This window comes from Rhizobium sp. FY34 (genome assembly GCF_005222845.1).
Lineage (GTDB): Bacteria > Pseudomonadota > Alphaproteobacteria > Rhizobiales > Rhizobiaceae > Neorhizobium.
Genome location: NZ_STFZ01000018.1, coordinates 398,871 through 453,694 on the forward strand (window position 1 = coordinate 398,871; position 54,824 = coordinate 453,694).

Annotated in this window: 56 protein-coding genes, 1 tRNA gene and 1 pseudogene (1 of these 58 only partly in view); 27 read left to right on the top strand and 31 right to left on the bottom strand. The window is 60.8% G+C overall.

Annotated features, from left to right (window positions below):
* Positions 1-25: 25 nt before the first annotated feature.
* Positions 26-102 (top strand) — tRNA-Met (locus E8M77_RS16150).
* A gap of 100 nt (positions 103-202) precedes the next feature.
* Here E8M77_RS16150 and E8M77_RS16155 read toward each other — a convergent pair.
* On the bottom strand, positions 203-424 hold the full coding sequence (locus E8M77_RS16155; protein ID WP_137131646.1) for an XRE family transcriptional regulator: 222 nt from the start codon (positions 422-424) through the stop codon (positions 203-205).
* 395 nt (positions 425-819) lie between these two features.
* Between E8M77_RS16155 and E8M77_RS16160 the strand changes: the two genes are divergently transcribed.
* The 3 genes from E8M77_RS16160 (at position 820) to E8M77_RS16170 (ending at position 3,150) form a co-directional block, all read left to right on the top strand.
* On the top strand, positions 820-1,008 hold the full coding sequence (locus tag E8M77_RS16160) for a hypothetical protein (RefSeq protein WP_137131647.1): 189 nt from the start codon (positions 820-822) through the stop codon (positions 1,006-1,008).
* A 213-nt stretch (positions 1,009-1,221) separates the two neighbouring features.
* Complete coding sequence (locus E8M77_RS16165) at positions 1,222-2,193, top strand: 1-phosphofructokinase family hexose kinase (protein WP_137131648.1); 972 nt, start codon at positions 1,222-1,224, stop codon at positions 2,191-2,193.
* A 126-nt stretch (positions 2,194-2,319) separates the two neighbouring features.
* A complete protein-coding gene (locus E8M77_RS16170) occupies positions 2,320-3,150 on the top strand; it encodes a universal stress protein (RefSeq protein ID WP_137131649.1) in 831 nt (276 codons plus the stop codon).
* A gap of 32 nt (positions 3,151-3,182) precedes the next feature.
* On the opposite strand, the gene E8M77_RS16175 is transcribed toward E8M77_RS16170, so the two are convergent.
* The 6 genes from E8M77_RS16175 to E8M77_RS16205 form a co-directional block, all read right to left on the bottom strand.
* Positions 3,183-4,022 (bottom strand): GNAT family N-acetyltransferase, encoded by an 840-nt coding sequence (locus E8M77_RS16175; protein ID WP_137131650.1) that lies wholly within the window; start codon positions 4,020-4,022, stop codon positions 3,183-3,185.
* Positions 4,019-4,762, bottom strand: a complete 744-nt coding sequence (locus E8M77_RS16180; RefSeq protein WP_137131651.1) for an aspartate/glutamate racemase family protein — start codon at positions 4,760-4,762, stop codon at positions 4,019-4,021. Before E8M77_RS16180 ends, E8M77_RS16175 begins: the two co-directional genes overlap by 4 nt.
* Positions 4,763-4,765: 3 nt before the next feature.
* Entirely contained in the window at positions 4,766-5,584 is an 819-nt protein-coding gene (locus E8M77_RS16185; RefSeq protein ID WP_137131652.1) for an ABC transporter permease, read from the bottom strand.
* A gap of 4 nt (positions 5,585-5,588) precedes the next feature.
* A complete protein-coding gene (locus tag E8M77_RS16190) occupies positions 5,589-6,494 on the bottom strand; it encodes an ABC transporter permease (RefSeq protein WP_137131653.1) in 906 nt (301 codons plus the stop codon).
* Between the two features lie 336 nt (positions 6,495-6,830).
* A complete protein-coding gene (locus E8M77_RS16200; RefSeq protein WP_137131654.1) occupies positions 6,831-8,123 on the bottom strand; it encodes a PotD/PotF family extracellular solute-binding protein in 1,293 nt (430 codons plus the stop codon).
* 48 nt (positions 8,124-8,171) lie between these two features.
* Positions 8,172-9,257 carry an ABC transporter ATP-binding protein gene (locus E8M77_RS16205; protein WP_137131655.1) on the bottom strand — a complete coding sequence of 362 codons (1,086 nt, stop codon included), beginning with the start codon at positions 9,255-9,257 and terminating at the stop codon, positions 8,172-8,174.
* 259 nt (positions 9,258-9,516) lie between these two features.
* Here E8M77_RS16205 and E8M77_RS16210 point away from each other — a divergent pair, with 259 nt between their 5' ends.
* Positions 9,517-10,227, top strand: coding sequence for a GntR family transcriptional regulator (locus E8M77_RS16210; RefSeq protein WP_137131656.1), 711 nt, complete (start codon positions 9,517-9,519; stop codon positions 10,225-10,227).
* Positions 10,228-10,506: 279 nt separating this feature from the next.
* Here the strand turns inward: E8M77_RS16210 and E8M77_RS16215 are convergent, their stop codons facing one another.
* The gene (locus tag E8M77_RS16215; protein ID WP_137131657.1) at positions 10,507-11,361 is read right to left on the bottom strand and encodes a LysR family transcriptional regulator; all 855 of its coding nucleotides are present in this window, start codon (positions 11,359-11,361) and stop codon (positions 10,507-10,509) included.
* 365 nt (positions 11,362-11,726) lie between these two features.
* Positions 11,727-13,520, bottom strand: a complete 1,794-nt coding sequence (locus E8M77_RS24405; RefSeq protein WP_170975901.1) for a HAMP domain-containing methyl-accepting chemotaxis protein — start codon at positions 13,518-13,520, stop codon at positions 11,727-11,729.
* Between the two features lie 352 nt (positions 13,521-13,872).
* Between E8M77_RS24405 and E8M77_RS16225 the strand changes: the two genes are divergently transcribed.
* A complete protein-coding gene (locus E8M77_RS16225; RefSeq protein WP_137131659.1) occupies positions 13,873-14,265 on the top strand; it encodes a hypothetical protein in 393 nt (130 codons plus the stop codon).
* A 126-nt stretch (positions 14,266-14,391) separates the two neighbouring features.
* Positions 14,392-14,745: a DMT family protein gene (locus E8M77_RS16230; protein WP_137131660.1), complete on the top strand. Its 354-nt coding sequence runs from the start codon at positions 14,392-14,394 to the stop codon at positions 14,743-14,745.
* Here the strand turns inward: E8M77_RS16230 and E8M77_RS16235 are convergent.
* From E8M77_RS16235 to E8M77_RS16255, 5 genes are all read right to left on the bottom strand, one after another.
* Positions 14,729-15,592 carry a glycerophosphodiester phosphodiesterase family protein gene (locus E8M77_RS16235; protein WP_137131661.1) on the bottom strand — a complete coding sequence of 288 codons (864 nt, stop codon included), beginning with the start codon at positions 15,590-15,592 and terminating at the stop codon, positions 14,729-14,731. The genes E8M77_RS16230 and E8M77_RS16235 overlap by 17 nt on opposite strands.
* A gap of 576 nt (positions 15,593-16,168) precedes the next feature.
* Entirely contained in the window at positions 16,169-18,835 is a 2,667-nt protein-coding gene (treY, locus tag E8M77_RS16240) for a malto-oligosyltrehalose synthase (protein WP_137131662.1), read from the bottom strand.
* Positions 18,836-18,949: 114 nt separating this feature from the next.
* Entirely contained in the window at positions 18,950-19,180 is a 231-nt protein-coding gene (locus E8M77_RS16245) for a hypothetical protein (protein ID WP_137131663.1), read from the bottom strand.
* A 138-nt stretch (positions 19,181-19,318) separates the two neighbouring features.
* Complete coding sequence (hutX, locus tag E8M77_RS16250; protein ID WP_137131664.1) at positions 19,319-19,849, bottom strand: heme utilization cystosolic carrier protein HutX; 531 nt, start codon at positions 19,847-19,849, stop codon at positions 19,319-19,321.
* On the bottom strand, positions 19,846-20,190 hold the full coding sequence (locus E8M77_RS16255) for an antibiotic biosynthesis monooxygenase (RefSeq protein ID WP_137131665.1): 345 nt from the start codon (positions 20,188-20,190) through the stop codon (positions 19,846-19,848). The genes hutX and E8M77_RS16255 overlap by 4 nt, the downstream gene beginning before the upstream one ends.
* Positions 20,191-20,361: 171 nt before the next feature.
* Here E8M77_RS16255 and E8M77_RS16260 point away from each other — a divergent pair, with 171 nt between their 5' ends.
* Genes E8M77_RS16260 through E8M77_RS16270 form a run of 3 tightly spaced genes read left to right on the top strand, consistent with a single transcriptional unit; the run spans position 20,362 to position 23,122 of the window.
* Positions 20,362-21,243: an ABC transporter substrate-binding protein gene (locus E8M77_RS16260; RefSeq protein ID WP_137131790.1), complete on the top strand. Its 882-nt coding sequence runs from the start codon at positions 20,362-20,364 to the stop codon at positions 21,241-21,243.
* On the top strand, positions 21,240-22,331 hold the full coding sequence (locus E8M77_RS16265) for an iron ABC transporter permease (protein ID WP_137131666.1): 1,092 nt from the start codon (positions 21,240-21,242) through the stop codon (positions 22,329-22,331). Before E8M77_RS16260 ends, E8M77_RS16265 begins: the two co-directional genes overlap by 4 nt.
* The gene (locus tag E8M77_RS16270; protein ID WP_137131667.1) at positions 22,331-23,122 is read left to right on the top strand and encodes a heme ABC transporter ATP-binding protein; all 792 of its coding nucleotides are present in this window, start codon (positions 22,331-22,333) and stop codon (positions 23,120-23,122) included. The genes E8M77_RS16265 and E8M77_RS16270 overlap by 1 nt, the downstream gene beginning before the upstream one ends.
* A 23-nt stretch (positions 23,123-23,145) precedes the next feature.
* On the opposite strand, the gene E8M77_RS16275 is transcribed toward E8M77_RS16270, so the two are convergent.
* Positions 23,146-23,505: a YbaN family protein gene (locus E8M77_RS16275; protein ID WP_137131668.1), complete on the bottom strand. Its 360-nt coding sequence runs from the start codon at positions 23,503-23,505 to the stop codon at positions 23,146-23,148.
* 354 nt (positions 23,506-23,859) lie between these two features.
* Here E8M77_RS16275 and galE point away from each other — a divergent pair, with 354 nt between their 5' ends.
* The 5 genes from galE (at position 23,860) to E8M77_RS16300 (ending at position 27,946) form a co-directional block, all read left to right on the top strand.
* Positions 23,860-24,849 (top strand): UDP-glucose 4-epimerase GalE, encoded by a 990-nt coding sequence (gene galE / locus E8M77_RS16280; RefSeq protein ID WP_137131669.1) that lies wholly within the window; start codon positions 23,860-23,862, stop codon positions 24,847-24,849.
* Positions 24,850-24,865: 16 nt separating this feature from the next.
* Complete coding sequence (gene ung, locus E8M77_RS16285) at positions 24,866-25,570, top strand: uracil-DNA glycosylase (protein WP_137131670.1); 705 nt, start codon at positions 24,866-24,868, stop codon at positions 25,568-25,570.
* A gap of 127 nt (positions 25,571-25,697) precedes the next feature.
* Entirely contained in the window at positions 25,698-26,630 is a 933-nt protein-coding gene (locus tag E8M77_RS16290) for a VOC family protein (protein WP_137131671.1), read from the top strand.
* An 11-nt stretch (positions 26,631-26,641) separates the two neighbouring features.
* A complete protein-coding gene (locus E8M77_RS16295) occupies positions 26,642-27,250 on the top strand; it encodes an alpha/beta hydrolase (protein ID WP_137131672.1) in 609 nt (202 codons plus the stop codon).
* A 294-nt stretch (positions 27,251-27,544) separates the two neighbouring features.
* Positions 27,545-27,946, top strand: coding sequence for a Rid family hydrolase (locus E8M77_RS16300; RefSeq protein WP_137131673.1), 402 nt, complete (start codon positions 27,545-27,547; stop codon positions 27,944-27,946).
* Positions 27,947-27,959: 13 nt separating this feature from the next.
* On the opposite strand, the gene E8M77_RS16305 is transcribed toward E8M77_RS16300, so the two are convergent.
* Together E8M77_RS16305 and E8M77_RS16310 are read right to left on the bottom strand one after the other, a co-directional pair.
* Positions 27,960-29,492: a pyruvate kinase gene (locus E8M77_RS16305; protein WP_137131674.1), complete on the bottom strand. Its 1,533-nt coding sequence runs from the start codon at positions 29,490-29,492 to the stop codon at positions 27,960-27,962.
* Between the two features lie 108 nt (positions 29,493-29,600).
* Positions 29,601-30,170 (bottom strand): transglycosylase SLT domain-containing protein, encoded by a 570-nt coding sequence (locus E8M77_RS16310; protein WP_137131675.1) that lies wholly within the window; start codon positions 30,168-30,170, stop codon positions 29,601-29,603.
* A gap of 171 nt (positions 30,171-30,341) precedes the next feature.
* Here E8M77_RS16310 and E8M77_RS16315 point away from each other — a divergent pair, with 171 nt between their 5' ends.
* From E8M77_RS16315 to E8M77_RS16330, 4 genes are all read left to right on the top strand, one after another.
* Positions 30,342-30,623, top strand: a complete 282-nt coding sequence (locus tag E8M77_RS16315) for a type II toxin-antitoxin system RelB/DinJ family antitoxin (protein ID WP_205910493.1) — start codon at positions 30,342-30,344, stop codon at positions 30,621-30,623.
* Entirely contained in the window at positions 30,601-30,864 is a 264-nt protein-coding gene (locus E8M77_RS24475) for a type II toxin-antitoxin system YafQ family toxin (RefSeq protein WP_205910494.1), read from the top strand. Before E8M77_RS16315 ends, E8M77_RS24475 begins: the two co-directional genes overlap by 23 nt.
* Positions 30,865-31,031: 167 nt before the next feature.
* The gene (locus E8M77_RS16325) at positions 31,032-31,646 is read left to right on the top strand and encodes a LysE family translocator (protein ID WP_137131676.1); all 615 of its coding nucleotides are present in this window, start codon (positions 31,032-31,034) and stop codon (positions 31,644-31,646) included.
* A complete protein-coding gene (locus E8M77_RS16330; RefSeq protein WP_246659289.1) occupies positions 31,646-32,119 on the top strand; it encodes a GNAT family N-acetyltransferase in 474 nt (157 codons plus the stop codon). The genes E8M77_RS16325 and E8M77_RS16330 overlap by 1 nt, the downstream gene beginning before the upstream one ends.
* 444 nt (positions 32,120-32,563) lie before the next feature.
* On the opposite strand, the gene E8M77_RS16335 is transcribed toward E8M77_RS16330, so the two are convergent.
* From E8M77_RS16335 to E8M77_RS16360, 6 genes are all read right to left on the bottom strand, one after another.
* Entirely contained in the window at positions 32,564-33,145 is a 582-nt protein-coding gene (locus E8M77_RS16335) for an NAD(P)H-dependent oxidoreductase (protein ID WP_137131677.1), read from the bottom strand.
* A gap of 268 nt (positions 33,146-33,413) precedes the next feature.
* Positions 33,414-34,829 (bottom strand): FAD-binding oxidoreductase, encoded by a 1,416-nt coding sequence (locus E8M77_RS16340; RefSeq protein ID WP_137131678.1) that lies wholly within the window; start codon positions 34,827-34,829, stop codon positions 33,414-33,416.
* Positions 34,822-36,138, bottom strand: a complete 1,317-nt coding sequence (locus E8M77_RS16345) for a cytosine deaminase (protein ID WP_137131679.1) — start codon at positions 36,136-36,138, stop codon at positions 34,822-34,824. Before E8M77_RS16345 ends, E8M77_RS16340 begins: the two co-directional genes overlap by 8 nt.
* Entirely contained in the window at positions 36,138-36,959 is an 822-nt protein-coding gene (locus E8M77_RS16350) for an ABC transporter permease (protein WP_137131680.1), read from the bottom strand. The genes E8M77_RS16345 and E8M77_RS16350 overlap by 1 nt, the downstream gene beginning before the upstream one ends.
* A complete protein-coding gene (locus tag E8M77_RS16355; protein ID WP_246659300.1) occupies positions 36,959-37,735 on the bottom strand; it encodes an ABC transporter ATP-binding protein in 777 nt (258 codons plus the stop codon). Before E8M77_RS16355 ends, E8M77_RS16350 begins: the two co-directional genes overlap by 1 nt.
* A gap of 341 nt (positions 37,736-38,076) precedes the next feature.
* Entirely contained in the window at positions 38,077-39,093 is a 1,017-nt protein-coding gene (locus E8M77_RS16360; protein ID WP_137131682.1) for an ABC transporter substrate-binding protein, read from the bottom strand.
* Positions 39,094-39,277: 184 nt separating this feature from the next.
* Here E8M77_RS16360 and E8M77_RS16365 point away from each other — a divergent pair, with 184 nt between their 5' ends.
* Positions 39,278-40,243, top strand: coding sequence for a LysR family transcriptional regulator (locus tag E8M77_RS16365; protein ID WP_137131683.1), 966 nt, complete (start codon positions 39,278-39,280; stop codon positions 40,241-40,243).
* A 267-nt stretch (positions 40,244-40,510) separates the two neighbouring features.
* On the opposite strand, the gene E8M77_RS16370 is transcribed toward E8M77_RS16365, so the two are convergent.
* The gene (locus tag E8M77_RS16370; RefSeq protein WP_137131684.1) at positions 40,511-41,308 is read right to left on the bottom strand and encodes a creatininase family protein; all 798 of its coding nucleotides are present in this window, start codon (positions 41,306-41,308) and stop codon (positions 40,511-40,513) included.
* Positions 41,309-41,454: 146 nt separating this feature from the next.
* Positions 41,455-42,339: a DMT family transporter gene (locus E8M77_RS16375; protein WP_137131685.1), complete on the bottom strand. Its 885-nt coding sequence runs from the start codon at positions 42,337-42,339 to the stop codon at positions 41,455-41,457.
* A 233-nt stretch (positions 42,340-42,572) separates the two neighbouring features.
* Here E8M77_RS16375 and E8M77_RS16380 point away from each other — a divergent pair, with 233 nt between their 5' ends.
* The 5 genes from E8M77_RS16380 (at position 42,573) to E8M77_RS16400 (ending at position 48,710) form a co-directional block, all read left to right on the top strand.
* The gene (locus E8M77_RS16380; protein ID WP_137131686.1) at positions 42,573-43,871 is read left to right on the top strand and encodes an adenylosuccinate synthase; all 1,299 of its coding nucleotides are present in this window, start codon (positions 42,573-42,575) and stop codon (positions 43,869-43,871) included.
* A 60-nt stretch (positions 43,872-43,931) separates the two neighbouring features.
* Complete coding sequence (locus tag E8M77_RS16385) at positions 43,932-46,382, top strand: hypothetical protein (RefSeq protein WP_137131687.1); 2,451 nt, start codon at positions 43,932-43,934, stop codon at positions 46,380-46,382.
* A 141-nt stretch (positions 46,383-46,523) separates the two neighbouring features.
* Complete coding sequence (gene fosX / locus E8M77_RS16390) at positions 46,524-46,955, top strand: FosX/FosE/FosI family fosfomycin resistance hydrolase (RefSeq protein ID WP_137131688.1); 432 nt, start codon at positions 46,524-46,526, stop codon at positions 46,953-46,955.
* Between the two features lie 55 nt (positions 46,956-47,010).
* The gene (locus tag E8M77_RS16395; protein ID WP_137131689.1) at positions 47,011-47,919 is read left to right on the top strand and encodes an ABC transporter ATP-binding protein; all 909 of its coding nucleotides are present in this window, start codon (positions 47,011-47,013) and stop codon (positions 47,917-47,919) included.
* Positions 47,916-48,710, top strand: coding sequence for a hypothetical protein (locus E8M77_RS16400; RefSeq protein ID WP_137131690.1), 795 nt, complete (start codon positions 47,916-47,918; stop codon positions 48,708-48,710). Before E8M77_RS16395 ends, E8M77_RS16400 begins: the two co-directional genes overlap by 4 nt.
* A gap of 60 nt (positions 48,711-48,770) precedes the next feature.
* On the opposite strand, the gene rpoH is transcribed toward E8M77_RS16400, so the two are convergent.
* From rpoH to E8M77_RS16425, 5 genes and pseudogenes are all read right to left on the bottom strand, one after another.
* A complete protein-coding gene (gene rpoH, locus E8M77_RS16405) occupies positions 48,771-49,673 on the bottom strand; it encodes an RNA polymerase sigma factor RpoH (protein WP_137131691.1) in 903 nt (300 codons plus the stop codon).
* A 193-nt stretch (positions 49,674-49,866) separates the two neighbouring features.
* Positions 49,867-50,652 (bottom strand): class I SAM-dependent methyltransferase, encoded by a 786-nt coding sequence (locus E8M77_RS16410; protein ID WP_137131692.1) that lies wholly within the window; start codon positions 50,650-50,652, stop codon positions 49,867-49,869.
* 268 nt (positions 50,653-50,920) lie between these two features.
* A pseudogene (locus tag E8M77_RS24270) lies at positions 50,921-51,034 on the bottom strand (RNA pseudouridine synthase); the annotation flags it as partial.
* A gap of 1 nt (position 51,035) precedes the next feature.
* Positions 51,036-51,314 carry a helix-turn-helix domain-containing protein gene (locus E8M77_RS16420; protein ID WP_170975902.1) on the bottom strand — a complete coding sequence of 93 codons (279 nt, stop codon included), beginning with the start codon at positions 51,312-51,314 and terminating at the stop codon, positions 51,036-51,038.
* 58 nt (positions 51,315-51,372) lie between these two features.
* Positions 51,373-52,401: an RluA family pseudouridine synthase gene (locus E8M77_RS16425; RefSeq protein WP_137131693.1), complete on the bottom strand. Its 1,029-nt coding sequence runs from the start codon at positions 52,399-52,401 to the stop codon at positions 51,373-51,375.
* A 42-nt stretch (positions 52,402-52,443) separates the two neighbouring features.
* On the opposite strand from E8M77_RS16425, the gene E8M77_RS16430 reads away from it, so the two are divergent.
* Entirely contained in the window at positions 52,444-52,833 is a 390-nt protein-coding gene (locus E8M77_RS16430) for a hypothetical protein (protein WP_137131694.1), read from the top strand.
* Between the two features lie 10 nt (positions 52,834-52,843).
* Positions 52,844-53,671: an RNA methyltransferase gene (locus E8M77_RS16435; protein ID WP_137131795.1), complete on the top strand. Its 828-nt coding sequence runs from the start codon at positions 52,844-52,846 to the stop codon at positions 53,669-53,671.
* Between the two features lie 14 nt (positions 53,672-53,685).
* Here E8M77_RS16435 and E8M77_RS16440 read toward each other — a convergent pair whose 3' ends face one another.
* Positions 53,686-54,824, bottom strand: the 3' portion of a protein-coding gene (locus tag E8M77_RS16440; RefSeq protein ID WP_137131695.1) for a hypothetical protein. Its footprint extends 43 nt past the window's final position; the window shows 1,139 of its 1,182 coding nt (coding positions 44-1,182); the start codon falls outside the window, past its right edge; the stop codon is at positions 53,686-53,688.

Consider the following 54,824-nt stretch of genomic DNA (forward strand, 5'->3'; position numbering starts at 1 on the left):
TATTCGACACACGGCAGTCGCTCTTGGCGGGGTAGCTCAGTTGGTGAGAGCGCAGGATTCATAACCCTGAGGTCGGCGGTTCAATTCCGCCCCCCGCTACCAAAATCACCGGAATTTCAAAGAGATGTCTCGTCGCCTGAAGAGGTTGGGCGGTCGGTAAGGTCCAGAGCGGGCGCGTGCCCGCTCTGCAGTCGTCTGAAGATTACAGCACCAGCTGCGGCAGTTTCAGCGCACTCGCAACGCGGCGCAGGTGCACCTCGTCCTTGTCGGCGCCGGTTTCGATCGCCTGCAGTTCCGCGACCGTCAGGCCGCAGGTGATGGCGAGCTCTTCCAGGCTATATCCGCTGGCACGACGGCCCTCGGCGATGGCTTCCGCCACGGAAATCGGGCGGCTCTGGTCGAATTTGGTCTGGGACAATGTCATTTCAACTCCTTTGGTAGTGCCGACCGTGGTCGGGAATATTGGGCATCAGCTCAAAGGATGCTGCGGTTTACGCAATACGCCTGCTGCAGCGCAACATAGATAGACCTTTTCCGCACGGAGTCCAAGTCCTTGCGGATGGGCGGTCCGAGGCCTCGAAACGGGCCAGCTGCAGGTGTCGTCACCCATGTCTGTTTCCTTGATATCATGGGCGCGTTAGCAAGTGATCCTCTGATTATATTCAATTCTTCTTATTTGGCATATCTCTCTCAATTTGCGTCTTTCAATGCTGCAGAGACAGGGCAAAAGGGTATTTGACGGGCGAGATCTTGACCTTTTCTCGCAGCTGCGTTGAACTCACCGGTGAGCATGATGCTCGTCCAACCGGAGGCTTCACGATGATTGGTGGCTTGACCCTGTTTGGTTTCGATCTGTTTGGCCTTGCCCAGCGTTCGCAGGCGCGCAAGGAACTGCACAACGTTGCATCAGAGCGCGAGGTTGCGCCGCCGGAAAAAGAATCTTCCGAGCGGCAGGACAGGCGCGATCCGTCCGACTATTATTTCTGGGGCATGTACCCCATCTACTGAATGATCAGCAAAGCAGCGGCCGTGTTGTCCATCGGCGGGGTTGACGTTGCGCACTGTTCGGCCGAATTTTCTGCGGCCGTCATGCGATGGATCAAACAAATTGCCGTCCTGCGTGTTAGCGATTTGCTGCGGGGAGAGTGCACGCTGTGCGCCCCGCTTTCCTGCTGCTTGTCTCCCGCTTGCAGCTATCGCTGGCCATGATCAGGATCGCGCATGACCCCTATTCTCTGCATCACACTCAATCCCACGCTCGACCTCTCCAATGATGTCGATCGCGTCATGCCCACCCACAAGATGCGGGTGCGCAACCAGCGCCAGGATGTCGGCGGCGGCGGCATCAATGTCGCGCGCGTCATCACCGAACTCGGGGGGCAGGCGGAGGCGCTGGTCCTCTCCGGCGGCGCAAGCGGCATCCTTCTGGAGGAATCGCTAAATCGCCTTGCTGTCGGCCTGCACCTCTTTCCGATAGGGGGCTCCGTGCGCATCGCCTTCATGGTGCATGAGGATACGACCAATCTCGAATATCGGTTCGTGCCGGAAGGGCCGCTGGTCAGCGAGGCAGAGGTTGCGCCGATCTTCGATTTCCTGCGCACGCACCGGGCCGATTATGTGGTGGCAAGCGGCAGCCTGCCGCGCGGAGTGGCGGCCGATACCTATGCGCGCATGGCGAAACTGACGACAGATGCCGGTGCGCGCTTCGTGCTGGATGCATCTGGCGAACCGCTGGCGGCGGCGCTGGCTGAAGGTGGCATCTTCCTCTTCAAACCTAGCCTCAGCGAGTTGGAACGGCTTGTCGGCCATTCGCTGGATAATGAGACCGCCGCCAAGGTCTGCGCCGATCTTGTGGCCCGTGGGGCCGCCCGCCATGTGGCGCTGACGCTTGGCGAAGACGGCGCCATGCTTGTGGGGCCCGATGGCGCGCTGCCGCTGCCGGCCATCAAGGTGCCTGTCCGCTCAGCTGTCGGTGCTGGCGACAGCTTTGTGGGTGCCATGGTCTGGGCCCTGTCGCAGGGGCAGGAGATGGCTGAGGCCTTTCGCTTCGGGCTTGCCGCCGGTGCTGCGGCGGTCATGACGCCCGGAACTGAACTTTGCCGCAAGGAGGATATCCTGACCCTTTATGCGCAGGCCTGTGCTCTGCGCCACGAAGAAAAGGCCGGCGCCTGGCTTCAGGTTGCGCAGCGCTGACCTCGCTTTGAGGAAATACGACTGTCCGTCGCGTCATTTGATGAAAGTCATAGGCGCACGGCAAAATTGAGCCTAGCCTTCCCGTAATCGGGGCGCAAAGCCATCGGATGACAAGGGAGAAGAGCCATGTTGTACAAGACCATTTTGACCGTTATCGGCAATCGCGAGCAGGAAGCGGACATCAATCGCGCCATTGAACTTGCAAGCCATCTGGGGGCGCATCTATCTGTGCTGGCCATTGATCTTGCGATATCGCCAACGGTTGGCGACTATCCGGTGGGTGCGGTCTGGCTCGACCAGCGCGTCGATGACGTCAAGGCGCTGCACGAAGCCGCCGACAAGGCGCAAGCCGCCTGCAACCTCGCCGGCATTACCTATGACCTGGAGCGTTTCTACACCGAGCGGGCCTTTGCAGCCGATATCGTCTTCCAGCGTGCGCTTTATGCAGACTTGGTGGTGGTGGGCGAGAAGACGCGCGCCAACTCACAGCTCTTGAATGCGGTGGTGGATGGCGCAGTGTTTGATGCACAGCGTCCATTGCTCCTCTTGCCGGCCAGCGGCGAGCCGGCGGTCAAGGTCAAGACCGTGCTGCTTGCCTGGAATTCGCGCGCCGAGGCTGGCCGTGCCGCCCGCGAGGCGATGGACCTGCTCACCAATGCCGAAAGCGTGCATGTGGTAATGGTCGATCCGGATGCCACCTACAATGCCAATGGCGGCGAACCGGGCGCCGATGTGGCTACATTCCTTGCCCGTCATGGTGTGAGCGTCACCATCGATCAACTGCCGAGCGGCGGGCGCGCCGTCGAAGAGATCCTGAAGAGCCATGCGCTGGAAATCGGCGCCGATATGATTGTCATGGGGGCCTATGGCCATTCGCGCCTGCGCGAGCGGGTGTTTGGCGGCGTCACGCAGGCGCTGCTGGAAAAGTCCCCGGTCCCGGTCTTCATTGCCCGGTAATTGTATCAGGCGTTGATATTCGGCACTTGGTATCAGCCAAGTTCCAGCGTCGTGACGCCAAAGACCAGGCGTTCCTCCAGAGAGGGAGGGACGCCTTTATACATCCTTGCCGTCGCCATGGTTTTGGCAAAGCCCAAACCTGCCAGATGGGCTGAAAACACATCCTGACCTTCCGGCGCATCGATAGAGATCGGGCCATCGCCCGCCTTGCTGGCCAGCGCGGAAAACAATAGCTCGGCATCGGCGGGTGTTTTTGCAAACAGCGGGCCGATCTTGAAGCCATCCAGACCCTGCCGGATCACACCATAGCCCTCAACGGAACCGTTGCGCAGAAGGCCAAGCGCGATGTGCGGCGTCTGGCACCAGATATCCAGAAAGGCCCGGCGCGGTGCGGGAAAGCAGCGCCGGTCAAACGCTGCGACCGCCTGCATGTGATCATCGCTCAAGGTGACGATGTCGGGTGTGGAAGACGGCAGGGCGGGAAAGTGCCCACGCCAGCGCCAGGTGCGATATGCTGGCGCAAAACCCATCTTTGCATAGTTGTCCTGCTGCGCCTCCACTCCGTCGAGCCCGATGCTGCGGGTTCCGAGATGGTTCATGGCATGATCCCAGACGGCCCGCCCAAGCCCTTGGCCGCGAAAATCGGGATGGCAGATATAAAGGCCGATGAAACCGAAGTGTTCGTCATAGGATATGGCCGAGATGCCGGCGGCCATTCGGTTGTCGATGAAACAGCCGAAATAGCCGCCGGGGTCCGCCACCTGGAACGGTTTGAGGTCGTGAAGCCCCGGATTCCAACCCTCTTCTGCAGCCCAGGTGAGCAGAAGCTCGATTTCGGGTGTCTCCAGCGGGCGGATATCCGGTTCCGTCATGCCCTGATTGCCTCGGGTTCGAAAGCGGCAAGAAGCCCCGTATAGGGCTTGGCGATGGGACGAGCGTAGGCGCCGTGTTTTGCCGTGTATAGACCCATGGAAACCAGGCTTTCCGCCTGTTTGACGGCGGCTGCCACGCCATCCACCACCGGCACGGAAAATTCCGCTCGTAGCTCTGCCACCAGATCCGCCATGCCGGCGCAACCCAGCACGATGGCCTCGGCCCGATCATCGCGAAGGGCGGCGCTGATCTCGCTGCGCAAGCGCTCGCGGGCATTCGACTGCGGGTCTTCCAGTGACAGGACTGGAATATCGGCAGCGCGCACCTTCACGCGGCCTGCCATGCCATAGCGCTGCACCAGATGTTCGATGGGCAGGCGGGAGCGTTCCATCGTGGTGACGATGGTGACGCGCTGGGCGATGAAGGAAACCGCCGACAGGGCTGCCTCGCAAATGCCGATCACCGGAATATTGGCGAGTGCGCGTGCCGCATCGAGGCCCGTGTCGTCGAAACAGGCGATGATGGCGGCATCGGCGCCGGATTTTTCACCTTGCGCCAGCGCCATCAGCAGGCCGGGCACGGCAAGAGCCTCGTCATAATAGCCTTCGATCGATGCCGGTCCCATGGCCGAGGTGAGGGCCATGATTTCGGTGCCGGAGGCGGCCACGCGGCGGGCGGCGTCGGCGGCCGTTGCCGTCATGCTCTGCGTGGTATTGGGGTTGATCAGGAGAATGCGCATGAATCAGCCTTTGGACCGGCTGCGATTGAGAAGGACGATCAGCCCGAGCGTTGCAGCAATGACGAGGAAGGAGAAGACGGTGGTGACGGTGCCGAGCGCATAGAGCACCGGTGTCGTGACATTCGTCGTCATGCCGTAGATTTCCAGCGGCAGCGTGTTGTAGGTGCCGGCCGTCATCAGCGTGCGGGCAAATTCATCATAGGAGAGCGTGAAGCCGAACAGGCCGACGCCGATCAGCGAGGGTGCAATCATCGGCAGCACCACATGGCGGAAGGTCTGCCAGGATGTAGCGCCGAGATCGCGTGCGGCTTCCTCGTAAGAGGGCGAGAAGCGGTTGAACACGGCAAACATGATCAGCACGCCAAAGGGCAGCGTCCAGGTGAGATGCGCGCCAAAGCCCGAGGAATACCAGGCCGGCTGCAGGCCGAACTGCTGGAACACGACGCCAATGCCGAGCGAGACGATGATCGACGGCACGACGAGGCTTGCAACCGAGAGATAGAAGAGGGCGCTGGCACCGATGAACCGCCGGCGGAAGGCAAGGCCGGCCAGCAGCGAGAAGAGTACGGTGACGGCCATGACCATGATGCCGAGCGCCAGCGACCGGCGGAAGGATCCGCCGAAATCACCCACCGCCTGCGTTTCGAACAGATTGGCAAACCAGCGCAGCGATACGCCGTTCAGCGGGAAGGTCAGGCCGCCATTCGGTCCCTGGAAGGACAGGATAACGATGGCCGAGAGCGGGCCATAGAGAAACAGCACGAAGACGGCAAAGAAGATCGCCAGGATATAGAATTCGCGGGAGCGCCTGTCTGAATACATGGGATCACAGCTCCTTGCGGATATCGACGATGCGCAGGATGCCCGCGACCATCAGGAGAACGAGGACGAGCAGCACCACGGCATTGGCGGCAGCGGCCGGATATTGCAGCAGCGACATCTGGTTCTTCATCATCAGCGCCACGGATGCGCTCTGGCCGCCGGACATGACCTGCACGGTGGAGAAATCCGCCATGACCAGCGTGACGACAAAGATGGTGCCAATGGCCATTCCGGGCTTGGCGAGCGGCAGAATGACGTTGGTCAGCACCTGCCAGCTTGAGGCGCCGGCATCGCGTGCGGCTTCCACAAGGCTTTTGTCTATGCGCATCAGCGTGTTGAAGATCGGGGTGACCATGAACAGCGTGTAGAGATGCACCATGGCCAGCACCACGGCGAAATCCGAATAGAGCAGCCATTCGACCGGCTCGCTGACGGCGCCGGAATTGATGAGCGCAGTGTTGATGAGGCCGTTTCGCCCCAGAACCGGAATCCAGGAAATCATGCGGATGATGTTGGAGGTGAGGAAGGGCACGGTGCAGACGAGAAACAGCACCATCTGCATGGCACTGGTGCGGATATGGAAGGCGAGGAAATAGGCGACCCAGAAGCCGATGAACAGCGTGATGGCCCAGACCAGAAAGGCATAGCGCAGCGTGTTGTAATAGATCTTCCAGGTCACCCAGGAGCCGAGCGTCTCGGTATAATTGAAGGTGACGAAATCCGGATACATCTGGGCAAAGTCATAGTCCCAGAAGCTGACGGTGATGATCATGATCAGCGGCAGCAGCAGGAAGGCGCCCAGCACCAGGGTCAGCGGCATGGCCTGCACATAGGAGACGAGCCAGAGCGGCAGCCTGATGCTGCGCTTTGGTTTCGGCTCGCCAATGCCTAGGAATCGCACGGTGGTCATGTCGTTTCATCTCCTCTGGGGACGTCCCCCTCTGGCGGCTTTGGACCTGATGGAAAATCCATAGCACCCCCCTCTGTCCTGCCGGACATCTCCCCCTCAAGGGGGGAGATCAGTTGTTGCACGGGCATTGCCCTCCAGCTCGACTTCTCCTCCGCAATGCGGTTTTGGGGGAGACCGAAGGAAAGCCTCCTGCCGATCTCCCTCCTTGAGGGGGAGATGCCCGACAGGGCAGAGGGGGGGTAGACCTGCTTCCGTCCTCGGCCGTGCCGCTTCAAGATCGAAGTGGTTCCGCGTGTTTCCCTCCCCACAAGGGGGAGGGAGCCCGTCGAGATTGTTTTACGCTGCGATGAACTCGTTCCAGCGACGAACCATGTAGCGGTCCTCGTCCATCACGGAGTTCCAGCAGGCGACCTTGCCCATGCGGTCTTCGAAGGAGCCGCCATCGCGCACGGCGCCGGCCTTTTCCATGACCTTGCCTTCGGGAGACAGAACGTCGCTGGCTGCAGCCTTGCCCTCGATCCAGTAGCCCCATTCATCGGCAGTCATGAAGCCCTTGGCGGTTTCCATGCAGGCCGAGTAATAGCCCTGGCGGTTGAGGTAGCCGCCGACCCAGCCGGACGTGTACCAGTTGATATATTCATAGGCTGCATCGAGCTGGGCGCCCTTGAGGTGCGAGGCGAGGCCGAGACCGCCGCCCCAGGAACGATAGCCTTCCTTCAGCGGCTGGTATTTGCAGGCGATGCCCTTGGAGCGCACGGCGGCAACGGCCGGCGACCACATGGACTGGATGACCACTTCGCCGGATGCCATCAGGTTGACCGATTCGTCGAAGCTCTTCCAGAAAGCGCGGAACTGGCCGGCCTGCTTGGCCTTGATCAGGAAGTCGATCGTCTTGTCGATTTCCGCCTTGGTCATGTTGCCCTTGTCGGCATATTTGATGTTGCCCATGGCTTCCATGATCATCGCGGCATCCATGATGCCGATCGACGGAATGTTGAGGATCGAGGTCTTGCCCTTGAAAGCCGGGTCCATGATATCGGCCCAGGAGGAGATCTCGCGGCCGACGAGGTCCGGGCGGATGCCCAGCGTATCGGCATTGTAGATCGTCGGCATCATGGTGAAGAACTGGGTTTCGCCCTTGGCAAACGTTTTGTCGCCGGCCTTTTCGACATAGCCGACCGTGTGCGGCGCGGTACCCTGTGCAATCACGCTGTCGGGCTTCAGCTTGCCGTTCTTGAACAGCGGCACGACCTTGTCGTAATATTTCAGCTTCTTCACATCCATGGGCTGGATGACGCCGGTCGGATAGACCTTCTTCAGGATCCAGTATTCGATATCGGCGATGTCATAGGAATTCGGCTGTGTCACGGCGCGCTGGGCGGCGGCATCCGAATCGGTTGCCGTCATTTCCAGCGTGATGCCGAGGTCTGCCTTGCACTTTTCGGCAATGGCATTGATGTTCGAAACGCCGGTGCCGAACTGGCGCAGCGTGATCGGGTTCTGTGCCCAGATGGTCGGGAAGCCGGTGATGGCGCCCGAGCCGGCAGCAAGGCCGGCGGCGGCGGATGCCGTCTTCAGCAGGCTGCGGCGGGTGAGGCCGGAAACCTTCTTGGTGGAATTCGTCGTCATGCCAGTTCTCCTCTTATGGTTCGTTGGATGGGTAACTTGGTGTTGGTTTTAGTGGGCGCGTCCGAGGACGATCACGTCTTCAGGGCTCCAGGACAGCTGGATGGCTTCGCCCACCTTGACCGGCTGGGCGAAGAACACCTTGTCGCTGAGGATGGCGGTGAAATCCTCGATACCGGCGCCCGCAACGGACAGCTTTACCGAGGCACCGCGATATTCGATGTTGGATAGGGTTCCGGTGAAGCCGAAACCGTCGATCGGCTGCAGGCCGACCTCGACGCGATCCGTCCGGATGGCCACATCGAGCGGTTCGCCTTGCGCAAGATCGGCATCCGGCACCTTGAACTCGCTGCCAGACGGCACTGCAAGCGTCACGATACCGGCCTGGCTTTCGCCGGCGCGGCCGGAAATCACGTTGTGATCGCCCATGAAGCGGGCCACGAAAGCGGTGGCCGGGCGCTCGAACACCGTGCGCGGCGGTGCGGCCTGTTCGATGCGGCCGTCATTCATCACGACGATGATATCGGCCAGCGCCATTGCCTCTTCCTGGCTATGCGTCACATGTACGAAGGTGATGCCGAGCGAGGTCTGCAGTTTCTTCAACTCGGCGCGCATGCGGATTTTCAGGAAGGGATCGAGCGCCGAGAGCGGCTCGTCGAGAAGAAGCGCTTCCGGATCGGTGATCAGCGCCCGCGCCAACGCGACGCGCTGCTGCTGGCCGCCGGACAATTGCGCCGGGCGGCGCGTCGCATAGGGCTCAAGCTGCATCAGTTTCAGCATGTCCATCGCCTTGGCGCGGCGGGTCTCCTTGTCGATACCCTTCATCTTCAGGCTGAAGGCGACATTGTCGATGAGGTCGAGATGCGGGAAGAGCGCATAGGACTGGAACATCATCGCCGTGCCGCGCTCGGCAGGCGCCAGATCGGTGACATTCTTGTTGCCCAGAAGGACGTCGCCCGAGGAGACGCTTTCATGGCCGGCAATCATGCGCAATGTCGAGGTCTTGCCACAGCCCGATGGGCCAAGCAGGCAACAATAGCTGCCGGCCGGGATCTTCAGGCTGATGGGATGCACGGCGGTCGTGCTGCCATAGACCTTGGATACCGAGGCGATCTCAATTTCTGCGGCTTTCGTCATGCGGTGTCTCCTCTGCGGCATCCATAGACATGCATCCCGCGTGCCAATTTCGGAAGTTGAGGAATATCCGTCACTTGCGTAGCGCGCATTCCACGCCGTAACACTGCACGCACAATTGGCAGGCAGGTGATGCATAAAAAATCATCGATCGTGTACGATCACGCATATAGATCGTATCCATTTGTGATTCACTCGCTGCCGAGCAGGCTTTCCATAGCGCGCACTTCGCGCTACACAGTCATCAGATATGGAACTTGCGATGAGCATCAGCGAAAAACTACTGCCGTTCGACGTGGTGCCGGATGACCGGGCTCTGGCCATCCGCGAGGCGCTGCGCAATGCGATTGTCGACAGGCGGCTGGCGCCGGGCACTAAGCTTTCCGAAAGCGAAGTCGGCTCGCTGTTTGAGGCGAGCCGCACCGTGGTGCGGGCGGCCTTGCAGATGCTGGCCTTCGAAGGCCTCGTCAAGACGGAACGAAACCGGGGCGCTTTTGTATCCAATCCGACGCCGGAAGAGGCGCATCAGGTATTTGCCTCCCGTCGCCTGCTGGAACCGGGCATTGTCTCAGCCGCGGTTGAGCGCATCACCGATGCCGATATCGACATGTTCCGCCACCAGTTGCAGGAAGAGGTGCGCTTCATGGGCGAGCGCGGTCCCTCGGCTCGGCGCGCCGAAATCAAGGCATCCGGCGATTTTCATCTGATGCTGGCGCATGTTTCGGGCAATGTCATTCTGCAGCGCTTCATGGATGAGCTTGTGGCACGCTCCTCGCTCGTCATCGCGCTTTATGGCAGCACTGGCGTTTCGCGCTGCGGCCATCACGAACATGCCGATATCGTCGATGCGTTGCAAAAGCGCGATGCAGCCCGCGCTTCGGCGCTTATGCTGCATCATATCGATCATATCGAAGCCGATCTCGATATCCGCGTGCGCGAGGGACTGGCTCTCAAGGATGCGCTGGATATCTGAGCGCCTAGAGCATTTCCGGTAAACTCGGGTTCAATTCTGTTTCACGATCGGCGCGTACGATCCGGTGGTGAAACGGGTGAAGTTCGATGCTCCCGCATCGGGCAAGACCGGTTCGCCATCGGGCGTCCGCCGATCGCGAAACCCGAAGGGACGAGCGCTTTTGCACCGGTATCGGTGCCGAGCCACTCGACCGTATCAAAGGATATGCCCTTCGTGTCTCGGCTTGATCTCGTCACAAAATCGCTCCGTCAGAATGAGCCCCAGTTTGCCGGAAATGCTCTATCCCTTGAAGCGCCTCTCCTGCTGTTTGAGGAATGCTGCCAACCTGTCGAGCACCAGGCGCATTTCCGGCCTGTGCCGGTCATCATCATTGGCGACAATGAAGAGCGGATGCGACAGCGCGTCAATCACCGGCCCGGTGCGGCGCAGATCGGGCAGGGCATCACCGACAAAACATGGTAGGACGCCGCGACCGTTTCCCGACAGAAGTAACCGCAGCAGCAGCGCAGGCGCATTGGTCCAGGTGGTGATATCTGCCTCGTGATTTTCAAAGGTCCATCCGTCGGCCGCTGTGGCAGCACTTTCGGTGCCAATCGATGTCCAGGGCAGGTTGTCCGGATCGGCATCAGTCAGCGCGTGATAGGCCGCATATCGGACCTCGACAGAGGCGCGCACCGCCAGATTGCCGGAGCTTGGGCGGTTGCTGACGATCCCGACATCGGTGGCGCGAAAGGTAAAGGTCTCGCTATCATGCACCGTCTTGCAGCACAGGCGGAAACCATCGCCGGGCTTGCGGATCTCGGCTGCGTGGTCGGCGATGAAGCCCGATAGCCAGGCATCGCTGCCGATGGACACAAGCGGTGTGGCAAACGCCTGTTGGTGCCAGAGGCTGATGCCTTCGGCGGCATCATGCATGGCGCGCACCCGGTTCAGCAGCGCCTCGCCATCGGGTGCCAGCCGGTAACCCTGCTGGCTGCGAATGAACAAAGCCCGCCCCATGCGGCGTTCCAGCGCCAGCATGCGCCGACCGATGGTGGGCGCGCTCAAGCCCGTTGCTTCGGCAGCGCCGGAGAGACCACCGGCGCTAGCTACATGAAAAAAGAGTTTGAGGTCGTCCCAGTCGGCGTGCTGCATGGCGGCAATCTAGCGGGGTGGCAAGCGGTGGTCCATGCTGCAGGAATGAAAGACATCTTTCGAACACGGCTCTACGGCGCCGTGCCTGTCTTCGGCTCTAATGGTTCTCCAGAAGATCAAGCAGGATGCGGGAGATCAGCGATGTTGCACAGTGGAATTGTATTGCAGCGGGAAGGGCGCCGCTCAGACTGCAAGGCTGCGCATCCGCTGGCCGATCCGCTGGACGGGCCTGAGTGGCAGGGCCATTCCCGCTTTATCCCGCTGCTTGTCTTTCTCTCGAACTGGGGAATGAGACGTCGCCAAAGCAAAAAGGCCCCGGCGGTGAACCGGGGCCTTCCATTCATTCCTTGCCGCAGAGATGGCGATCAGGCGGCACGTCCATACTGTTGCGAATAGCCGGGCTGGCCAGACTGTGCCAGGCGGAACTGGCCGAGCAGGCGTTGCAGTTCCTGGGCTTCCGTCGACAGTTGATGTGCTGTGGCGGTCGCTTCTTCCACCATGGCAGCGTTCTGTTGCGTGCCCTGGTCCATTGTGTTGACGGCCGTGTTGATCTCCTGCAGGCCGAGAGACTGTTCGCGATAGGCCTCGGCAATCGCCTGCACGTGGCTGGTGATGTGCTGGACCTGGTTGACAATGCCTTCCAGTGCCTTGCCGGTATCACCGACGAGGGTCACGCCGCTGGCAACCTGGGTGCTGGATGTGTTGATCAGCCCCTTGATTTCCTTGGCGGCCTTGGCCGAACGCTGGGCCAGTTCACGCACTTCCTGTGCAACAACGGCAAAGCCCTTGCCCGCTTCGCCGGCCCGAGCGGCTTCGACACCGGCATTCAGAGCCAGAAGATTGGTCTGGAAGGCGATTTCGTCAATCACGCCGATGATGCTGGAAATTTCGCCGGAGGATTTTTCGATGGCGTGCATGGCATCGACGGCCGAGCGCACCACGCTGCCGGAATTGCGGGCATCCTCGCCGGTGGAGACCACCAGCTTGCGTGCCTCTTCGGCGCGCTTTGCACCATCGCGCACGGTGGTGGTGATTTCCTCGAGCGCTGCTGCCGTCTGTTCGACAGAGGCGGCCTGCTGCTCGGTCCGGCGCGACAGGTCGTCGCTTGAGCTGCGGATCTCGTTGGCAGCGGCGCCGATCGCCTGGGCATTGTTGCCGACAAGCTGCATTGCTTCGTTCAGCTTCTCCACCGAATGGTTGAAATCGGTGCGCAGCATATCGAGCTTGGCGGTGAAAGGCTTGTTGATGCGGTGCGACAGGTCGCCATCGGCCAGTGCGCGAAGCCCGGTTGCCAGGGCCTGCACCACGTCTGCCAACACATGCGCCTCTTCGGTTTTCAGCGCTTCATTGGTGGCGCGTTCCTCTTCGCTGGCGCGGCGCGTGCGCTCGGTGGCTTCTTCCAGACTGCTGCGCTCAAGAGCGTTGCGGCGGAAGACTTCCACGGCCTTGGCCATAGCGCCGATTTCGTCACGGCGATCCGCGCCATCGATATTGCCGGATGTCTCGCCGCTGGCAAGCGAGGCCATACGGGCGCGCAGGCTTTCCATCGGTCCGGTAATGCCGGCGCGAGCAACAAAGAAGGCCATGACAATGCTGGCAATAACGCCGAGCACGAGCGTGATCATGGATGTGGTGATGATCGAGGATGTATCGGCGGCAATCGTCTTGCCGCCATTGGCGACCAGTTCGGTCAGCTTGCCATTGTTGGCGCCGGATTTTGTCGAGAAATTCTGCGCGGCGACATCGAGTTTGCGCACGATGTCGAGTGCATCGGCCGTCTTGCCTGCATCCTTGGCGGCGACCACCTTGTCAAAGCTGGTCTTGAACTCATCCATCAGGCCCATCAGCTCGTCGCCGGCCTGCTTGCGTTCCGGCACCATGCGGGCAATATCCACCAGCTTGGCCTTTGCGCCATCCAGGTTGCGGATGAAGGCGGCTTTGGCTTCCTCATAGGCTGGCGAACCGGCGTCGTTCAGCGCAACGCGGGTTATGGCATTGATGGCTGTCCACATGCCGGCCGACGACCGTGCGCCCAGTACCGCAGCACCTGCCTCATTGGCGATGAAGTCAGCATAGCGCTGGTTGACGTTGTCAAACTGGTTGCTGATGTAAGAGATACCGGCCATGGAAAACAGGCCGAGGAAAATGATGACGGACATGATCTTTGTCCGGATCGACATATGTCGTAGCATCTGAAACCTTCAAAAAAATGGAAAAATCCTGCTGCCAACCCCCTGCCGACAGCCCATTTCCGAGAAAGCAAGACTTGATCGTTGGCCGTAAACGGTCCTCCTCATCTCACCCCTGCAGAACGTAATGCAGGAAAGGTTAACCTATTGTGTAAGATTCAACGTATGCTCGCATATGAGAAAACAGTGATGGAACGTTGACTGGCTTCTTCCGCCAGAACCATCTTGCCATTACTATAGCCGGAACCCGATTCTACTTGGCGCGTTGAAGGCGGGCGAAGTTATAAGGTGCGCTGCGAAATGGCAGCGCCAAGGAGGAAACATGTTGAAGGTGATCCAGGCCGCAGGGCTTGCGCTGGCCGTAACCCTGACAGGGCTGTCTGCGACATCGCCAGCGGTTGCACAGGACATCGAATTGCGGATCGGCCCGGATGGCGTCCGGCCCATCATTCGCGATCCGCGCGACCCCCGTTATGACCCGCGTTATGATCCGCGCTATCAGCAGCGCGATCCGCGCGAAGCCGAGCGCGATCGCCGTCGCCCGCCACCGCGTGGTTGTGACGAGCGTGAAGCCCGTGCGGCTGCCCGCGATGCGGGCCTGCGTGATCCGGAAGTCGTGCGTGTGACGCCGGGCCGCGTTGTTGTGGAAGGCATGACGCGCCGCGGCCCACAGCGCATCACATTTGCCAATGAGCGCGGTTGCCCGGAGCTCTGAGCCCGTCTTTTCTACCGACCAAGAAAGCCCGCTGTCCGGCGGGCTTTTTGCTGCCTTGAGATTGCCGCGCCGCGGTGCAAGATCAGCATCTCGTTCCTTGTGCTCACAACGCTTGAGATTTTCCCCATGCCGTTTTCGCTGACGCCCGCTGCCATCTGGCCGATCGTGATGCTGATCGCCTCCAATGTCTTCATGACCTTTGCCTGGTATGGCCACCTGAAGCACAAGGGCAGTGCGCTCTGGCTTGCCATCCTGGCCAGCTGGGGCATCGCTTTCTTCGAATATTGCCTGGCAGTGCCGGCCAATCGTATCGGTTCGGACGTTTACTCGACAGCGCAACTGAAGACGATCCAGGAGGTCATCACGCTTCTGGTATTTGCCGGCTTCTCGATCTTCTGGCTGGGTGAGAACCTCACCTGGAACCATGCCATCGGCTTTGCGCTGATTGCCATCGGCGCCTCGTTCATCTTCCGGGCGTAGATTTCAGCGCAAAGGCCCGCTGGGTGGCCGGCGCCTCGTCGGTGGTGATCTGGTCTGGCTTCAGCGCCATCAGGCTTGCAAAATCGGCCCATTCCGCGTCGCTGAAACCGGTATCGGGGTCTTTCAGATTGAAGGTCCAGGCATCCACCTTACAGCCTTGCTCCCGGCAAAGTGCGACAAGATCAAGGCCTGCCTTCTGCGCGGCGAGCAGAAGCGGCCAGGAAAGGTAGATCGTGTCCGGTTCGGTTGGTCCGCGCAGATCCGACAAGAGATCCGCCTCCACGGCCAGAGCACCGTGTGTCTCCAGCAGGGTGAATAGCTTGTCGGTCGGGTCGATGCCGCGCGCAACGGATGGTAGCCTGTGCTTTACAGCGAGGATCAGGTCAAGATCGGCGCCGCTGATGATGATCGAGGTACCGGAGCCTGCGAAATAATCGGCCAGATGGTCGAGACCGCGGGTGCCGATGGTCGAAAGCCTGTCCTTCATGTCAAATTGCAGCAGAGCCTGCGGATGCGCCGTCGAGATCAGATCGGCGAGGTCTTCGCTAAGGATCGGCGGCGTGCCACCAGCCTTCACGGCAAGGGTCCGCAGCATTTGCGGCGTCGCCTCGCGCACGAGGCCTGAGCCGGTAGTTTCGCCCTCCAGACGCTGATCGTGCAGCACGACGAAACCGCCATCGCCGCGCACCCGCAGATCAAGCTCCATCGATGCACCGGTGCGAAAGCCGAGTGCCATCGTTTCTGCCGAAAACAAAGGTGCCGACAGACTGAGGCGCAGGCGATGCCATTTCAGTCGGGTGCGATGCCCGTCGTGGAAAATCTCGAGACCGGGCTGTGGATCTGGCATGGCATTCCGTCTTGTTTGTGCCTTCTGGGGGCAATGTGGCATTCGCCGGAGCCGGAAGGAAGCCCCTGTCATTCTGAGCGGTCACAATGTGACCGCCTATGAGATGTCGCCTGAAACTTGACTGTCGATCTGCCCTGAAGCGACGGCATGCATCCTTGGACGAAAGGCTACCAAGGAACCTTTCCGTGATCTCGCCGTTAACCGGGCGGAACAATAGGGAACTCGGCAGTGAATAGTATCGTTTGGCTCGTCGGGGCCGTTGTCATCGTCATCGCAATCCTCAACCTGGTTGGTTTTGCGTGAGTGAATCCGGCGGAGGCACGGCGTGTCCGTCATCGTCATAGGAGAGAGAACATGAACAGCATCGTATGGCTTGTTGGCGCAGTTGTCATCGTCATTGCCGTCCTGTCGTTTGTCGGCATTGCCTGACATCGACTGCTGCTGACGCGGCAAAAACTGTTGTGAAAAAGGCGCGGGTGAGAAATCATCGGCGCCTTTTTCGTTTGTCGTGGAAGGAATTGGGGCGATCCCTTGCCCGAGCGGCGAAAGGCGCGGGCAGGGGATCCAGATCGGTGTTCAGGCGGAGACCAGAACGGCAAAAGGCCGAGCGGCAAACAGGTCCGACAGTTCAAGCGCCGGGCCGGGCTGAAAAATATCGTCCGACATCAGGTCCCGGTAACTGCGCGCGCCGAGGCGCTCCTCCAGGTTCAGGCGTGTATCCGTCCAGATCTGGCCGGCGGGCAGGGCACCGGAACCCAGCGTTTCCAGCATCAGGCGCGGTACGGCCAGAATGATCACGTCATTGCCCTGGCGCCTTGCAAAGGCCAGCACATGATCCACCATTGGACCGGTGGCGGCCAACGGAACATAGGCACCAAGGCGAAAGAGATCGGGCAGGCTCTGGCGAAGCGGCAAGAGAGTGCCGATGATTCTCTGCTTCAGCCTTCCATCCATCCAGGCGCGGATGTCGGCGGGATCGCAGGCGCAATCCAGACCTGCCGAAAGCGCGTCGTAATCGGGCATGCGCCGGTTGTCGGGATCGACAAGCGAAAGGTCCTGGCCCTCGCTGCCCTGGTAGAAATCCGGAATGCCGGGTGCCACCAGCTTGATCAGCGTTTGCGTGACGCTGTTGATGGCGCCGGCCGGCAGGAACTTGTCCATGCGGGCGATGAAATCGCGCCGGAAGTCCACGCCTTGCCTGCCCAGTAGATGGCGGGCATAGCCGATGACCGCCATCTCGTAATCGACGTTCTGGTCGGTCCAGCTGGTGCGCAGCTTTGCCTCGCGCAGGGATTTTTCCAGATAGGCGATGAAGCGCTCTTCCAGCGCCTTCAGCCCCGCTGTCTCTTCGGGGCCAAGATCCTGCGGCCAGACGCCGATCAGTGCCTGATAGATCAGCCATTCGACCTCCGGTTCCGGGGCCGGGCCATCGGGCAGTTCGATGACGCGGCTCTGGTTCATCGCGCGCCAAGTCTCGAAGGCCTCGCGCCAGACATCCGGCGCTTCGGCAAGCGCGTAAAGCCGGGCCCTTGCATCTTCGCCACGCTTGGTGTCGTGGGTGGTGGTGCCGGACAGGCCTTCCGGCTGTTCGGCATGGCGCCTCTTCATCTCGGCATGGAAGCGCGCGATGCCGCCGGGTGCGGCGTCTGCTTCACCACCCACTTCGTTTAGGGCGATCAGCGGGTTGATGCGGAAGAACAGCGTATCTTCCAGCGATTTGGCCATCAGCGGGCCGGTCAGCTGCTGGAAGCGCGACCGCCAGATGGCGGCTTGACGGTCGAAATCCTGATCCATATCGCCCGTCAGAATGCGGGCAAGCAAGCCAAGCGCTGCCGGCTTCGGCGGCTGGGCGCCGGGTTTCACCGTCTGCAGAATGTCGGCCAGCCGCTGGCGGTCGCCGGGCTCCAGTCCAAGCTCCGTGCCATAGATGCGGTAGACGGGAAATGCGATCAACAGCTCGCGCAGCGCTTGACGGATGTCACCCTCCGACAGCGTGCCGGCATCGGCATGCCCCTCGGCAATCTCACTGGCGATCTTGACCAGGCGTGCCACTTCGCCGGCAAAATTGACATCCACCATCAGGCCCTTGGCCTTGCGGGTCTCTTCTGCCACATCGATCGCCCGCCCGGCAGTCTCGGCATAATGGCGGTTGAGGGTCTTGTAGCCTTCGGCATCCACCAGCACGTCGGACATGGCTGCGATGAACTCATAGCCGGTAGTGCCGGATACCGGCCAATCGGCTGGCAGTTGCTCGCCATGCGCCAGGATCTTTTCCACAACCAGATAGCAATCCGGGCCGACGGCAGCGCGCAACCGTGTGAGATAGGCGCGCGGATCGGCGAGGCCATCGATATGGTCAATGCGCAGACCGTCCACGGCGCCCGAGCCCACCAGATCGAGGATCAGGCCGTGGCTTGCGGCAAAGACGTCGTCAGCCTCGACACGCAGGCCGGCAAGCCCGGTGATTTCGAAGAAACGGCGATAACTGAGATCGCGCGGTGCATCGCGCCAGGACATCAGCCGGAAGGGCTGCGCCTCATGTACCGATTCGAGGAAAGCCTTGTCCTCGGCGCGGTTCTTCAATGCCGCATCGAGCGCGTCTGCGTCCGGGCCGGTCGCCAGATCGCGCATGCGCGCATGAAACACGTCTTCGCTTTCAGGCTTTGCCGATGCAGCAAGCTCGAGAAGGGTGCGGGCAAGCGGCAGGTCGATGCCGGCAAGCACCTGTGCATAGGTTGCGGGATGGAGCGGATAGAGGCTTTCGAAATAGCCGAGTGCTAAGGCGCCATGCGCACGGTCCAGCGCGATCGTCAGATCGCCGGCGGATAGCACCGCATCGAAATCATCACCGAGGAAGGGAAGCGTCAACCGGCGTTCCCAGTTCACATCGAAGAAATGCCGGAACGGGCTGTCCTTGCCCCATTCCACGATGCTGCGCCACCAGGCGTTTTCCAGATCCGCCGCCATATGGTTCGGCACGATATCGAGAATGAGGCCGAGACCAGCGGCCTTCAGCGCCGCACTCAAGCGATCGAAACCTGCGCGCCCGCCCAATTCCGGCTCGATGTCAGTGGCATCGGCCACATCATAGCCGTGGGTGGAGCCTTTGGCCGCGGTAAAGATCGGCGAGGCGTATAGGTGGCTGATACCCAGGCGCTTGAGGTAGGGCGCCAGTTCCACAGCGCGGTCGAAGGTCATGCCGTTGCGGAACTGGATCCGATAGGTCGAAGTGGGGATCGTCAAGCTTCATGCGCCTCCGACGCGAGGTCTGGGGAATGGGTCCCCTGAAACGCAAGGAAGCTGCAGGTGTTCCCGATGGGATGGACCCTGCTGAATGAAATCTGACGATTGGGTTCTTCAGCGTTCGGGATTGTCGGCATTGGCCATGGGGCTCACATGGCCGTCGGCTGCATCGCCATCGGTGCGCTCGTCAATCTCATCAAGATCGCTCTTGACCATATAGATATCGCCGCTACCGAGCCGGGCCGCTTCCTGACGCGCCTTCAGGCTCATCATGTCGGTCTGTACCAACGTCGCATCGTCAGTCGGTTCGCGTCCCTTTTGGCTCGTCTTGTCCGTCGTGTCCATGGTCCTGTCCTTCCGGTCCTGGCCTTTGGCGGCCAAGAGACAAACCCGGAGCGATGACGTCGGTTCCACTGAGGCAGGATAAAACAATGTGTCTCGAGACAGAGGACGGAGTGCCGATGCGCTCCGCCCTCTGCACTGTCAGAGCGCGTAGCGGTCGCGCAGGGCTTCGAACTTCACCAGCTGCTCGCCCACCAGTTCGCGGGCGGCGTCACGCTTGACGAAGACCTTGAACATGGCGGCGCCCTTGGCGTTCATGAACCAGACGGAACAGGAACGGCGGCCGTGGAAAGCGCGATCGACGAAGGTGATGCCGGCACAGTTGTCCTTGCGGATGTGACCGCCGATCGGGCTGTCGCCGTGGATGTTGAACCAGCCATGGCCTTCGCTGCCGATGGGCAGGGAGCCGCTGGCTTCCAGCACGATATCATCGGTGTGGACGATGAACAGGATCTCGCCCCAACTCGACATCTCGCTCCAGATGGCTTCGAATTCGGAAACGTCCGCCGTGGTTGCGGCACCCTTGGGCAGGATGGCGAGGATTTCGGCAGGCGCTACCTCGGCCTTGGTGGCAATCGCTTCCACCACGCCGTCGGGCTTTTCGGCCAGTGCTGCCTGCGCCCGTTCCAGGCGGACATCGTCACCGGCGGCCAATACGCTCAGGCTGCTCATGCGGCCTCCGCGCTTTTGCCCTTGGCGTCTTCGTGCAGGATCACTTCGAAGCCTTCGAAATGCGGGCCGGACAGATATTCCACCTTGCCGCGGTTTTCGGCGGCGCGGGCGTGCGAGGCGCGGAACTGGTCGGAATTCGTCCATGCGGTGAAGTGTTCGTAGGTTTCCCACAGTGTGTGCGAAGCATAGAGGGTGTGATCCTCCTGCTTTGCTCCCTTCAGCATGTGGAATTCCAGATAACCCGGTACCGTGGAGAGGTTGCGTTCACGGGTGCGCCAGATTTCCTCGAAAGCCGCTTCAAAGCCCGAGACGACACGAAAGCGGTTCATCGCGATGTACATTAGAAAACCTTCCTTTTTTAACTGGTGTTAATGTCTCAAGATATCTGTTGCTCCGGTTCTTGAAAAGCCCTAAAACTTTCAATCACCACTCAAGTTTGGACAAAGGAAGCAGGCTGGCGATTGCCGGTCTTGCCGATGTCCGCCAAGGCGTCAGGACGGGATGATATGACGATGCGTTCGCTTTCTAAAACGGGGATCTATGCGCTGCTAATGGCGGCAGCCTGGTCTGTAACGCCGCTTCAGGCGGCCGAAAAACAGAACCCGGCGGCCCAGCGAATCGTTTCGATTGGCGGTACGATCACGGAAATCCTCTATGCGCTGGGCGCGCAGGACCGCATCGTGGCGCGCGATGCGACGAGCAGTTATCCGTTGGACGCATTGAAGAAGGCCGATATCGGCTATATGCGCGCCTTGTCGCCGGAAGGCATTCTTGGCCAGACGCCGGACCTCATCCTGTCGGAAGACGGTGCCGGCCCGCCGGACGCGGTCTCCATCCTGAAGGCGAGCGAAATCGCCGTGGTGACGATCGATACGCCGCCGGCGGGTGCCGCGATCCCCAAGAAGATTCGTGATGTTGGCGCAGCCGTCGGCCTTTCCGACAAGGCCGATGTACTTGCTGCAAAGACCGACGCGGATCTGAAGGCGCTGGCAGCAGAGGTTGCCAAGCTGCCGGCTGAGCGCAAGCGTGTGCTGTTTGTTCTGTCCGTGTCGGGTGGCCGCATCATGGCCGGGGGCAAGGATACGGAAGCGGCGGAAATCATTGAAATGTCCGGCGGCATCAATGCAGCCGAAGGTATTTCCGGCTACAAGCCGCTGACCGATGAGGCGGTGATCGGCGCCAAGCCGGATGTCATTCTGCTGATGCAATCGGGCAATCACGGCGTGAAGCCGGACGAAGTCTTTGCGCTGCCGGCCTTCCAGTCGACGCCTGCGGCGGCCAAGAAGGCCATCGTGCAGATGGATGGTCTGTTCCTGCTCGGTTTTGGTCCGCGTACGCCGGAAGCGGCCCGCAGCCTGGCAGCCCAGCTTTATCCCGGAGCCTTTCCGGGATGAAAACCCTTGCTTTGCCGCTGGGCTTGAGCCCTCGCGATGGTGATCGGTCCCGCCAGGGCGTTCTTTGCCTCGTGGTGCTTCTTCTGCTGCTGACAGTTGCCTGCCTCATTTCGCTCGGCAGCGGCCCGACTGGCGCCGATCTTTCGCATCTTTGGCTCTATATCACCGGGCGTGGCGATGAGCTTTCACTGCAAGAACGCGTGGTGCTCGAGGCTGTGCGTCTGCCGCGCACGGCACTTGGCCTGCTGGTTGGCGCGGGGCTTGCCGTTTCGGGCGCCATGATGCAGGGCCTGTTTCGCAATCCGTTGGCCGATCCGGGCGTTGTCGGCGTAACCTCGGGTGCTGCATTGTTTGCTGTTGCCGGTATCGTGCTTGGCTCGACCTCGCTTCTGGCGCCGGTCTCGCTTCTGCTCGGCAGCCATTTCCTGCCGCTGATGGCCTTTCTCGGCGGCCTGCTCAACACCTGGCTTTTGTACCGGATCGCGACGCGCGGCGGTGAAACGCATACCACGACGCTGATCCTGTCGGGCATTGCCGTGGGTGCCCTCAGCCTTGCCCTGATGGGCCTGCTGATCTTCATGGCCGATGACCGGCAGCTGCGCGATATCACCTTCTGGAACCTCGGCTCGCTGGGTGGCGCCACCTATGCCCGCGTCATTTCTGTGCTTCCATTTGTTCTTCTGGTCACCGCCATCATTCCGTTCGTCGCGCGCGGGCTCGATGCGCTGATCCTTGGCGATGCGGCGGCGTTCCATATGGGGGTTCCGGTGCAGCGGCTGAAGCGGCTCGTCATTCTGGCGGTTGCTGCTGCCTGTGGCGCAACGGTTGCCGTTGCCGGTTCCATCGGCTTTGTCGGCATTGTTGTGCCGCATCTGCTGCGCCTCGTCATCGGCCCGTCGCACCGCTTCCTACTGCCGGCCTCGGCTATCGGCGGTGCAGCGCTGCTGCTGATTGCCGATAGCGTGGCGCGCACCATTGTTGCGCCGGCCGAACTGCCGATCGGTATCATTACCGCACTCTTTGGTGCGCCCGTGTTTTTGATGTTGCTGCTCGGGCGTCACAGTGCCCAGCGTATGGGAGGTGCCTGATGATCAGAGCTCAATCGGCGACCGTTGAACGGTCCGGCCGTCGCCTGCTGGACGATGTCTCGCTGGAATTGCAGCCCGGCGAAATGACCGTCATCATCGGTCCGAATGGCGCCGGTAAATCGACGCTGATGAAGGCGCTGTCCGGCGAGTTACAGCTGACGCAGGGTTGCATCAGCTATGACGGCATGGATGTGGCGCTGTATAATCCGCGCCAACTGGCCTCGCGGCGTGCCGTGCTGCCGCAGGCGAGTGAACTGGCCTTTCCCTTCTCGGCGCTGGAAATCGTGCGCATGGGCGCCGTCGCCCAGGGCGCCATCGATCCGGTGGCGGAAGCGCGTCTGGCGCTGGCACGGGTCGGGCTTGCCGGTTTCGAGGGGCGGCCGTTTCCTTCGCTCTCGGGCGGCGAACAGCAGCGGGTACAGTTTGCCCGTGCTCTGGCGCAGGTGCCGCGCGCCGTCGATCGCGGCCTTCCGCGCGCGCTATTTCTCGATGAGCCGACGGCAAGCCTTGATCTTGGCCATCAGATTTCGGTTCTCGAAACCGCCCGGCGCTTTGCCAATGAGGGCGGCATTGTGCTCGCCATCCTGCATGATCTCAATCTGGCGGCCGAATTTGCCGATCGCGTCATTGTTCTGTCGCGTGGCCAGGTGGTGGCGGAAGGGCCGTGCTGCGATACACTGAGCGACGAGATTGTTGCCAGTGTCTATGGCATTGCCGGTGCTGTCGGGCGCATGCCGGCGGCCCATATTCCCTTCGTGCTGCCGCAGTCGCGCCACCGTGCGGCTGTCTGAAAAGTCCGATAGCCAGTATCTGGCTATCCCGAATCCGGTCGGGTGACGATGAAGATTGATGACCCGACCATGATGGCCAGCACCAGCGCGCCGCGCCAGAGCGGCGGCGATGTGCCGACGATGAACACGGCATAGCTCACCGTCATCAGCGAGACGGCGGCGATCTTGGCGCGGCGAGAGATGGCACCATTGCGGCGCCAGTCTTTCAGCGGTGGCCCGAAACGCGGATGCTCCATCAACCAGGCCTCCAGCCGTGGCGAGGAACGCGTAAAGCAGGCAACCGCCAGGAGCAGAAACGGCGTTGTCGGCAAAAGCGGTAGAAAGACCCCGACCAGGCCCAGCGCCACGAACATCCAGCCGAGGCTCAAATAGACCCACCGCATCAAAACCTGCCCTCTGTGTGCGGCCAAGTATAGCGGATGCTTGAGGCTTGGGAAATCCTTATCCTGCCACTCAAGTTCGATCGGATGAAAGCCCCTCTCTGGCTTGCCAGCCATCTCCCCCACAAGGGGGGAGACCCGCAGAACGGCATTCCTTGCATCCACAATACGCTCAAAATCAGTGATACGTGGTCATTCCTGGGGTTTGGCGGTGTCGTTTTTTCTCTCTCCCCCCTTGTGGGGGAGATGGCGGCAGCCAGAGGGGGAATGTCTCTTTCCTTTCTGCGCAAAGACTGGTGTTTGGTGCCCGCACGGTTATATTGCCGCGCATTAATCACAGGGAGTTCGATCGGCTTGATGTCGCAGAAAAAGGTTCTTGTCGTCGGCGGTGCCGGCTATATCGGTTCGCACAACTGCCTGCTTCTGGCCGAGCGCGGCTATCAGCCGATCGTGTTCGACAATCTCAGCAATGGTCATGCCGAATTCGTCAAATGGGGACCGCTGGAACAGGGTGACATCCGCGACCGCGCCCGGCTGAATGAAGTCTTTGAGAAGCACAAGCCGGATGCCGTCCTGCATTTTGCCGCGCTGATCGAGGTGGGCGAATCGGTGAAAAACCCCGTCGCCTTCTACGACAACAATGTCATCGGCGCGCTGACGCTTCTGTCGGCGGCGCTGGATGCCGGGGTCAAGGCCTTCGTGTTTTCCTCCACCTGCGCCACCTATGGCCTGCCGCAACAGGTGCCAATGGATGAAACCCATCCCCAGGCGCCGATCAATCCTTATGGCCGCACGAAATTCATCATCGAGCAGGCGCTGAAGGATTACGGCACCTACAAGGGCCTGCGTTCGGTGATGCTGCGCTATTTCAATGCCGCCGGTGCCGATTTCGAAGGCCGTATCGGCGAATGGCATACGCCGGAAACCCATGCGATACCGCTTGCCATCGAGGCAGCGCTCGGTCGTCGCCAGGGCTTCAAAGTGTTCGGCGACGATTACGATACGCGAGATGGCACCTGCGTGCGCGACTACATCCATGTGCTGGATCTGGCTGACGCGCATGTGCGCGCCGTCGATTATCTGCTCGCCGGTGGTGAGACGGTGGAACTCAATCTGGGCACCGGCACCGGCACGACGGTGAAGGAATTGCTGGCGACGATTTCCGATGTTTCCGGCAAGCCGTTTCCGGTGGACTATGTCGGGCGCCGCGATGGCGATTCCACCACGCTGGTGGCCAATAATGACAAGGCGAAGGCCGTGCTCGGCTGGGAGCCGCAATATACCCTGCACGACATTATCCGCTCCGCCTGGAACTGGCATTCCAAAGCCAATTTTCACCTGAACTGAGGCGGGGGCGGAGGCGATGGTCGAGGGCGGCGTAAAGCTGGAAGAGAGCTGGAAAGCGGCGCTGGCGCCGGAATTTTCAGCACCTTACATGGGTGCCCTGCGCTCGTTTCTGCTCGCGGAAAAAGAAGCGGGCAAGCGCATCTTTCCCAAGGGGTCGAACTATTTCCGGGCGCTGGATCTCACACCTTTGCGTGAGGTGAAGGTCGTGATTCTAGGGCAGGACCCTTATCACGGGGAAGGCCAGGCGCATGGCCTCTGCTTTAGCGTGCGCCCCGGCGTGCGCGTGCCGCCATCGCTGGTGAACATCTACAAGGAAATGCAGAGCGATCTTGGCATTGCGCCGGCCCGCCATGGCTTTCTGGAACACTGGGCGCGCCAGGGCGTGCTGCTGTTGAACAGCGTGCTGACGGTGGAGGAGGCGCGCGCCGCCGCCCACCAGGGCAAGGGCTGGGAGCGCTTTACCGATGCGGTGATCGCTAAGGTGAACGAGGAGTGCAGCCATGTCGTCTTTCTTCTCTGGGGGGCCTATGCCCAGAAGAAGGCGGCTTTTGTCGATCAGAACCGGCATCTGGTGCTCAAAGCGCCGCATCCATCGCCGCTTTCGGCGCATAATGGCTTTTTCGGCTCGGGCCATTTTTCCAAGGCCAATGCCTATCTGATTGAAAATGGCCGCGACCCGATCGACTGGCAATTGCCCGCCACGCCCGGTGATGACGCATAGTCATTGCAATCTCTAATTTGTGAACAATGCGTTCTGATTGTTCACTCTATGCATTCGGCCCATTTGCAACCATCTTCACTCCAGACACGCGGCCGGCTCATCGGCCGGTTGAACAAGGGGTTTCATCATGATTGACCAGATCAAGGGCCTGCATCACGTCACGTCGATGGCAGCCAGTGCCCGCACCAACAATCGTTTCTTCACCGATGTGCTCGGCCTGCGCCGGGTCAAGAAGACCGTCAACTTCGACGCACCGGATGTCTATCACCTCTATTATGGTGATGAAGTCGGCACGCCCGGTTCGGTGATGACCTATTTTCCGTTCCCGCATATTGCCAAGGGCCGTCCCGGCACCGGCGAAGTGGGCACGACCGTGTTTGCCGTGCCGGATGGTTCTTTGGGTTACTGGGCCAATCGCTTGGCCGCCAAGGGCTCTCTGGACATGAAGGCAGACGAGGCCTTCGGTGAAAAGCGGCTGAACTTCTTCGGCCCGGATGGCGACGGTTTTGCGCTGGTCGAGGTCAAGGACGATCCGCGCGCGGCCTGGACCGGCAATGGCGTCGATATCGACCATGCCATTCGCGGCTTTCATTCGGCCTCTATGCGCCTTCGCGATGAAGGGGCAACCGTCGAACTGTTGAAATTCATGGGCTATGAGGAAGTGGACCGTAAGGATGGCGTGACCCGCATGGGCATTGCCGGTGGCAATGGTGCCGATATGATCGACATTGAAACCATGCCGAACATTGCCCGTGCCAATCTCGGTGCCGGCTCGGTACACCATCTGGCCTTTGCCGTCGACAACCGCGCAAAGCAGTTGGAGGTGCGCCAGGCGCTGATGGATACCGGTTATCAGGTCACCCCGGTCATCGATCGCGACTATTTCTGGGCCATCTATTTCCGCACGCCGGGTGGCGTTCTGTTCGAGATAGCTACCAATGAGCCGGGCTTTGACCGTGACGAGGATACCGCCCATCTGGGTGAAGCACTGAAGCTGCCGACCCAGCATGCTCATCTGCGCTCCTATCTGGAAGAGCATCTGGAAAAGCTGGATGGCTGAGGTAACCGATCATGACTATCGACAGCTACATCCACAAACTGCGTCCGGGGAAACCGGGCGCACCGATCTTCTTCGTCTTTCATGGCACGGGCGGTGACGAAAACCAGTTTTTCGACTTTGCCGGCAGGCTTCTGCCGAAGGCGACGATTGTGTCGCCGCTCGGCGATGTGTCGGAACATGGCGCTGCGCGTTTCTTCCGCCGCAAGGCGGAAGGGCTCTATGACATGGAAGATCTGGCGCGGGCAACGAAGCGCATGGCGGGGTTCGTCTCAGCCCATCGTGAGCAGGCCGAAGCCGGGCCTGTCATCGGACTTGGTTTTTCCAATGGCGCCAATATTCTCGCCAATGTGTTGATCGAGCAGCCCGGCCTGTTTGACGCCAGTGTTTTGATGCATCCGCTGATCCCGTTTGCGCCCAAACCCCGCGCCGGCCATTCGAAACTGCTGGTCACGGCTGGCGAGCGCGACCCGATCTGCCCGGTGCCGCTCACCCAGGCGCTTGTCGATTATTTTTCAGCCCAGGGCGATGCCGTGACGCTGGAATGGCATCCTGGCGGCCATGAGATCCGCCCCAACGAGATCGAGGCGGTGAAGGCGTTTCTGGCGGATTACGGAGTGTGAAGGGGAATTCCCCCTCTGGCTGCCGCCATCTCCCCCACAAGGGGGGAGAGCGATCAATCGACGCCCCGTGCCCGTCTCATCAATTGGTTGCTACCGTTGCGACGGATGTTTGAGACTGCGACGGAGCCGCAATAGGTTCTGCCCCCTTGTGGGGGAGATGGCGGCAGCCAGAGGGGGACTGTCTAACCGCAAGAATGCAGGCATCCCTGATGCACCGCAGCATTTTCAGCTTCCAGCACACCGGCGCGTCGCTATACTGGCGCAAACGATCCGCACAGCAAGGGAGATGAAGGCGTGGCGCCATCGGAAAAACAGGTCTTCAATCCGCCCTCGGTGCGCAAACCCTTTGGCCATTACAATCACGGGCTTCTGGTGCCGCCAGGCGCCTCGCTCCTTGTTACTTCCGGCCAACTGGGCATTGCGCCCGACGACACGATTCCGCCGGATGTGACGGCGCAGGCGGAACTGTGTTTCGAAGCGATCAGGGCTATTCTGGACGAGGCCGGGATGACATTTGCCGATGTCATCCGGATTTCCGCTTTCGTGACGAAGCGCGAGGATTTCGCGGCCTATATGGCCGTGCGTGATCGCTATACGGCAGAGCCCAGGCCTGTTTCGACGCTCATTATCGTGTCCGGTTTTACCCGCCCGGAATTTCTGGTCGAGGTGGAGGTAACGGCCGCCCGCATGGGCTGACGGCCGCCTTTCTTCAATCCTGCCAACTTTTCAGCGCCCGCAGCATCGGCGTCTTTTTGAAGATATGCTCATCCATGCGTGACAGAAGGTGATCGAGCAGGGCGACCGCATCGGCCACTGCCGGCCCCTTGTTCAGCATCACGCATTCGGCGCGGGCGGCCATGGCGGCATCCGTCATCTCGCCGCGCGAGGGAAGGCCGGTTTTCACCAGATCCTCCAGAACCTGGGTCGCCCAGATGGTGGGAACCGAGGCGGCCTCGCAGATCCAGAGGATTTCCTCCTGCATTTCAGCCACCCGTTCAAAGCCGATCTCGGCGGCCAGATCACCGCGGGCAATCATCACGCCAAACGGGCGCTTGTGGTGAAGTGCGCAGGCAATCAGCGCCGGCAGGTTGTGCACGGCATCTGGATGCTCGATCTTGGCAACGAGCCCGAGCGGGTTTAGGCGCGGTGCAGCCTTGGCCAATGCGGCCTCCAGCAGGTCGATATCCTCCGGACGGCTGACGAAGGAATAGCCGAGCATATCGGCGCATTCGACGACAGTGCGCAGGTCCGCTTCGTCCTTGGCCGTCAGCGGTGACAGGCCAAGTGCGGTATCGGGCAGGTTGAGACCCTTTTCCGGCTTCAGTTTCGTGCCGCCGGTCTTGCAGCGGATGACGCGGATGATCGCCTCATTGGGCGCCAGCCGCTCGACGACGCCTTCCAGCTTGCCATCATCATAGCGCACCCGGTCGCCGATCAGTAGACGCGTGACGATTTCAGGCAGGGAGACGGAGGCGCAGGTGCGCACTTCGTCATCCACATAAGGCGCGCCCTCGGCCACCAGCCGGAAGAGGTCGCCTACCTGCAATTTGCCCTTCTTTTCCGGCAGGATCTTTTCGGTGCGGATCTTCGGGCCGGCAATATCCATAAGGATCAGGACCGGGCGCGACAGTGCGGTCGCGGCCGCCTTCACATGCCGCGTCATGGCAAGCCATGCCTCACGGTCATCATGGGCGCAGTTGATGCGCGCAATGTTCATGCCGCGACGCACCAGTTCGGCAATGAAGTCCGGGTCCATGGCCGCTTCGCTCGGCAGCGTCACCATGATGCGGCCACGGCGGTGAGCCGGTGCCGCGCCGAGAAGTTCGTCGGCAGTAGCGGCCAGTGCCTGTTCTCCGGCAAAGAAAGCCTCTTCGCCGGGGCGTGCAAAAGGTGAGATTTCGCCGGCATTCGGCGCAAGGCTTGCAAGAACCGCATCGAGTGTTGGCAGCACGCGGCCTTCCAGCCGGCCAAGCGAGGACAGGCCTTCCACCATCAGCCGCCTTTGCAGCGGGCGGATATCATGGCGGCGCAGCACGAGATAATGCGCCAGATTTTCCAGCCGCTGGCAATCCTGCCCGTCCAGCGCCGTGCCCGCATGGAAGTCCGCGATAAGCGCGGCGGAACCTGCGTCAATCGCTTGGCGCAGGGACAGCAGATCTGCAAACAGTGTTTTAAACCCGCCGGCTGCGGCAGTCTCCGGCAGGGAAAGGGGCAGGGAAAGTGGAAGTGCAGCTTCGCTCATCAGTGGTCTCCGCATCGCATGAGAGGTCACCTCTGCGACATGGATATCACTTCCATATGACGGCTTTGCGCCTGTCCTTGCGCCAGCGCAAGGCGGGCGGTCTTTTTGTCAATTGCTGCAGGCGCGCAATTGCCGCTCATAGCGGTCTGCAATGCCAGCCGAGCGCTGGGCGGCACCGCGAATGGCGGAGGTGAACTGCCCGCGCTCATAGCCCGCATGGCCGGCATAATAGGCGAGATAGAGGCGATAGCCGTCGTTCAGGGCAATGCCGTTCCGCTTGTTGCTCTTGCTGTGATACCAGGCGACGAAATGAATGGCGTCGCCGAAATCGGTCCGGCTTGCCGCCCAACGGCCTGTCTCGCGCTGGTAGACGGCCCAGGTGCCATCCAGCGCCTGTGCGTAACCATAGGCCGACGAGCGGCGCTTCCAGGGGATGAAGCCCAAGAGCTTGGTGCGTGGCGGCTTGGCATAGGCGCGGAAACCGGATTCGGTATAGATCGTCGCCATCAGCACCGGCACGGGGACGCCATATTCGCGCGATGCGTGTCTTGCCTCGCGTGCCCAGTTGTTGAAGAGCCCGTCACGCTGCGCAAAGATGGCGCAAGCATTGTCGATCCTGCTCGGTGCTGTTCCGCAACCGGCAAGAACCAGAAGGGCGATGAAAAACGCAATACGCATCGCTTAACCTCTTGTTCCAAGAGATTAATAGGCCGTAAAGTTTAATTAAAGGTTGAGAGATGTCCGAGGTTTTCCGGCACGCGCCGCCCTTGGCAAACAGGCATGGCATTTGGCGGCCGTCCTCGACGGCAAAGCCCTTCGCCGCCATCTTCGAGGCAAAGGAGATATGCCATGAGTTCCGAAGCAACGGTGCTTCCCGTGCCAATCGACGAGGACACCAAGCGCCGGGCGACGGATGCGCTTGGTGCAGTCGGTCTGTCCCTGCCGCAGGCCGTGCGCATGTTCCTCGATCGTGTGGTTGAGGAGAATGGCTATCCGGCTGCGCTGACCATCCCGAATACGCGCACATTGGAGGCTATGGCAGAAGCCAGGGCGATCGTTAGCGAGCGCAGAGCCCGTTTCAATTCGGCAGAGGCGCTCTTGTCGAGCCTTGAAAAGAGTAGCGGGCGATAAGCGGTCACGACTGTCCCGCACCCTGGATTATACGCGATCCTTCCTCAAAGACTGGGAGACGCAATCGCGGTCCGGTCGATACGACATTGCAAGGGCGAAGGAGGTCATGCTTCTTCTGATCGCTGCCGACGCGCCACTCGGTCCCGAATGGCTGGACCATCCTTTGAAGGGTGAGTGGCAGGGATTTCGCGAATGCCATATTGGCCCAGTCGGCTCGAACGTGGGATTTTGGCCAACTTGACGAACAAAAGCAGAATATGGACTTTGATGGTCGAGGGAGCCTGTGTTTTGCGTCGCAAATATCAGGCGCAAAATCGAAATTTTAGTCGGGATTTTCGCGAGTGCATAGAAGAGCGATCATTGATGGGCTATGATTTGTTTTCTAGGTCAATCTAACCCGAGGAAGCCATGGAATTAATGTCTGTTGCCATCTTTGCCGGGGCCCTGCTTCTGAATGCGGGAACTCCAGGCCCGAGCATCGCCGCTCTGGTATCGCGTGTGATGACCAGCGGTTGGCGCGACGTTATTCCGTTCGTCGCTGCCATGTGGATTGGCGAGGTGATCTGGCTCACGATGGCGATGGCTGGCCTCACCGCGCTGGCGCAGACATTTCAGTTCGGTTTTCATCTCCTGAAGTGGCTCGGCGTCGCCTATCTCTGCTGGCTGGCGTTCAAGATGTGGCGCATGCCGGTGGGCGAGGCTGCTGACGATCTTCCTCGACGGGCTTCGCCCTTGTCCATGTTCGGTGCGGGCATGGCGCTCACCTTGGGCAACCCGAAGATCATGGTGTTCTACCTTGCCCTTCTGCCATCCTTGATCGACCTTTCGGAGACAGGAGTTCGGGAATGGGCGATTCTCGCCGCCGTCACGCTGATGACGCTGGCCGCGATCGATCTGACCTGGACATTCCTCGCCCATAAGGCGCGGCTTCTGTTGCGAACCCCTCGTGCCACACGGATTGCCAACCGGATTGGAGCCGTCGCTCTGGGCGGGGCCGCGGCCGCTATCGCGACACGAAATTAATGATCGAGATTAGAGAAGCCAATCCTGAGGACTTGCCTGTCGTTCACTCGATCACGCAAAAGGCTTATGCGGTCTGGCTACCCGTTTTAGGCTATCCGCCCCAGCCCATGACAGACGATCACGGCCCCCGCATCGAACGCGGCGACGTTCTGCTGGCTTGCGAGGGTGAATCGGTGCTCGGGCTTGTCGCTATTGAGCGGGGTGATGACCATCATCTGATTTTCAGTGTGGCTGTTCATCCGGACAACGCAGGAAAAGGCATCGGACCTAGTCTGATCGCAGAGGCGGAACATCGCGCTCGCCTTGCTGGTAAAGCCCTCATGACGCTCTACACCAATGCGCTTATGAATAGGAATATCGCCCTATACCAGAAGCTCGGATACCGTGAAACTGGACGTCGCCCGAATACGGCTAGGCCGGGTTTTACTATCGTAGATATGGAAAAGGCGCTCATAGACTCTTCCAACCGCTAATGGTTTATAGCCAATTGTTGCGAAAATCCTGACTTTTCAGCGTGTCAGCTGCTCGCTGAAATCATTTGAGAATTTTTGTTGCAAAAGTCGGTCGCAAAACTGAGTGAATTGTAGGGGGCTTTTGCGAAAGTGTTTCGCCTAATGTAACCTTTGGGCGTACCTAACAGTGACAGTTGAATGTGACGTTCCCCTTCCGTCACAATAGGGTGGCGTTTTGCAATACTGCGACAAGCGGACGCGGAAGCCACTCTAAGGCTACAGTTTCCTCGTTTGTTCTTCGAGTTGGCCAGAATAACAGCTTCGCGCCGACCGGGCCATATTGGCGGGAATGTCCTGCTGATCTAACAGATTTCGGTCACCGGAAAAACGGAAGCGGTCGTGTTCACGCGCATGGGGACACATTCTGATCTCTTCGATCATTGAAACGCGTCATCAGACTATGGCTCAAAACCGCTCCATCTCGTCACGGACCTTGTCGAGAAAGGCCGCGCGGGTTTCCGGCGTGCAATTGTTCATGTCGTAATGGGCAAGAAAGCGCACCGGTGCGCCAATCTTGATCTGCGCCCGGATGACCCGTTTGATGATCTTTTTCGGCGGATTTCCCACCAGAAAGGCGCGCATCGGCGTGCCGCCATAGGTCATGACGGCGGCCAGCTTGCGGATATGGCGAAGCGTCGGCGTCAGCTTTCCATCCTCCAGCGCAAAGGACACGCCGGGCAGCCAGACGCGGTCGATATAGCCCTTCAGCATGGCGGGAAAGCCGAAATTCCACACCGGCGTGCAGATGACGAGGCCTTCCGCCTGTTTCAGCCGCGCCACATAGTCTTCAACGCCGGCCATGTTGTCTGGATAGTCGTGATAGATGCGCCGGCCGTGGGCCGAGAGCACCGGATCAAAGCCTTCCGCATAAAGATCGCAGGCATCCACCGTATGGCCGGCCTGTTCCAGGCTTTCGCAGGTCTGGCGAAACAGGGCCTTGCCATAGCTTTCTTCCACGGGATGGGAATGCAGAACGAGAACGCGCATTTGAAAAGGCTCCAAATTTGCCCGCAAGGCTTTGCTGGCCTTCAGGGGGCATAGTCAAAACGTCCGCGCCGTTTGTCCCAGCACCCGTGCCCTTCGCCGCCAGGCCGAGGGAGAGAGGGTGCCATGTCTCGTGTGACATGTGCCGGATTTGAAGTTCCGGCCGGGAGTACCTTCGGAATGAGTGATGTGGCGGTTTTTTCTTGGTTCTGATCTTTCTGTGTCCGGCAGGGCAGAGGGGGGTAAACCGATGCGCAACTTTAGCGCAATCCTATTCCCCCGCTTCGGCAAAGGCCTGCAGGCCGGGAAACAGGTAGTTCTTGCCGGCCTTGAAATCGAAATCGGGATTGTCCCAGGCGATCATCTTGCCGGGATTGAGCAGGCCCTTCGGATCGGTTTCCTTCTTGAAGGACAGTTGCACCTCGTCGGTCTGCTTCATGCCGCCTTCTTCCAGCGTATAGCGGTGCGGATTGAAGATCGGGCAGCCATTGTCCTCATGGATGCGGATGATTTCCTCCAGTCGCTCTTTCGTCGTGTAGCGCACCAGCGGCAGGCCGGAGCATTGCATGCGGCCATCGAACTTGATGAATTCGAGATGGCCGGGCACTTCATCGCCAAAGATTTCCACCATCTTGCCGACCTTTTCCACATGGTCGGGGCCTGGATATTGCACCTGCAAATAGGTGAAGGACGGATCGACCTTCAGGGCGCGCAGCGTCGTGTGGTTCCAGGCCAGTTCATAGGCATGCGGAATGCCCTTCATGCTCTCCACCTTGTCGGAGCGGAACAGGATTTCGCCCTTCATCCGCTGGGTCAGTGCCAGAAGGGGTTCGATGGAATGCGGCGCCACCATCAGGACGACGATCGACTGGCCGCGATGGCGGATAAACGGCTTGTGGCGCGGAAAGAAATCATAAGGAATCGGCGCGGCAATCGGCGCGACTTCCTTCAAAAGCAGGCCGTTCTTGTGGGCCAGCGCATCCGAGAGCCGCACCGCATCCATGAAATCATCATAGCCGACCAGCACATCCACCCAGTCATAGGCAGGCGCCAGCGGCATTTCGACCTCGGTAATGATGCCATTGGTGCCATAGGCATGGCTGACCTTCTGCAGGTCCCAAGCGGTCAGGTCGAGCACGCGCGGTTCGGCTTCCATCGTCACGACGCGCAGCCGCAGGATATTGCCCAGATCGCGAAGCCCACCCCAGTGGATGGAGCCGACGCCGCCGGAACCGCCGGCAATGAAGCCGCCAATGGTGGCAGACTGGGCGGTTGACGGATGAAAGCGCAGTTCCTGGCCGGAATGCGCCTTGGTCTGCCGGTCAAGCTCGGCAATCACGATGCCGGGCTCGCAGATGACGCGGCCGGGATGGATTTCCTTGACCTTGTTCATGTTGATGAGGTTGAGCACGATGCCGCCCGATAGCGGCATGGCCTGGCCGTAATTGCCGGTGCCGGCACCACGGGGCGTCACCGGCACGCCATGCGCATAGGCCACTTTCAGCGTGCGGATCACCTCTTCCTCTGAGGTCGGCGAGACGATGAGGTCTGCCGTCACATGGTCGAGTTCGGCCTTGAGTATGGGCGAATACCAGTAGAAATCGCGGCTTTTCTGGCGCACCAGCGCCGGATTATCCTCCACCGCAATGCCTTCGAGGTCTTTCTTGATCTGTGCGTAATCAGCCATTGGATCGATCCAGGATTGGGTCAAGGTCACGGTAATCCGGCAGGCGGCGGTCGATGCCCATGCCATTCCGCACCACGATGCGGTCCGCCTGCGGACGGGAAAGGAATTCGCTCCAGCGCCGTGCGGAAAACAGCACGAGATCGGCGGGCGCGCCGGCTTTGATGCGGCCGATATCCGGTCGGCCCAGAATATCGGCGGGCGTTACCGTCATCACGCGGGCAGCGTCATCCAGCGGATGGTCGAGATGCAGGATGCGCACAGCCTCGCGAAACACTTCGACACCATCCAGATCGCCATAGGCATAGAAGGGATCGCGGGTATTGTCGGAGGACACAGCAGTCGGCACGCCGGCGGCGGCCAGTTCATGAAACAGGGTAACGCCGCGCTGGCGCGGTGTGCGGCCGGACTGGCGATCCTGCAGATACATGTTGCACATGGGCAGCGAGACGACGGAAAGACCGGCCTTTGCCACAAGCTCTACGGTGCGTTTGGCGACGTCCTCGTCCTGGCGGGCGAGTGAGCAGCAATGGCCGACGGTGACGGCGCCTTCAAAACCGTTGCGGATCTTGGCGTCCGCAATCAGCTTCAGCGTCAGCACGTCGCGGTCCTGCGTCTCGTCCACATGCAGGTCGATGTCGAGGCCCTTGTCGCTGGCTGCACGAAACAGCATGTCGAGCTTCTGTTCGAGTTCCGGCATGGGATAGGTCACGCCGCCCAGAATGCCGCCATGCGCCACGATCACCTCGAGCAGATCCTTAAAGAAGGCTGCATCATTCAGCTGGTCGAAGCCGAAAAGCGCTGCGGCCTGCAATTCGATCCGGCCGGCCCAGGCCGCGCGAAGCTCCGAAAACACCTCGAACGAGATACGGTGCTGCGGTGCGATGCTGTCGAGATGGGTGCGGATCAGCTTGGTGCCATGCGCATAGGCCGTTTTCAGCGAAAACTCCATGCGGGCGCGCACATCCTCGGCATTCCAGTTGGCCATACGGTCGGCGCCGACATTTTCGAGCGCGCCTGTGAATGTGCCATCCGGATTGCGGCGGCGGTCCCAGATATGGCCCTTGTCGAGATGGGTGTGCATATCGACAAAGCAGGGCCAGACCATGCCCTGGCGCAGATCGGCGCGGGGAAGGGCAGCCGGCGCGGTACCTGGCGCCAGAATGGCATCGATCCGGCCATCGGAAATCACAAGATCGGCTGAGACCAAACCTTCCTGGGAGGGCGCTGAAAAGCCTTCCACGGTGATGGCGGGAAGCGTTGCATTGGCCAGCACATAATGCGGGGCCTTGGGCAAATCGCAGAAACTCATCAGTTTTCTCTCCTTATGCTGCTTTCGTGCCAGCGATGCAGGCTGAGCCAGGCGATGAAGGAGGTGATGCCGAAAATCACCACGCCGAGGGCCGATAGAAGAATGAGGGCGGCAAACAGGCGCGGGATGTTGAGGCGGTACTGGGCTTCGAGCAGGCGGAAGGCAAGGCCGGAACCGGCGCCTGCCGAGCCCGCGGCAAATTCGGCCACCACGGCGGCAATCAGCGACAGGCCGCCACCGATCTTCAGGCCGGTCATGAAATAGGGAAGCGAGGCGGGAAGCTTCAGATAAAGGAGCGTCTGGAGCCGTGATGCGCCATAAAGATCAAACAGGTTCAACAGGTTATGATCAACGCTCTTTAGCCCCTGCACCATGTTGGAGAGAATCGGGAAGAAGGCGACGAGGAAGGCGCAGATGAGAAGCGCCACCTGCGTGGAGGGCGCATAGATGAGGATCAACGGCGCGACAGCCACGATGGGTGTCACCTGCAGAATGACGGCGATGGGATAAAAGGCCGTCTCGATCCATTTCGACTGGACGAGAAAGACGGCCATGCCGACGCCGCCAAGAAGCGCCAGCGCCAGCGCCGACAGCGTGATCTTGGTGGTGACCCAAAGCGCCGGTGCCAGCGTGCCCCAGTCCTTCACCAGCGAGACACCGACAGCGCTCGGTCCCGGCAGGATATATTGCGGCACGCCGCTGGCCGTCACCAGAACCTGCCAGAGAAGGATGAGGCAGACCACCACGCTGATCGGGATGAGCACGCGCAGCATGGTTTCACGGTGGCGGCGGATCAGGTTTGCATCAAGGGCCGCTGTCATCAATGCATCTCCAGGCCGTTTGCAAGCGGAAACCCTATGGCCTCCAATAGGGATTGCGAGACTTTTTCGCAGGTGGCGCGATATTCTTCCGAGGTGCGGTAAAGCGGGCCGCGCTCCAGGCTGGTGACCAGCGGGAAGTCCGCATGTACCCCGCCTGGCCGCGCCCTCATCACCACGATGCGGTTGGACAGATAGGCGCTTTCATATACCGAATGGGTGACGAAGATGACGGTAATGCCCGTCTCGCGCCACAGCCGCAGCACGTCGTCATTCAGCTTCTGACGGGTGATTTCATCAAGGGCCGCAAAGGGCTCGTCCATCAGCAGAAGTTTCGGCTTGGTCACCAGCGCGCGGGCAATCGAGACGCGCATCTTCATGCCGCCCGACAGTTCGCGCGGATAGGCATCGGCGAAATCCTTCAAGCCCACCATGTCGAGGCAGGCCATGATCTCGTCGCGCGCTGCCGCTTTCGAAATGCGCCGCAGCCGCAGCGGCAGGTAGACATTGCCGAACACGGTCTGCCAGGGCATCAGCGTAGGTTCCTGGAAGACGAAGGAAATGTCGCCCTCCGGCAGGCCCTTGGAATTGATGCGCGAGGCCGGCCAGTCGATCTCGCCGGACGTCACGTCGCCCAGACCGGAGATGATGCGCAGCGCCGTCGACTTGCCGCAGCCGGATGGGCCGAGCAGGCTGACAAATTCGCCGTTTTCGACGGTCAGCGACATGTCCGATAGCGCCAGCGTGCCGCTGGAGAAACTTTTCGAGACGCCCGACATCACCACCAGCGGGCGCTTGCGGGTCTCGGTGGGTGGGGTTTCTGGGTAATGCAAATTTGTCATTCCGTTATGTGATCAAAGGGCGGCCCTTGGTAAATCTGCCGACGATACAGCGGGTGTCGTCACCCCCCTCTGTCCTGCCGGACATCTCCCCCTGACGGGGGAGATGTCTTTTGGAAAAGTCCCCTCCCAAACCCTCCCCACAAGGGGGAGGGCTTAACCCGGCATCTCGCTTTGGCGGTTGGGGCCAGGCACGTTGCCGCGGTTTCTCTCCCCCCTTGTGGGGGAGATGGCCGGCAGGCCAGAGGGGGTATCTTGCGCAGGCCGTGAGACCCGTCGGCTTACTTCTTCAGCGCCATGCCGACGCCCTTGCAGACATATTTCGTCGAATAGGCCTTCTTGTAATCAAGGTCGGCTGCCTGCACGCCGATCTGCACCATTTCCTCGAAGAATTTCTTGTAGCGCTCATCCGTGATGCAGCCGATGCCCTTGGTCAGCGCATCGCCCGATTCCAGAATGCCGTATTCCTTCATCTTGGCGATGGAATAGGCGATCTGGCCATCCGTCATTTCCGGATTGTCCTTCTTGATCAGGTCGTTGGCCTTCTTGTTGTCGCCGTAAAGGTAGGAATACCAGCCCTCGATCGAGGCATCGACGAAGCGCTGCACCACGTCCGATTTGGTGTCGACCATCTTCTGCGTGGTGGTGATCATCGTCGAATAGGGGCTGTAGCCGGCATCTGCCAGAAGGAAGACCTTTGGCGTCCAGCCGGCCTGATTGCCGATCTCATAGGGTTCTGAAGTGAGGTAGCCCTGCTGCCCCGCCTTCTTGTCGGCAATGAAGGGGGCAGGGTTGAAGGTATAGGGCTTGTACTGCTCTTCCTTGAAACCCTTGAAGTTCTTCTTCATCCATTCGAAATAGGTGACATAGCCTTCTTTGCCCATGAAAATGGTGTCGAGTTTGGCGAGGTCCTCGAATTTTTCGATGCCTGCATCGGGATGCGCCAGCAGAACCTGCGGATCCTTCTGGAACATCGAGGCGACGGAGACGAGCGGAATGCCTGCCTTGACCGCATCCATGTCGCCCAGCGGGCCGCCCATGTAGAAATCCACCTTGCCGGCAATCAGCAGCGAACGGTTGGCGGCATTCGGTCCACCCTGGACGATGGTGACCTTCAGCCCGTGCTTTTCATAGGTGCCATCGGCGACGGCCTGGTAGAAGCCGCCATGTTCGGCCTGGGCAAGCCAGTTGGTGCCATAGGAGACTTCATCAAGCGCCAGGGCAGGGCCGGCCAGCGCAAGGCCCGCGCCAATGGCCATGGAGGCCAGATATGTCTTGGTGTAGTAAAGCGTATCCATCTGATTGTTCCCCTGTTCCACCTCTGGGAGCCTTGTGGCGGGTCTCCCTTGCCTGCATTTCAGCCATTGCATTTGCGCTTTGAAAAGCATCAAAATTCGCACGGATTGATGCCTTTCCGGCATCGGTTGGTGTATGCTTGCACAAATTGTGCGTCACGATGAAAAATTAAGCAACAGGTTGCCGATGCTGCATTCGCGAAAACTCCAGTACATTGACGAGATTGCCCGTTGCGGATCGATCCGCAAGGCGGCGGCGCGCCTCAATGTCGCCTCCTCGGCGGTCAACCGGCAGATCCTGGCGCTGGAGGAAGAGCTGGGAGTGCCGATCTTCGAGCGTCTGCCGCGCGGGCTTCGCCTGACGGCGGCGGGGGAGCTGTGCATCGAGCATATCCGCGACGTGCTGAAATCCTATGACAGGCTGGAGACGCGGGTAAAGGGGTTGAAAATGCCGCAGGTGGGCCGGGTATCGATGGTCTCGACTGTCGGCCTTGCCGCCGGTCCCCTGCCGGAAATCGTTGCGCGGTTTGTCGAGCGGCATCCGCGCATGCGCATTCAGCTGGGGATTGATGGCGCGACCACCACAACCAATCCTGTGCTGTCGGGCGAGGCGGATATCGGCATCGGCTTCAACATTCCGGCAACGCCGGGGCTTCGCACGCTGGCCACTTTCGACATTCCGATCGGCGTCGTCTTGCCGCCGACCCATCGCCTGGCGAAGGAGGCGGGGCCGGTGGATCTTGTCGAGGTCTTGCAGCAGCCGCTGGTGCTGGCGCAGAACGGCATGAGCCTGCGGGCGATGATCAATCTGATCCTGGCGCCGCTGCCGGTTTCGGTCGAGCCGGTGGTGGAGACGGGCGCGCCGGAAACGCTGCGCCATCTGGTGAAGCGCGGCACGGGCCTTACCTTTCTCAATCCGCTGGATGTGGTGGAGGAATGCCGGCGCGGCGAACTGATGTTCCGGCCGCTGTCAGACCAGTACCGGCGCCATCAGCCGATGAAGCTGTTTGCCCGCGCGCGCGCCACGCTGGATACGGCCACCAGCCTATTCATCGAGTTTCTTCTGGCGGAACTGGGCGCGCTGGTCGGCGAACTGGAAGCGAAGGGCCATGTGCCGCCGCAGCCGGCCCGCGACGCCGGCGGGCGGGATTGAATGGCTGTACCCAGGCCAATACCCCCTCTGCCTTGCCAGGCTACCGGGGTTGAGCCACGGGTCTCAACCCGTCCTTCGGACCCCCTCAAGGGGGGAGATCGAGCAGCCGATACCTCTCGTCCTTACTTTTTTGTGGAAACTGGGCCAGAGGGTTGGGACTATAAGCGGTTGCCGTTCTGCTGATCTCCCCCCTTGAGGGGGAGATGTCCGGCAGGACAGAGGGGGGTGCCGAGAGCGCAGGCGCAAGCGCAGAGGCAGCAGCTGCCTTCAAACCGTATAGAGATTGGACAGCGGATAGCGTTCCAGATCCCGCAACAGCTCGATGAAGCCGGATACCTGGTGGCGGCAGATCACCCCGCCCTTTTCGGCGGTGCCGGCGCTTGCATCGCCCACCACGCCATGCGGGTTGAGATCATGGGCGATCCAGGCAAGCGTATGCGGCGGCAGCGGCTGCAGGAAGCGCGAATGCTGTTTCATCTCCTCGGCGCGCGAGATAAAATTCTGCGCCTTGTCCATGCGCACCAGTTCCGGGCGGAAATGCAGCATCAGCGAAGTTTCCACCTCGCCGCCATGGATGCCGAAGGCCTGTTCACGGGCGCTGATCAGGCCGTCTGGATGGCCGAAGCGGCCCCATTGGGTGGCCACCACCGCCATGTTGAAGCGCACCCGCATTTCGCGTGCCACGATATTCATGATGTCGAGATTGCCGCCATGCGAATTGACCATGACGAGTTTTTTTACACCAGCTTCCGCCACTTTGCCGCCGATCGCCGTCCACATGGGGATCAGCAGTTCGGCGCCGAAGGACAGCGTGCCGGGGCCATGGATATGCTCGTTGGCCTTGCCGATTTCCTGTGTCGGAAGCACGAGAATGCCGAGATCATCCGGCCGCTGGCGCTTTAGCTCAGTCAGCATGCCATGGGCAATCGCCACATCGGTTGCCACCGGCAGATGCGGGCCGTGCTGCTCGGTGGAGGCAAGCGGCAGGATGGCGATGGTGCTGTCGGCCGAAAGACCGGCAAAATCCAGCGTGTTGAGTTCGTTCCAGTAAAACGGCTTGGCCATGGCTTTCATCTCCTGCGCTCGGTCTCTACCGGATTAGGAGATGAAAGCGGGCTGGAAAAGCGCCAAATTCCGTGCGGCTTGCTGCCTTTTTGCGTGCGCTCGCAGATCTGCGGGCCCACGCAAAGGCAACCGGCGACTGTCACCGGTCAGGCGGCGGGTTTCCAGCGTTCGGCAATGGCGATGCCACCCAGTGCCAATGCCAGCGCCAGCACATGGAAGGGATAGAGTTTTTCACCAATGACCAGAACCGAGAGCAGTGTGCCGAACACCGGCACAAGGTTGATGAACAGGCCGGCGCGATTGGCGCCGATATGACCGATGCCCTGGATATAGAGGATCTGAGCGACCAGCGAGGCAAACACACCGGTATAGAGCGCGGCCGCCCAGCCGGACGCATCCGGCCAGATGGCGGCACCGTTCTGGTATTCCCAGGCCACCAGCGGCAGCGTGCAGACAAGGGCGACAAGCGCCGGGATGGCCATCAGCGTGCGCCAGTCTACGGGCGGGCGCCACCGCAGCGCAATCGTATAGGCGGCATAGCCGATCACCGCGATGACCATCAGCGCATCACCGAAATTGACGGTGAGCGACAGCAGTGTCTTCAGGTCTCCATGCGAGACGGTCAGTGCCACGCCGATCAGCGTCAGCGTAAAGCCGAGGATCTGGGCGATCGACACGCGAATGCGAAACAGCAGGAAATTGGCAAGGAAGATCAGGAAGGGAATGCCCGACTGTTCGATCGCCACATTGATGGCGGTGGTATAGTGCACGGCCGAATAGAGCAGCACATTGAACAGCGTATAGCCCACGGCACCGAGGAAAATCATCAGCGGCAGGTGTTTCTTTGCCACCGGCCAGTCGCGTTTCAGCTGCGGCAGGGAAATGGCGAAAATGATGGCGCAGGCAAAGACCCAGCGCCACATGGTGAGCATCATCGGGCTGATATGGCCGACGGCCAGCTTGCCGACGACCGCATTGCCACCCCAGCAGAGTGTGGCGATGATGAGGAACAGGTAGGCTCTCAAATGCAAGGGTATTCTCCCGGATGGATCGGGGTTTAGAGCGTGATTCACTCTTATTGAAGCACGCTCGCACGTGCCCCCCGGACCTTGGTTGCGCCGGAAATAACGCCTCGCGCGGCAGTCTGTCACGCAAAAACCAGCGGAAAGGTCACAAACGGGTCGCTTTCCAGGAAATGACACAGTATAGATGCGCCGGTTTGAGCGGGTGTTGAGGCCTCGCGGCATAGCAGGAAAGCTTCGAAATGACCAATGTCGTGGTAATCGGTTCGCAATGGGGTGATGAAGGCAAGGGCAAGATTGTCGACTGGCTCTCTGAGCGCGCCGATATCGTTGTTCGCTTCCAGGGTGGTCATAATGCCGGCCATACGCTGGTCATCGATGGCGTGAGCTACAAGCTTTCGCTTCTGCCGTCGGGCGTCGTGCGCCCCGGCAAGATGGCTGTCATCGGCAATGGCGTCGTTGTCGATCCGCATGCGCTGATCGCTGAAATTGGCCGCCTGAAGGCGCAGAATGTCGAGGTAACGCCGGATAATCTGCGCATTGCCGAAAACGCCACGCTGATCCTGTCCCTGCACCGCGAACTGGATGGTATGCGCGAAGACGCCGCCTCCAACAGCGGCACGAAGATCGGCACCACGCGCCGCGGCATTGGCCCGGCTTACGAAGACAAGGTCGGCCGCCGCGCCATCCGTGTCATGGATCTGGCCGATCTCGATGCGCTGGAAGCCAAGGTCGAGCGTATTCTCACCCATCACAATGCACTGCGTCGCGGCTTCGGTGCGCCGGAAGTCGAGCATTCCACCATCATGGAAGAGCTGACCTCGATTGCCGATCGCGTTCTGCCCTTCATGGATTCGGTCTGGCGCCTGCTCGACAAGGAGCGCCGCAAGGGTTCGCGCATCCTGTTTGAAGGCGCGCAGGGCTCGCTGCTTGATATCGACCACGGCACCTATCCCTTCGTGACATCGTCGAACACGGTGGCCGGTCAGGCTGCCGCCGGTTCCGGCATGGGCCCCGGCTCGCTCGGTTATATCCTGGGAATCACCAAGGCCTATACGACGCGCGTTGGCGAAGGTCCGTTCCCGACTGAGTTGCATGATGAAGTTGGGCAGTTCCTTGGCGAAAAGGGTCATGAATTTGGCACAGTTACCGGGCGTAAGCGTCGGTGCGGCTGGTTCGATGCCGCACTGGTGCGCCAGTCGGTCGCCACCAATGGAATCACAGGCATTGCGCTGACCAAGCTTGATGTTCTGGACGGACTTGATGAACTGAAGATCTGCGTCGGCTATACGCTCGACGGCCAGGAAATTGACTATCTGCCCGCCGCACAAGCCGCACAGGCCCGCGTCGAGCCCATCTACATCACGCTGGAAGGCTGGAAAGAATCAACCGTCGGGGCCCGCAAATGGGCCGATCTGCCGGCTCAGGCCATCAAATACGTGCGTCAGGTCGAGGAATTGATCGGCGCGCCGGTGGCACTTCTTTCCACCAGTCCTGAGCGGGACGACACCATACTTGTGACGGACCCATTTGAAGACTAAAGTCCAGCGCTATCTACCTTTTCACTCGGCAAGGATGCCGGTGATCAAGAGAAAGTATCAATGGCTGATTTTGTAGCGGTTATTCGCCGGGCCGTGGATGGCCTGGCGAACAATACTCCCGAGATGCGTGTCCGGGTTTACGACAAGGCTCGCAGTGCCGTTCAGCGGCAGCTGGAGAATATGAAGCCGCGTCCGTCGGATGACATGCTGCGTCGTCAGCTGGACAAGCTGGAAGCGGCAATCGTGGAGGTCGAGGCGGAACATGCCGAGGCCATGCCGGCGCTTGCCGTACCGGTGGCCGCTGCATCCTTGGCGCCTGAGGTCTATGAGCCGGAGCCTCCACAGGCGCCCGAGCCTGAGCCTGTGGCCCGTGAACAACAGGTCTATGCCGAAGAGACCTATGCGGAGCCCTCGGCCGCCGTCGAGCAGGAACCGTCTGCCTATGCGGAGCCGGAGCCTTTGGCGCCCCAGCCTGCCTATGCCGCGCCCTATGATAGTGCTGAGCTGCCGGTCACGGAGGATGCGCCAGCGGTTGAGGCCGTGCCCGAGCCCGAGCCGCTCTCGGCAATCCCCGATTATGCCGAGCCGGCCGAAGAGGCGCCGCTTTATGCTGAGCCGGCCTATGAGGAGCCGCAGCCTGTTGCCGCAGCCTATGCCGAGCCGGAGTATCACAACCCGGAACCGGAACCGCAAGCAGACCGATATTCCGATGAGCCGCGCTATGCCGCGCGTGCGCCGGCGCCTGCCTGGCCGGATGCGCCGTCCACCGCGCCGGTTGTCGATGTCGATCCGTTTGCCGATGACCTGCCATCCGCTGCCTATCCGGCAGACGTCGAGCCCGAACGGCCAGCCGCTGCGGCGACCAATGCCGTGCCGGATGACTGGTTCATGGCTTCCGACGATGTCGAGCGCGTCACCCATGATCCTGTGCATTTCAGCGAAAGCCTGAGACGCACGCAGGAACTGCAGCCGGAATTGCCCTCTGCCGGTGATTGGGCCGAACCGCCACAGACATCGACCGCATCCAGCGTTTCCTCCCATGACGATGCGGCTGCCGATATCTTTTCGGCCCATTTCGATCACGAGCAGCATGCACCGGCGACGGCGAAAATGCCGCCCGTCGCTGATCTGCCGGAATTTCAGGCCGCACCGCCTGCCGCCCGCCCGTCTTCCTTTGCCGCAGACGATGACCTTTTGGCCGAATTCCTGAAGCCCAGCCAGGCAGCACAGCAGGTGGCCCCGCCGCCGGCGGCGGCTGCCGATCCGTGGAACGATCTGGAAGAGCTGATCGGCTATGACCGCAATGCGGCCACCGCTGCCGGCTCTGGTGCAGCCGTTCTGGCGGCCGGTGCTGCGGCGAATGTGCCGGGCGATGCGGCCGCTCAGGCTTCGCGCCTGCCGGAAGACGAACTTGACGATCTTATGGCAGCGGCAACGCCTTCCTATCGTGTCGCCCCCAAGCCGAAGCGTAATTACGGTGTTCTTCTGCTGGCTCTGGTGGGCGTTGCGCTGCTGGGTGGTGGTGGCTATGCCATCTGGATGAACCGCGACGCGCTGGACGATGTGATCGGTGATGTGGCCGGATCTTCGGCACCGCAGACCACGGCGCCTGCAACGTCTGCGGTGACACCTGCGGGCATGCAACCGGCCGCAGGCGCGGCAGGTAATGCGCAGGCTCCGGCTGGGACCTCGACACCGGCCACGCCGGCTGCCGGGTCTTCCAAGTTTACCCAGAGACTGCTTGCCAATGGCAGTGAAGTGGATGAGGGCGCCGGTGGTCCGCAGGTTGCAGGTACCGGCCAGTCGGTCGCTCAATTGAATGTGCCGGGTGACATGAGCCAGGCGCCGGCCCAGGGTCAGGCTCCGGCACAGGCCGGCACGCCCGCCATGGGTGCTGCACCGGGAACGGCGCCGGCAGCGCCTGCCGCCAATCCGGCAGCAACGGCTGCTGTGACCGGTGAAAAGATCTTCCTTTACGAGGAACGCATCGGCCAGTCTTCACCGGCTGCCGTCGAAGGTTCCGTATCCTGGTCTCTGCAGAACGAAGCAGGCGCTAATGGCCGTGCCGAACCCGTTGTTCAGGGCCGCATCAGCGTTCCCGACCGTGGCCTGACGGCGCTGATCACTTTCAAGCGCAACAGCGATGCCTCGCTTCCGGCCAGCCATCTGGTGGAATTCGTCTTCTCGCTGCCGCCCGGCTTTGAAGGCGGCGCCATCGACAGTGTGCAGCGGATTTCGCTGAAGCAGACCGAACAGGATCGCGGCGATGCGCTGATTGCAGTGCCGGCCAAGATCACCCCGGATTTCCACATGATCGCGCTCAATGATTTCCCCGATGCGCGCTCGCGCAACATGGAACTCCTGAAGGGCCGCAACTGGATCGACGTGCCGCTGGTCTACACGACCGGTCGCCGGGCGCTGTTGACGCTGCAAAAGGGCCAGGCGGGTGCCAAGGCCTTCAACGATGCCATCACCCAATGGGCGGCGCTTCCGCCGACGCCCGGCCAGTAATCGGCCAGGCCTTTGTCTGAAACCGATCCGCCGGAGGTCATCCGGCGGATTTTTCATATCAAGCAAACATGCATGTCATGCTCCTGCCATGGTGAGCGGCGTTTCTGGCACCAAGCATTCAAAGCCGCAGGAGCTTTCGGCATGACGCAAGGGATCAGTCACATCACCCTCATCGTCCGCGACCTTGACCGCATGGAAGAGATCCTGGTCGCGGTGCTGGGCGCACAAAAAATCTATGACAGCGGCGAGGATACATTTTCGCTGTCTAGGGAGCGCTTCTTCCTGGTGGGTGACAAGCAACCGGTCTGGTTTGCCATCATGGAAGGCGAGCGGCTGCCGTTTCGCAGCTATAACCATATCGCCTTCAAAATCGACGAAGCGGAGATCGGTCCCTGCCTGAATGCCATCGAGAGGCTGGGTCTTGACCTGCGCGACGGGCGTTCGCGGGTATCGGGCGAGGGGCAGTCGATCTACTTCTACGACGACGACAACCATATGTTCGAACTGCATACCGGCACGCTGGAAGACCGTCTGAAACGCTATGCCGAGGGGCTAGGTCGCAAGACGGTATAGACCGGGGCGAGCCCCGACAGAAAGACGAATGGCCGGCGGCCGGAAGGAATGCACCATGGGTGATGCGCGTGCCGATGACGCCATACGGATGATCGATATCCGCAAGACCTTCGGGCGAGGGGGAGCCGGTGTGCGGGCGCTGGATGGGCTCAGCCTCAGCATTCCGCGCGGCATGGTCTATGGGCTGCTGGGCCCGAACGGTGCGGGCAAGAGCACGCTATTGCGCATCATTGCAGGGCTCATCCGTCCAGATAGCGGGCATGTCGAGCTGTTCGGCGCCCCGGCCGGTCCTCTGTCACGTCAAAGCTTCGGCATGCTGATCGAGGCGCCGGCCTTCTATCCGTTTCTGACGGCGCGCGAGCATCTGGACATGCTGGCACGCCTGTCGGCAGCACCTCTGTCCGTCGATGCGGTGCTGCGTCGGGTGGGGCTTTTCGATGCGGCCAACAAGAAGGTTTCCGGCTATTCGCTGGGCATGAAGCAGCGTCTCGGTATCGGCTGTACGCTGATCGGCCAGCCGCAGGCCCTGGTGCTGGACGAACCTACCAATGGGCTTGATCCGGAAGGCATTCTGGAAATGCGTTCACTGATCCGCGATCTTGCGGTGCGCGACGGCATGACTGTGCTGCTTTCCAGCCATATGCTGGATGAGGTGGAGCGTATCTGCCACCGGGTGGCCATTCTGCGCCATGGGCAATTGGCGGCGGAAGGGGCTGTGGCCGATCTGTTGGATCGAAAGGGGCGTTTCTGGCTGAAGGTCGATCACCCCGATCAACTGCTCTCCAGACTGGGCGAGGGGGCAGAGCCCGGTGAAGGCGGCATCTTTATCACGATGGAACAGTCGAACGTCCCGGATCTCATTCATTCGCTGGTGACCGGCGGCGTGCGGATCCATGAGGCGAAATGGGTGAAGCCGGATCTCGAATCAGTGTTCCTGTCGCAGACACGGGAGATGGAAGAATGAGAGCGCTGTTTTTCGCCGAATTGCAGAAGCTGTCCCGCCAGCCTGCCGTGCTGTTCTGGGGTTTTCTTTCCGTGCCGCTGATGGCGGTTCTGTTTCGCCTATCGCTGGATGGGCTCGTCTATCTGCGCACCGGCCAGATGACACGCGGCGAGGTGGATCTGCTTCTGTCGTCCGCCAGGCTTTTCGGTGTGTCGGGCAATTCCGTTGGCCATCTTTTCTATGCGATCGGCCTCTCCTCGGTTGTCTTTGCCGAATATCGCTTTGCCACATGGCGGCTGCTGGTGCCGCGCGCCAGCCGGAGCCAGCTGCTTGCGGCGAAATATCTGGCCTGCCTGACCTGCCTTGCCATCGGCCTGCTGCTGGCGCTTACCGCCAATGGTTTTGTCAGCCTCGTCCAGTCGCTGATGCAGGGTGAAGGCCTGTCGCTCTTGTCGATCCGTCCGGGCAGCCTTGCCGTGTTTGCCGGCGCCCTTAGCATTGCCATGCTGGAACTTGCGGTTTTGACCTCCTTGGTTTTTCTGCTCACCATTCTCAGCCGCTCGATGTTTGCCGCCGTCATTCCGGTCTTTCTGCTGGCGATCGGCGCATCCATCCTGCAAGTCTATCTCGGCCCGACGCGCGAGCTGATCCCACTGCCGTCGCTGGTCGCCGATGCTGCGCGCGACTGGTTGTTTTCCGGCGCTGCCCCGGAGCGGGCGCTGATGGGGCTTGCCATCCTGACGGCCTGGCTTGTTGCGGCCACCGGCGCTGGGCTCCTTGCCTTCACCCGCCAGCAATTGTCTGCCGAGTAACAAAAAAAGCCGCCCGATGGAAGCCGGGCGGCCTGACACTTCGAGATGTTCCGCAATGGCTTACGCGTCGACGACGCGCAGCGCCTTGGCCTGGGCCAAAGCTTCCTTCTGCACCGCTTCCTGAACCTTTTCAAACGCGCGCACTTCAATCTGGCGCACGCGCTCGCGGGAAATGTCGAATTCGGACGACAGTTCTTCCAGTGTCACCGGATCATCCGACAGGCGGCGGGCCTCAAAAATGCGGCGTTCGCGATCGTTGAGCACGCCAAGAGCCCGTTCCAGCATGCGCCTTCTTGTTTCCAGCTCGTCCTGCTCGATCAGAACCGCTTCCTGGCTTTCGTTTTCATCCACCAGCCAATCCTGCCACTGGCCGGCTTCGCCCTCTGCCGCCCGGATCGGGGCATTCAGGGAGGCGTCGCCGGAGAGGCGGCGGTTCATGGAAATGACCTCCTCGGCCGAAACATTCAGCTTGGTGGCGATTTCGGCCACCTGGTCGGGCTTCAGGTCGCCCTCTTCAATCGCCTGGATCTTGCCTTTCAGGCGGCGCAGGTTGAAGAACAGGCGCTTCTGGTTGGCGGTCGTGCCCATTTTCACCAGCGACCAGGAGCGCAGGATATATTCCTGGATCGAGGCCTTGATCCACCACATGGCATAGGTCGCCAGGCGGAAGCCGCGTTCCGGATCGAATTTCTTCACCGCCTGCATCAGGCCGACATTGCCTTCCGACACCACTTCGCCGATCGGCAGGCCGTAGCCGCGATAGCCCATGGCGATCTTGGCGACGAGACGCAAATGGCTCGTTACCAGTTGATGGGCGGCGTTGCGATCCCCATGTTCCGCATAACGCTTGGCCAGCATGTATTCCTTCTGCGGCTCCAGCATCGGAAACTTGCGGATTTCATCGAGATAGCGGTTGAGGCCGGCTTCGCCGGCCGTAATCGACGGTAAATTGTTGCGGGCCATAAAGCACCCCCTTCTGATCGTGTTCCGGCTCCCATGAGGCCATCGCCGGAGGCGAGCCGTTCGGCGCGGTTCATTCCCTTGACCCCGCACCGATCCACTTAAACAGATAGGTGCGACGAAAGAGTGATTCAAGCGCAGCTGCGGGTCACGTCCTCGTTATGATATTACGGTTTGGTAAGGCTGTGGATCACCCCTAACGGTAGGCGCGCTCGGAAAACGCCCGCATTCCCGAACGGCACATCAATTCGTAGAGCATGCGCCGGCCGATCGGATTGTGCAGGCGGATGACGCGCGATCCGAGGAAATCGGTATCGGTTTGCTCGAAGGCAGAGAGTCCCGCGGACGAAGCGATAATGTCGTGGTACAAGGCATGATATGCCGTCCGGCAGACATACGTCTTGTATTTTGTCATGCAGAAACAGGAAAAGCGATCCTGATGCGTGCGCAGGAAGTCCGCCACGCCCACTGTCACCTCCGGCCATGCGGGGTTGAATGTATCGTCGAAGACGATGACGCCATGATCGGCAATGGTTGCCATGGCCAAGGCGCTGTCTGCTGCCACATGGTGCAGGCGGTGGCCGCCGTCGATGCTGAAAAAACGCACTTCGCCAACGCGGTCGGTGATATCGCTGGCGCGCAACTGCGTGCTGTCACCTTTGATCACGAGGCTTTCCTCGACCGAGAGACCCAGCCGCCGACCGTTTTCCACAAAGCGCTGGTATTGCTGCGGCAGTCCGTCTGTACCTGCATCCTGATCGAAGAGGTCGATGGCAAGGATCGGGCATTCGCTGCCAGCGATCTTGCGCATCAGGTAATATGAGCGGCCATAATAGACGCCGATCTCGGCCAGCGCGCCGGCCAGATCCCGACGCGTCTGGGCGTGCAACAGGGTCGAAAACACCAGCGCATCCGGTGGGTCGATATATCCCTCTATGCTTTGCAGTGTGCCGAAAATAAACTTTCGATCCTGACCATCCATCCCGAATACCCTAGGTTGTATTTCTGCGCTGTGAAACAGGCCGTGTATCCATCAGCCTCTGCAATTTTTTGGATGCAGAGGTTTCCGGGTCTTGCCTGATGTTGCGCTGGTGAAGAGGATGGAACAATAAAGCGAAATTACGGCGTCTTCGACCGCCAAAATGCGGACAGTCTGTTTCTGAGTATTACACGCAAAGATTGTATTGATCGCCGCATTTGACGAGGTTTTGCCGGTCGTGGCTTCGCGCAAGTTGATGGAGTGAGCCTCGCTATTCGCTTCTGAGCGCTTCCAGCAGCTCTTCCATATCGGCTGGAACGGGAGAGCGGAACTCCATCACCTCGCCGGTGCGCGGATGCTCAAACGCCAGAAGGAAGGCGTGTAGTTTAGGCCACAGCCTTTGCCACCATTTCCGGGTGCTGGGCGATGACGCGGACATAGGCGATGGCGAAATCCGGTGCTGTTGCCCGCGCCTGTTCCCAATCACGCAGCGTGCCCACGGGCACCCGAAATCGCGTGGCGAATTCGGACTGCGACAGGCCAAGCCCGGTTCTTGTCTTTCGGATGAGACGGGCACGCTGTGCACGGTCCATGGCCTCGACCGTGACATCGAAATCCTCGGCATCGGCGGGATCAGCCGGCATTGTGATAGGCTCGTTGTTCACCCGTGTTGCTCCTTTTGTCCGGTGCAATTATACGGGATTCCCGTATGAAGACCAGTCGCTACTCGCTTCTGAGCGCTTCCAGCAGTTCTTCCATATCGGCTGGAACGGGAGAGCGGAACTCCATGACCTCGCCGGTGCGCGGATGCTCAAACGCCAGAAGGAAGGCATGCAGCGCCTGGCGGTGAAAGCGGTTGACCACTGCGCGGGCCGCTTCCGGCAAAAGATTCGCCTTGGTCTTGAAGGCGGCGCCATATTCCGGATCACCGATCAGCGGGTGGCCAATATGGGCCATATGCACGCGGATCTGGTGCGTGCGGCCGGTTTCCAGCCGGCATTCCACCAGCGATGCGAGGCAGCTTGCATCTTCCTTCTCGTGGAAGCGTTCGGTGACCTCGTAATGGGTCACGGCTTCACGGGCATCTTCTGTGTCCTCGCGCTTGACGGAGCGCTTGGTGCGGTCGGTGCCGGAACGGCCAAGCGCTGCATCGATCGTGCCGCGCAGCTGGCGGGGCCGGCCCCAGACGAGGGCGACATAGGCGCGTTCCAGATCGCCGGTCTTGCCGTGATCGGCAAATTGCGCCGCCAGATGCCGGTGGGCGATGTCGTTTTTCGCCACCACCATCACGCCGCTCGTCTCCTTGTCCAGACGATGGACGATGCCGGGGCGCTTGACGCCGCCAATGCCGGAGAGACTGTCGCCGCAATGGTGGATGAGGGCATTGACCAGCGTTCCGGTCCAGTTGCCGGCGCCCGGATGCACGACGAGACCAGCGGGCTTGATCAGCACGATCAGGTCGTCATCCTCGTAGAGAACGTCGAGCGGAATGTCTTCGCCCTTGGGTTCGGGATCTTCCGGCTCCGGCAGATTGATCTCCACCGTATCGCCCACATTGATCTTCTTTTTCGGTTCGGTGCAGGCCGTACCGTTCAACGTGACCGCCCCCTGTTCGATCAGCGCCTTTAGCCGGCTGCGGGAAAACTCGCCCTCCAGCACGGAGGTCAGCCAGGCATCCAGCCGTCCTGCGGCTTCCTCGCCGGCAGTCAGGACTTTCCTTGGCGTCGCAGCTTGGTTAAAGGGGTCGTTCATATGTTCATCCCGATGACAGTTAGAGCAAGGACGCCCGACCAGATGGCCCATCTCGAACCCGAGACACAGGAAGAAGAGCCGCTCGATCCGGTCATGGAAGCCGTCCGTCGCAAGATGGTGCGCCTGCAGGTGGTCTCCGGCGGCATCATGTTCATCAGCCTTATGGCGGTGTTGTTGGCCGTTGTCTACAAGGTGAGGAATGCGCCGCAGCCGGCACCGACAAGCCTTGCCACGGGGGCTGGCTTTGCCGTTCCTGCCGATCAGCCGCTGGCCGTGACGGCGCGTCTGCCGACCGGCTTCGAGATCCGCTCCGTGTCGCAATCGGGCAGCCAGATCCTATTTTATGGCGTGCTGGCCGGTGTGCAAAAGGTGATGATCTTCGATCTCTCCGTCGGGCGCATCGTCGCGGATGTCACGGTCGCCGACCGCTGACATGATGCAGCTGCCCAGTCCGCCGATCCGCATCACGGATGCCGACGATCCCCGGATCGCCGAGTTTCGCGGCATTCGCGAGCGGGATCTGGTCGGCCGTCGCGGTGTGTTTATCGCCGAGGGAACGGTTGTCCTGCGCATGCTGGCGGCAGCCCATGCCGTGGGCGGCGATTTTTGCGCCGACAAGATCCTGCTTCTGGAAAACCGCGTCGAGGGTGTCGGTGACATTCTGACGCTTTATCCAGCCGATGTGCCGGTCTATGTGGCTGGTGCGGCCGTTCTCGATGCCATTGCCGGCTTTCATCTGCATCGCGGCGTTCTGGCGCTTGGGCGGCGGGTCCGGCAATCGACCGTTGCCGCGCTTCTGGCTTCCGTGCCTGATCCGGGGCTCGTGGTCATTGCCTGCGGTATTTCCAACCACGACAATATCGGCTCGATCTTTCGAAATGCCGCAGCCTTCGGCGCCTCGGCGGTGTTTCTGGATGAAACCTCGTGCGATCCGCTTTACCGCAAGGCACTGCGCGTCTCTGTCGGTTCCGTGTTGTCGGTGCCTTATGTGCGCGGCGGTTCGGCGCTGGACCTCCTGCAAGAGGTGTCAGACGCCGGATTTTCGATCTATGGATTATCGCCGCGTGGGGAATGTGAGATCGGTACCATTGCGCCGGCGCGCGGTATAGCGCTGGTCACCGGCACCGAAGGCGAGGGGCTTCCGGCTGCGATCATGGCGCGGTTCAAGACGGCGCGCATCAGCCAGAAACCGGGGCTCGACAGCCTGAATGCCGCCACCGCTACCGGTATCGCGCTCTATGAAATGGCACGCCGTCAAGGCCTTATCTGAGCTTTCGACCGCCTCTATGCGTCCGGCGCCTGCGGTCCGATGGTTGCGATCGCATGGCGGGCGCGGGCGGCAAGGCTGATCCGGTCGAGATCCGGGCGGTCTTCACGCTCTAGTAGCGACGGAATGGGCGATGCACTTCCCTCACGAGTTGCCGTCAGCGCCACCATGTCTGCGGCGATCGATGCCAGTTCCTGGCGCACGGCATCGTCATTGAGTTTGCGGCCCGTCGTCAGATGCGCGCCCAGTGCGATGCTGCGGTTGCGGATATCTTCGGCAAAACGGGTCAGATCCGGCATGGGCGGCATTTTTTCTTCTTTTGGTTCGGTCGCTATCTGCGCGGCGTCCGGTGTTTCGCCGCCATCACCATGCTCGACAAGGTCTGCCGCAACGGCCGCCCCGCTTTTGGCATTTCGCTTGGTGGCACTGCGGCCGGTCTTCGGCTTCTGTTGCAGGCGCTCAAGCTGCTGTTCGCGCCGCTCCACTGTGACCTGGAGATCGGCCTTTTCGGCAATCTCGCGTGCCAGCCGGTCATCGGCGCGGGCCGCACGGTTCATCTCCTCCTGCAGCCGGCGCTCGGCTTCCTTGGCGCGCGCCGTCAGCAGCTTCACATCCGTGCGCAGCGTATCACGTTCCTCGCGCAGGGCGGCGCTGCGGAAGCGGGCATTCTCCACCTCCGTATCGCGGGTGGAGAGGTCAATCTTCAGCGTGTCGATATCGGTCGCCAGCCGCGCGATACGGCGTTGCAGGGCCTCGATTTCCTCTTCTTTCAGGGCCGCGCTGCTTTCGACCAGTTGCAGCGATTCCTTCAGCTGATGGATAAAGCCTTCCTCGCGGCGCAGGCGTGATCGAAGATCGGCTGCCTCCGTGCTCATGTCCTCCACCTGCATGCGCAAATCGTCATTGGTGGCGTGCAGCTGGGCTGCCTCCTTCGTCAGCTTGTCATGGGCCAGTTGCAGCTCCAGAGCGTGATCGCGCTGAAAGGTCAGTTCCTGCTTGGTGCGGGCATTTTCCGCCGCGTAGACGGCGCGCGCCAGATCGCGCTGCGCCCGCACTTCCGGCGGGCTGATCGGCATAGTCGCCTTCAGGCGATTTTCCGTATAGCGCACCACCCGCCGATGTACGGCCGGCGCAAGGACCATCACGAGAAGCGTCG

What these genes read in the sequence shown, in the direction of transcription:
- E8M77_RS16155 (WP_137131646.1), bottom strand. Translation starts at nt 424, where the DNA reads ATGACATTGTCCCAGACCAAATTCGACCAGAGCCGCCCGATTTCCGTG.
- E8M77_RS16160 (WP_137131647.1), top strand. Translation starts at nt 820, where the DNA reads ATGATTGGTGGCTTGACCCTGTTTGGTTTCGATCTGTTTGGCCTTGCC.
- E8M77_RS16165 (WP_137131648.1), top strand. Translation starts at nt 1,222, where the DNA reads ATGACCCCTATTCTCTGCATCACACTCAATCCCACGCTCGACCTCTCC.
- E8M77_RS16170 (WP_137131649.1), top strand. Translation starts at nt 2,320, where the DNA reads ATGTTGTACAAGACCATTTTGACCGTTATCGGCAATCGCGAGCAGGAA.
- E8M77_RS16175 (WP_137131650.1), bottom strand. Translation starts at nt 4,022, where the DNA reads ATGACGGAACCGGATATCCGCCCGCTGGAGACACCCGAAATCGAGCTT.
- E8M77_RS16180 (WP_137131651.1), bottom strand. Translation starts at nt 4,762, where the DNA reads ATGCGCATTCTCCTGATCAACCCCAATACCACGCAGAGCATGACGGCA.
- E8M77_RS16185 (WP_137131652.1), bottom strand. Translation starts at nt 5,584, where the DNA reads ATGTATTCAGACAGGCGCTCCCGCGAATTCTATATCCTGGCGATCTTC.
- E8M77_RS16190 (WP_137131653.1), bottom strand. Translation starts at nt 6,494, where the DNA reads ATGACCACCGTGCGATTCCTAGGCATTGGCGAGCCGAAACCAAAGCGC.
- E8M77_RS16200 (WP_137131654.1), bottom strand. Translation starts at nt 8,123, where the DNA reads ATGACGACGAATTCCACCAAGAAGGTTTCCGGCCTCACCCGCCGCAGC.
- E8M77_RS16205 (WP_137131655.1), bottom strand. Translation starts at nt 9,257, where the DNA reads ATGACGAAAGCCGCAGAAATTGAGATCGCCTCGGTATCCAAGGTCTAT.
- E8M77_RS16210 (WP_137131656.1), top strand. Translation starts at nt 9,517, where the DNA reads ATGAGCATCAGCGAAAAACTACTGCCGTTCGACGTGGTGCCGGATGAC.
- E8M77_RS16215 (WP_137131657.1), bottom strand. Translation starts at nt 11,361, where the DNA reads ATGCAGCACGCCGACTGGGACGACCTCAAACTCTTTTTTCATGTAGCT.
- E8M77_RS24405 (WP_170975901.1), bottom strand. Translation starts at nt 13,520, where the DNA reads ATGTCCGTCATCATTTTCCTCGGCCTGTTTTCCATGGCCGGTATCTCT.
- E8M77_RS16225 (WP_137131659.1), top strand. Translation starts at nt 13,873, where the DNA reads ATGTTGAAGGTGATCCAGGCCGCAGGGCTTGCGCTGGCCGTAACCCTG.
- E8M77_RS16230 (WP_137131660.1), top strand. Translation starts at nt 14,392, where the DNA reads ATGCCGTTTTCGCTGACGCCCGCTGCCATCTGGCCGATCGTGATGCTG.
- E8M77_RS16235 (WP_137131661.1), bottom strand. Translation starts at nt 15,592, where the DNA reads ATGCCAGATCCACAGCCCGGTCTCGAGATTTTCCACGACGGGCATCGC.
- E8M77_RS16245 (WP_137131663.1), bottom strand. Translation starts at nt 19,180, where the DNA reads ATGGACACGACGGACAAGACGAGCCAAAAGGGACGCGAACCGACTGAC.
- hutX (WP_137131664.1), bottom strand. Translation starts at nt 19,849, where the DNA reads ATGAGCAGCCTGAGCGTATTGGCCGCCGGTGACGATGTCCGCCTGGAA.
- E8M77_RS16255 (WP_137131665.1), bottom strand. Translation starts at nt 20,190, where the DNA reads ATGTACATCGCGATGAACCGCTTTCGTGTCGTCTCGGGCTTTGAAGCG.
- E8M77_RS16260 (WP_137131790.1), top strand. Translation starts at nt 20,362, where the DNA reads ATGCGTTCGCTTTCTAAAACGGGGATCTATGCGCTGCTAATGGCGGCA.
- E8M77_RS16265 (WP_137131666.1), top strand. Translation starts at nt 21,240, where the DNA reads ATGAAAACCCTTGCTTTGCCGCTGGGCTTGAGCCCTCGCGATGGTGAT.
- E8M77_RS16270 (WP_137131667.1), top strand. Translation starts at nt 22,331, where the DNA reads ATGATCAGAGCTCAATCGGCGACCGTTGAACGGTCCGGCCGTCGCCTG.
- E8M77_RS16275 (WP_137131668.1), bottom strand. Translation starts at nt 23,505, where the DNA reads ATGCGGTGGGTCTATTTGAGCCTCGGCTGGATGTTCGTGGCGCTGGGC.
- galE (WP_137131669.1), top strand. Translation starts at nt 23,860, where the DNA reads ATGTCGCAGAAAAAGGTTCTTGTCGTCGGCGGTGCCGGCTATATCGGT.
- ung (WP_137131670.1), top strand. Translation starts at nt 24,866, where the DNA reads ATGGTCGAGGGCGGCGTAAAGCTGGAAGAGAGCTGGAAAGCGGCGCTG.
- E8M77_RS16290 (WP_137131671.1), top strand. Translation starts at nt 25,698, where the DNA reads ATGATTGACCAGATCAAGGGCCTGCATCACGTCACGTCGATGGCAGCC.
- E8M77_RS16295 (WP_137131672.1), top strand. Translation starts at nt 26,642, where the DNA reads ATGACTATCGACAGCTACATCCACAAACTGCGTCCGGGGAAACCGGGC.
- E8M77_RS16305 (WP_137131674.1), bottom strand. Translation starts at nt 29,492, where the DNA reads ATGAGCGAAGCTGCACTTCCACTTTCCCTGCCCCTTTCCCTGCCGGAG.
- E8M77_RS16310 (WP_137131675.1), bottom strand. Translation starts at nt 30,170, where the DNA reads ATGCGTATTGCGTTTTTCATCGCCCTTCTGGTTCTTGCCGGTTGCGGA.
- E8M77_RS16315 (WP_205910493.1), top strand. Translation starts at nt 30,342, where the DNA reads ATGAGTTCCGAAGCAACGGTGCTTCCCGTGCCAATCGACGAGGACACC.
- E8M77_RS16325 (WP_137131676.1), top strand. Translation starts at nt 31,032, where the DNA reads ATGGAATTAATGTCTGTTGCCATCTTTGCCGGGGCCCTGCTTCTGAAT.
- E8M77_RS16330 (WP_246659289.1), top strand. Translation starts at nt 31,646, where the DNA reads ATGATCGAGATTAGAGAAGCCAATCCTGAGGACTTGCCTGTCGTTCAC.
- E8M77_RS16335 (WP_137131677.1), bottom strand. Translation starts at nt 33,145, where the DNA reads ATGCGCGTTCTCGTTCTGCATTCCCATCCCGTGGAAGAAAGCTATGGC.
- E8M77_RS16340 (WP_137131678.1), bottom strand. Translation starts at nt 34,829, where the DNA reads ATGGCTGATTACGCACAGATCAAGAAAGACCTCGAAGGCATTGCGGTG.
- E8M77_RS16345 (WP_137131679.1), bottom strand. Translation starts at nt 36,138, where the DNA reads ATGAGTTTCTGCGATTTGCCCAAGGCCCCGCATTATGTGCTGGCCAAT.
- E8M77_RS16350 (WP_137131680.1), bottom strand. Translation starts at nt 36,959, where the DNA reads ATGACAGCGGCCCTTGATGCAAACCTGATCCGCCGCCACCGTGAAACC.
- E8M77_RS16355 (WP_246659300.1), bottom strand. Translation starts at nt 37,735, where the DNA reads ATGTCGGGCGTCTCGAAAAGTTTCTCCAGCGGCACGCTGGCGCTATCG.
- E8M77_RS16360 (WP_137131682.1), bottom strand. Translation starts at nt 39,093, where the DNA reads ATGGATACGCTTTACTACACCAAGACATATCTGGCCTCCATGGCCATT.
- E8M77_RS16365 (WP_137131683.1), top strand. Translation starts at nt 39,278, where the DNA reads ATGCTGCATTCGCGAAAACTCCAGTACATTGACGAGATTGCCCGTTGC.
- E8M77_RS16370 (WP_137131684.1), bottom strand. Translation starts at nt 41,308, where the DNA reads ATGGCCAAGCCGTTTTACTGGAACGAACTCAACACGCTGGATTTTGCC.
- E8M77_RS16380 (WP_137131686.1), top strand. Translation starts at nt 42,573, where the DNA reads ATGACCAATGTCGTGGTAATCGGTTCGCAATGGGGTGATGAAGGCAAG.
- E8M77_RS16385 (WP_137131687.1), top strand. Translation starts at nt 43,932, where the DNA reads ATGGCTGATTTTGTAGCGGTTATTCGCCGGGCCGTGGATGGCCTGGCG.
- fosX (WP_137131688.1), top strand. Translation starts at nt 46,524, where the DNA reads ATGACGCAAGGGATCAGTCACATCACCCTCATCGTCCGCGACCTTGAC.
- E8M77_RS16395 (WP_137131689.1), top strand. Translation starts at nt 47,011, where the DNA reads ATGGGTGATGCGCGTGCCGATGACGCCATACGGATGATCGATATCCGC.
- E8M77_RS16400 (WP_137131690.1), top strand. Translation starts at nt 47,916, where the DNA reads ATGAGAGCGCTGTTTTTCGCCGAATTGCAGAAGCTGTCCCGCCAGCCT.
- rpoH (WP_137131691.1), bottom strand. Translation starts at nt 49,673, where the DNA reads ATGGCCCGCAACAATTTACCGTCGATTACGGCCGGCGAAGCCGGCCTC.
- E8M77_RS16410 (WP_137131692.1), bottom strand. Translation starts at nt 50,652, where the DNA reads ATGGATGGTCAGGATCGAAAGTTTATTTTCGGCACACTGCAAAGCATA.
- E8M77_RS16425 (WP_137131693.1), bottom strand. Translation starts at nt 52,401, where the DNA reads ATGAACGACCCCTTTAACCAAGCTGCGACGCCAAGGAAAGTCCTGACT.
- E8M77_RS16430 (WP_137131694.1), top strand. Translation starts at nt 52,444, where the DNA reads ATGGCCCATCTCGAACCCGAGACACAGGAAGAAGAGCCGCTCGATCCG.